General features: G+C 43.5%; 44 protein-coding genes and 1 pseudogene (1 of these 45 cut by a window edge). 21 read left to right on the top strand and 24 right to left on the bottom strand.

The window, feature by feature from the left end; all coding sequences use genetic code 11:
- Positions 1–83 precede the first annotated feature (83 nt).
- From JMY08_RS05195 to JMY08_RS05145, 11 genes are all read left to right on the top strand, one after another.
- On the top strand, positions 84–2,408 hold the full coding sequence (locus tag JMY08_RS05195; RefSeq protein ID WP_201591808.1) for a type I secretion system permease/ATPase: 2,325 nt from the start codon (positions 84–86) through the stop codon (positions 2,406–2,408).
- A 2-nt stretch (positions 2,409–2,410) separates the two neighbouring features.
- Positions 2,411–3,580 carry an HlyD family efflux transporter periplasmic adaptor subunit gene (locus tag JMY08_RS05190; RefSeq protein WP_201591805.1) on the top strand — a complete coding sequence of 390 codons (1,170 nt, stop codon included), beginning with the start codon at positions 2,411–2,413 and terminating at the stop codon, positions 3,578–3,580.
- A gap of 466 nt (positions 3,581–4,046) precedes the next feature.
- Positions 4,047–4,661: a YceI family protein gene (locus JMY08_RS05185; protein ID WP_201591802.1), complete on the top strand. Its 615-nt coding sequence runs from the start codon at positions 4,047–4,049 to the stop codon at positions 4,659–4,661.
- Between the two features lie 118 nt (positions 4,662–4,779).
- Entirely contained in the window at positions 4,780–6,177 is a 1,398-nt protein-coding gene (locus JMY08_RS05180; protein WP_201591799.1) for a cytochrome c, read from the top strand.
- 376 nt (positions 6,178–6,553) lie between these two features.
- Complete coding sequence (locus tag JMY08_RS05175) at positions 6,554–8,170, top strand: flavin monoamine oxidase family protein (protein WP_201591796.1); 1,617 nt, start codon at positions 6,554–6,556, stop codon at positions 8,168–8,170.
- Between the two features lie 77 nt (positions 8,171–8,247).
- Positions 8,248–8,910 (top strand): c-type cytochrome, encoded by a 663-nt coding sequence (locus tag JMY08_RS05170; RefSeq protein ID WP_201591793.1) that lies wholly within the window; start codon positions 8,248–8,250, stop codon positions 8,908–8,910.
- Positions 8,911–9,053: 143 nt separating this feature from the next.
- Complete coding sequence (locus JMY08_RS05165) at positions 9,054–10,730, top strand: phosphoethanolamine transferase (protein WP_201591790.1); 1,677 nt, start codon at positions 9,054–9,056, stop codon at positions 10,728–10,730.
- A 71-nt stretch (positions 10,731–10,801) separates the two neighbouring features.
- Positions 10,802–11,491 carry a response regulator transcription factor gene (locus JMY08_RS05160; RefSeq protein ID WP_201591787.1) on the top strand — a complete coding sequence of 230 codons (690 nt, stop codon included), beginning with the start codon at positions 10,802–10,804 and terminating at the stop codon, positions 11,489–11,491.
- A 130-nt stretch (positions 11,492–11,621) separates the two neighbouring features.
- Positions 11,622–12,968: a sensor histidine kinase gene (locus JMY08_RS05155; RefSeq protein ID WP_201591784.1), complete on the top strand. Its 1,347-nt coding sequence runs from the start codon at positions 11,622–11,624 to the stop codon at positions 12,966–12,968.
- Between the two features lie 131 nt (positions 12,969–13,099).
- Positions 13,100–13,573: a diacylglycerol kinase gene (locus JMY08_RS05150; RefSeq protein WP_227669943.1), complete on the top strand. Its 474-nt coding sequence runs from the start codon at positions 13,100–13,102 to the stop codon at positions 13,571–13,573.
- A gap of 22 nt (positions 13,574–13,595) precedes the next feature.
- The gene (locus tag JMY08_RS05145) at positions 13,596–14,321 is read left to right on the top strand and encodes a PAP2 family lipid A phosphatase (RefSeq protein ID WP_201591781.1); all 726 of its coding nucleotides are present in this window, start codon (positions 13,596–13,598) and stop codon (positions 14,319–14,321) included.
- Positions 14,322–14,342: 21 nt separating this feature from the next.
- Here JMY08_RS05145 and JMY08_RS05140 read toward each other — a convergent pair whose 3' ends face one another.
- A complete protein-coding gene (locus tag JMY08_RS05140; protein ID WP_201591778.1) occupies positions 14,343–16,022 on the bottom strand; it encodes a phosphatase PAP2/dual specificity phosphatase family protein in 1,680 nt (559 codons plus the stop codon).
- A gap of 172 nt (positions 16,023–16,194) precedes the next feature.
- Between JMY08_RS05140 and JMY08_RS05135 the strand changes: the two genes are divergently transcribed.
- Both JMY08_RS05135 and JMY08_RS05130 read left to right on the top strand, forming a co-directional pair.
- Positions 16,195–16,827 carry a DedA family protein gene (locus JMY08_RS05135; RefSeq protein ID WP_201591775.1) on the top strand — a complete coding sequence of 211 codons (633 nt, stop codon included), beginning with the start codon at positions 16,195–16,197 and terminating at the stop codon, positions 16,825–16,827.
- A gap of 344 nt (positions 16,828–17,171) precedes the next feature.
- A complete protein-coding gene (locus tag JMY08_RS05130; protein WP_227669942.1) occupies positions 17,172–18,455 on the top strand; it encodes an adenylate/guanylate cyclase domain-containing protein in 1,284 nt (427 codons plus the stop codon).
- A gap of 93 nt (positions 18,456–18,548) precedes the next feature.
- On the opposite strand, the gene fdx is transcribed toward JMY08_RS05130, so the two are convergent.
- From fdx to JMY08_RS05090, 8 genes are all read right to left on the bottom strand, one after another.
- Complete coding sequence (gene fdx, locus JMY08_RS05125; protein WP_010199366.1) at positions 18,549–18,887, bottom strand: ISC system 2Fe-2S type ferredoxin; 339 nt, start codon at positions 18,885–18,887, stop codon at positions 18,549–18,551.
- Positions 18,888–18,979: 92 nt separating this feature from the next.
- Positions 18,980–20,860 carry a Fe-S protein assembly chaperone HscA gene (gene hscA, locus JMY08_RS05120; protein ID WP_201591772.1) on the bottom strand — a complete coding sequence of 627 codons (1,881 nt, stop codon included), beginning with the start codon at positions 20,858–20,860 and terminating at the stop codon, positions 18,980–18,982.
- A 248-nt stretch (positions 20,861–21,108) separates the two neighbouring features.
- The gene (hscB, locus tag JMY08_RS05115; protein ID WP_201591769.1) at positions 21,109–21,690 is read right to left on the bottom strand and encodes a Fe-S protein assembly co-chaperone HscB; all 582 of its coding nucleotides are present in this window, start codon (positions 21,688–21,690) and stop codon (positions 21,109–21,111) included.
- A gap of 149 nt (positions 21,691–21,839) precedes the next feature.
- A complete protein-coding gene (iscA, locus tag JMY08_RS05110) occupies positions 21,840–22,160 on the bottom strand; it encodes an iron-sulfur cluster assembly protein IscA (RefSeq protein ID WP_025653020.1) in 321 nt (106 codons plus the stop codon).
- A gap of 395 nt (positions 22,161–22,555) precedes the next feature.
- On the bottom strand, positions 22,556–22,966 hold the full coding sequence (gene iscU, locus JMY08_RS05105) for a Fe-S cluster assembly scaffold IscU (RefSeq protein ID WP_010199375.1): 411 nt from the start codon (positions 22,964–22,966) through the stop codon (positions 22,556–22,558).
- A gap of 169 nt (positions 22,967–23,135) precedes the next feature.
- Entirely contained in the window at positions 23,136–24,362 is a 1,227-nt protein-coding gene (locus JMY08_RS05100; RefSeq protein ID WP_010199377.1) for an IscS subfamily cysteine desulfurase, read from the bottom strand.
- A complete protein-coding gene (locus tag JMY08_RS05095) occupies positions 24,359–24,868 on the bottom strand; it encodes an Rrf2 family transcriptional regulator (RefSeq protein ID WP_010199379.1) in 510 nt (169 codons plus the stop codon). Before JMY08_RS05095 ends, JMY08_RS05100 begins: the two co-directional genes overlap by 4 nt.
- 482 nt (positions 24,869–25,350) lie before the next feature.
- The gene (locus JMY08_RS05090; RefSeq protein ID WP_201591766.1) at positions 25,351–25,995 is read right to left on the bottom strand and encodes a hypothetical protein; all 645 of its coding nucleotides are present in this window, start codon (positions 25,993–25,995) and stop codon (positions 25,351–25,353) included.
- Positions 25,996–26,505: 510 nt separating this feature from the next.
- Here JMY08_RS05090 and JMY08_RS05085 point away from each other — a divergent pair.
- Together JMY08_RS05085 and JMY08_RS05080 are read left to right on the top strand one after the other, a co-directional pair.
- Positions 26,506–26,778 (top strand): HU family DNA-binding protein, encoded by a 273-nt coding sequence (locus tag JMY08_RS05085; protein ID WP_045445077.1) that lies wholly within the window; start codon positions 26,506–26,508, stop codon positions 26,776–26,778.
- 407 nt (positions 26,779–27,185) lie between these two features.
- Positions 27,186–29,060 carry a SurA N-terminal domain-containing protein gene (locus JMY08_RS05080; RefSeq protein WP_201591763.1) on the top strand — a complete coding sequence of 625 codons (1,875 nt, stop codon included), beginning with the start codon at positions 27,186–27,188 and terminating at the stop codon, positions 29,058–29,060.
- Positions 29,061–29,276: 216 nt separating this feature from the next.
- Here the strand turns inward: JMY08_RS05080 and purH are convergent, their stop codons facing one another.
- The 6 genes from purH to mrcB all read right to left on the bottom strand — a co-directional run bounded on the left by purH (position 29,277) and on the right by mrcB (position 37,394).
- Complete coding sequence (purH, locus tag JMY08_RS05075; RefSeq protein ID WP_201591758.1) at positions 29,277–30,857, bottom strand: bifunctional phosphoribosylaminoimidazolecarboxamide formyltransferase/IMP cyclohydrolase; 1,581 nt, start codon at positions 30,855–30,857, stop codon at positions 29,277–29,279.
- 152 nt (positions 30,858–31,009) lie between these two features.
- The gene (locus JMY08_RS05070; RefSeq protein WP_189585244.1) at positions 31,010–31,255 is read right to left on the bottom strand and encodes a helix-turn-helix domain-containing protein; all 246 of its coding nucleotides are present in this window, start codon (positions 31,253–31,255) and stop codon (positions 31,010–31,012) included.
- A gap of 306 nt (positions 31,256–31,561) precedes the next feature.
- Positions 31,562–32,710 carry a DUF3426 domain-containing protein gene (locus JMY08_RS05065; RefSeq protein ID WP_201591755.1) on the bottom strand — a complete coding sequence of 383 codons (1,149 nt, stop codon included), beginning with the start codon at positions 32,708–32,710 and terminating at the stop codon, positions 31,562–31,564.
- Positions 32,711–32,905: 195 nt separating this feature from the next.
- The gene (prmA, locus tag JMY08_RS05060; RefSeq protein WP_201591752.1) at positions 32,906–33,832 is read right to left on the bottom strand and encodes a 50S ribosomal protein L11 methyltransferase; all 927 of its coding nucleotides are present in this window, start codon (positions 33,830–33,832) and stop codon (positions 32,906–32,908) included.
- A 199-nt stretch (positions 33,833–34,031) separates the two neighbouring features.
- Entirely contained in the window at positions 34,032–34,883 is an 852-nt protein-coding gene (locus tag JMY08_RS05055; protein ID WP_201591749.1) for a tetratricopeptide repeat protein, read from the bottom strand.
- Positions 34,884–34,916: 33 nt separating this feature from the next.
- A complete protein-coding gene (gene mrcB, locus JMY08_RS05050; RefSeq protein ID WP_201591746.1) occupies positions 34,917–37,394 on the bottom strand; it encodes a penicillin-binding protein 1B in 2,478 nt (825 codons plus the stop codon).
- A 404-nt stretch (positions 37,395–37,798) separates the two neighbouring features.
- Between mrcB and JMY08_RS05045 the strand changes: the two genes are divergently transcribed.
- Positions 37,799–40,633 (top strand): heavy metal translocating P-type ATPase, encoded by a 2,835-nt coding sequence (locus JMY08_RS05045; RefSeq protein WP_201591743.1) that lies wholly within the window; start codon positions 37,799–37,801, stop codon positions 40,631–40,633.
- Between the two features lie 425 nt (positions 40,634–41,058).
- Here the strand turns inward: JMY08_RS05045 and JMY08_RS05040 are convergent, their stop codons facing one another.
- Complete coding sequence (locus tag JMY08_RS05040; RefSeq protein ID WP_010199412.1) at positions 41,059–41,781, bottom strand: Bax inhibitor-1/YccA family membrane protein; 723 nt, start codon at positions 41,779–41,781, stop codon at positions 41,059–41,061.
- Between the two features lie 298 nt (positions 41,782–42,079).
- Here JMY08_RS05040 and JMY08_RS05035 point away from each other — a divergent pair, with 298 nt between their 5' ends.
- The gene (locus JMY08_RS05035; RefSeq protein ID WP_010199415.1) at positions 42,080–43,084 is read left to right on the top strand and encodes an NAD(+) kinase; all 1,005 of its coding nucleotides are present in this window, start codon (positions 42,080–42,082) and stop codon (positions 43,082–43,084) included.
- Between the two features lie 38 nt (positions 43,085–43,122).
- Positions 43,123–43,434, top strand: coding sequence for a YeaC family protein (locus JMY08_RS05030; protein WP_010199419.1), 312 nt, complete (start codon positions 43,123–43,125; stop codon positions 43,432–43,434).
- A 110-nt stretch (positions 43,435–43,544) separates the two neighbouring features.
- Here JMY08_RS05030 and JMY08_RS05025 read toward each other — a convergent pair whose 3' ends face one another.
- The 5 genes and pseudogenes from JMY08_RS05025 to JMY08_RS05005 all read right to left on the bottom strand — a co-directional run bounded on the left by JMY08_RS05025 (position 43,545) and on the right by JMY08_RS05005 (position 50,781).
- The gene (locus JMY08_RS05025; protein WP_010199421.1) at positions 43,545–43,919 is read right to left on the bottom strand and encodes a HopJ type III effector protein; all 375 of its coding nucleotides are present in this window, start codon (positions 43,917–43,919) and stop codon (positions 43,545–43,547) included.
- A gap of 194 nt (positions 43,920–44,113) precedes the next feature.
- A pseudogene (csrA, locus tag JMY08_RS05020) lies at positions 44,114–44,281 on the bottom strand (carbon storage regulator CsrA); the annotation flags it as partial.
- Between the two features lie 325 nt (positions 44,282–44,606).
- Positions 44,607–45,893: an aspartate kinase gene (locus JMY08_RS05015; RefSeq protein WP_201591740.1), complete on the bottom strand. Its 1,287-nt coding sequence runs from the start codon at positions 45,891–45,893 to the stop codon at positions 44,607–44,609.
- Between the two features lie 310 nt (positions 45,894–46,203).
- Positions 46,204–48,876, bottom strand: a complete 2,673-nt coding sequence (gene alaS, locus JMY08_RS05010) for an alanine--tRNA ligase (protein ID WP_201591737.1) — start codon at positions 48,874–48,876, stop codon at positions 46,204–46,206.
- 168 nt (positions 48,877–49,044) lie between these two features.
- Positions 49,045–50,781 (bottom strand): DUF389 domain-containing protein, encoded by a 1,737-nt coding sequence (locus tag JMY08_RS05005; protein ID WP_201591734.1) that lies wholly within the window; start codon positions 50,779–50,781, stop codon positions 49,045–49,047.
- A gap of 276 nt (positions 50,782–51,057) precedes the next feature.
- Between JMY08_RS05005 and JMY08_RS05000 the strand changes: the two genes are divergently transcribed.
- On the top strand, positions 51,058–51,270 hold the full coding sequence (locus JMY08_RS05000; protein ID WP_201591731.1) for a hypothetical protein: 213 nt from the start codon (positions 51,058–51,060) through the stop codon (positions 51,268–51,270).
- Between the two features lie 202 nt (positions 51,271–51,472).
- Here the strand turns inward: JMY08_RS05000 and JMY08_RS04995 are convergent, their stop codons facing one another.
- Positions 51,473–52,726: a L,D-transpeptidase family protein gene (locus tag JMY08_RS04995; RefSeq protein ID WP_413786680.1), complete on the bottom strand. Its 1,254-nt coding sequence runs from the start codon at positions 52,724–52,726 to the stop codon at positions 51,473–51,475.
- 474 nt (positions 52,727–53,200) lie between these two features.
- Here JMY08_RS04995 and prmB point away from each other — a divergent pair, with 474 nt between their 5' ends.
- Positions 53,201–54,367, top strand: a complete 1,167-nt coding sequence (gene prmB, locus JMY08_RS04990; protein WP_010199439.1) for a 50S ribosomal protein L3 N(5)-glutamine methyltransferase — start codon at positions 53,201–53,203, stop codon at positions 54,365–54,367.
- 76 nt (positions 54,368–54,443) lie between these two features.
- Positions 54,444–55,547, top strand: coding sequence for a chorismate synthase (aroC, locus tag JMY08_RS04985; protein ID WP_201591719.1), 1,104 nt, complete (start codon positions 54,444–54,446; stop codon positions 55,545–55,547).
- Positions 55,548–55,754: 207 nt separating this feature from the next.
- On the opposite strand, the gene JMY08_RS04980 is transcribed toward aroC, so the two are convergent.
- Positions 55,755–55,955: a hypothetical protein gene (locus tag JMY08_RS04980; protein WP_201591707.1), complete on the bottom strand. Its 201-nt coding sequence runs from the start codon at positions 55,953–55,955 to the stop codon at positions 55,755–55,757.
- Positions 55,956–56,115: 160 nt separating this feature from the next.
- Positions 56,116–57,671: the 3' portion of a two-component system sensor histidine kinase CreC gene (gene creC / locus JMY08_RS04975; protein ID WP_201591704.1), read on the bottom strand. Its footprint extends 274 nt past the window's final position; only the last 1,556 of its 1,830 coding nucleotides appear in the window; its start codon lies beyond the right edge, outside the window; its stop codon occupies positions 56,116–56,118.

Below are 57,671 nucleotides of genomic sequence, written 5' to 3'. Positions count from 1 at the left end.
TATAAGAATAATAGGGGTTTCCCTGTTTGCTCCTACAGTATCTTGGATACGCAACCATCTCCAACATTCAATAAGTGATTAATATGAGTGCACAATTACAAAAGACAACGTCTCAGTCTGTTGGTCACCATGAGTTGCAATACTCGGAGCAGATTGATCTGACCGAAACGTTGACCGATGCGATTAAGCATTTACTCGGGCAGCAAGGCTATCCGGTAGATAATATACGGCTCCACGATGTCGTCAGGCGGCATAGTGAGCAATCGGACAGACAAGGTCAAAGTATTCATGAGCTAGGCGGTGTCATTGCAGTATTAGAAGGCATCGGCATAACGGACATACCTGAAATATTAGAGCAGCCCGATGCCGCTTTTTTGCCTTTATTGGCTTATCGAACAGATTTGGGTTGGGGCGTAATTGATAGTCAAACCCCGCAAAAGAGCTGGAACTTTAGACAAGCGAATAGCCATGTACAGACACGTGCCGAAGAGCTGTCATTGGTGTTGCGTATCCGCCTAAAAGAAGACCATATCAAGCAGCGTAAAGCCTCATTCTCTGACCTGCTAAAATCTGATTTGGGCAATTATAAAGGCATTTTGGTGGAAGCCGTTATTGCGACTTTTCTAATCAATATGCTGGCATTAGCCGTATCGTTATTTTCTATGCAAGTTTATGACCGCGTCATACCGACACGTAGTGAGTACACGCTCATTATTTTGGCGAGTGGTGTATTTTTGGTGATTTTATTCGAAGCATTTATGAAGTTTTCCCGATCAAGAATCATGGATAAAGTGGTCGTCGGTCTCGATCAGTATTTGTCTCGGGAAGTGTTTCAACGTTTATTAAAAGTCCGTATTGATCAGATGCCAGGTTCAGTGGGTTCTATGGCAGCGCAACTACGTGGTTATGAGCAAGTGCGTAGCTTTTTTACCGCAAGTACACTCTTTGGCTTGGTCGATTTGCCCATGACCATTATTTTCATCAGTTTGGTGGCTTTTATTGGGTCGCCTTTAGTGGCTGCCGTACCCGTGATCGCGGCAGTAATCGCAATTACGATGGGATTAGTTGCTCGTAAACGCATCGATGCTATTGCAGCAGAAGGCGCGACAGCTTCTTATTATAAAACAGGTCTGCTAGTAGAAGCTGTGGAAGGCGTCGAGACCATAAAAGCAGGGGCAGGCAGTTGGAAATTTCTCTCGCGTTGGCTTGATGTAATGGACATTACCATCAAAAACGACTTGGATATGAAGCATGCCAATGACAATTTGACGTATTTTACGCAAATGCTACAGCAAACAAGCTATGTTGGTATTGTGATAGTCGGGGCATTTGTCGTGATGCAGGGCGACATGACGATGGGTGGACTGATTGCCTGCTCGATACTGGGTGGTAGGGTGCTGGCACCGGTTATGGCTATACCAAACTTGCTGGTGCAATATGCTCATGCTAAGGCCGCCAAACTGAATATTGAAAGTTTATTTGCACTGGAGCAGGACAATCAAGGCGTTGCTTATCCATTGTCGCCCACGCATATCAAAGGCGCTTATCAATGTGATGGCTTGATATTTAATTACAAAGACAATGATCGACCAGCCATCAATATCTCACAGCTGGTGATTAAGCCAGGAGAACGAATAGCGATACTTGGGCCTATCGGTTCAGGAAAATCCACCTTGCTTAAGGTGCTGGCAGGACTGTACGCACCCACGGAAGGGCGGGTGTTATTAGACGGTCTTGATATACATCAAATCAGTCGTGAGACATTGAGTGAGCGCTTGGGCTATCTGCAACAAGACCATCGATTGTTTCAGGGGACATTACGAGAAAACTTATTAATTGGTATGGCAGCGCCCAATGATGATGTCTTGCAAGATACTCTAAATAGAACAGGGCTCATAAACTTGGTATCGAGCCATTCAAGCGGTCTTGACCTGCCGATTAGTGAAGGCGGTAAAGGACTGTCAGGTGGACAAAAACAACTGGTGGCGTTCACTCGTTTACTATTGACCAAACCCGATGTGTTTTTGTTAGACGAGCCTACTGCGTCTATGGATAATCGGCAAGAACAGCGCTGTTTACAAGTACTGCGTCAGGAGCTGACAGAGGGGCAGACATTTATTGTTTCTACTCATAAGACAGCATTGCTGGACTTGGTTGACCGTTTGATCATTATGGACAATCAACGCATTATCATTGATGGTCCAAAACAGGCGGTACTCGATGAGCTTCGCAAAAACGATCAAGCAAAAAACAAGACCACTGTACAGCAAAAAGATAAGATTATTAACAAAACCAGTCAACCATCAAAAGAAGGTGCTGATGAGACCAAGCCCGTAACGTCTAGGGTCAAAAATATCAGCATAAAAGCTAGCAGTGCTAAAAACTCACCAGACGATCAAGGGAAGTAGGTATGTCAGAGTATAAATATACACCCACCAATCCCAAAGTTAATCGTTCAAGACTCAGTATTTGGATTGCTTTGATTGGTATTATTACTTTGATCGTCTGGGCATCATTTGCCAAAATCGATCAAGTAACTCGTGCCAAAGCAACGGTGATTGCAAGTGCTCGAACACAGGAAATTCAAGCATCAGAAGGGGGTGTATTAACCCAATTAGCTGTCAGAGAAGGTGAGGAAGTAAAGGCGGGACAGTTGCTTGTCGTGTTAGAAGAAGAGCGAGCCAAAGCCGCGGTAGATAACTCTGCTTCCAAGACAGCGGCATTAAAAGCCAAGTTAGCCCGATTGAATGCCGAAATTTTTGAAAAACCCTTGATATTTCCTGAAGAAATACAGGGTTATCCTGAATATGTACAGAACCAAAGAGCGCTGTATAATCGCCGTCGTCAAGCCATCAATGAAGAGGTCTCTTCTCTTGAAAAAATGCTAGTTTTGGCGCGTCAAGAGCTAAGCATGAATGAGCCACTATTAAAGTACGGAGATGTCAGTCAAGCTGATGTCATCAAGCTCAGTCGTCAAGTGGCGGACATTGAAGCGCAAATCAATAACAAACGCAACAAGTACTTTGAGGAAGCACAAGCTGAGATGACAAAAGCTCAAGAGGATTTGGATACCGAGCTTGAGCAGCTAAGAGATCGCGTGCAAGTATTAGGTGAAAAGCGTTTGTTGTCACCTACAGAAGGTAAAATTAACAATATAAATGTGACGACTATTGGCGGTGTTGTTAAGCCGGGTGAGGTCATTATGCAGATTCTACCGACCAGTAGTGATCTCATTATAGATGCGAAAGTCAGCCCTGCAGATATTGCTTATATAAAGGAAGGACAAGACGCGACCGTCAAGCTTGATGCCTATGATTATTCAATATTTGGGTCGATGACTGGCACCGTCAATTACATCAGCCCAGATACTTTGATGGAGCAAACACCCAAAGGCGAAGAGCCTTACTATCGCGTGTTAATCGTTATCACTGGTGCTGAATTTAAGGGTCGGGAAGACAAGATAGTCATCAAACCAGGCATGACGGCTTCTGTTGACATAAAAGCGATGGAGCGCACAGTATTGTCTTACCTCACCAAGCCTATTACCAAAACGCTGTCAGAAGGGTTGGGGGAACGTTAAGCTAAGAGATGCTTCATACTTACTGATAAATGTTGCGCGTATCAAAACGAACCGCACTGGTATCGTCAGAGATTCAACACGTTGAGAGAGTACGACAGTAAAAGCGCGCAACTACCTGCCTTAAATTGCTAATGCATAACTTACTAACATAATCATTCTTCCTAAACCAAAAGATCGTCTTAACGTTTTCTTAACGGCGCACTATTTATGATAATAGATATATAGCGAAAATTTAGCCTAAGCAGATATTGCCGCCCTCGCTAAAATAATGCTCCTAAGTCTTTGATAAATAGGGTATAAGTTATTAGAGTGTGTTATCCACTAGCAGAGTTATCTATTTATTAGTCTTAAAATGGCTAATCTTAAAATGGCTAAATTTTTATTAAGCACAAGCATGGATTGCGCTCATCAATAAAAAAGTCAGTAGTATCAATAAGGCTTACAATGCTTACGAAGGAATGTGGCTATGGGCGCTTCAGACAGCGGTCAAAAAAGATCGTATATTTTTGCCTTTTTAACACTGCCACTACTAATAATAAGTAATATAACGAGCAGTTATGCCGCTAGCTATGTCATCAATCCCGCCAGTACAAATGTAAGCTTCGCTATCGAACGCTTCAAAACCTCGACCACTACTGGCGGCTTTTATGATGTCAAAGGTAATTTGCAATATGATCCAAGCTCACAGACAGGTGATATCTCATTAGTTATTCCTATTAGCTCTTTGAATACGGGCAATAAGGCATTCAACCATACTTTGACAGGTCCTAATTTTTTTGATGTTAAGCGCTTTCCGTTGGCGCGTTTTGACTCTACCAAATGGTACTTTAATCAGAATAAATCGCTCCCTAAGATTCTAAAAGTGGATGGTGATTTGACCTTGCATGGCGAAACCCATCCTATAAGCTTGACAGCGACTAAGTTTGACTGTTATTTGCATCCCGCACTTAAAAAAGATGTTTGCAATGGTAATTTTACGGCTACCGTTGACCGAACCAAATGGAATATCGATAAATATGCATGGTTTGGAGTCACTAAAAACCTCAACTTGGAGATTCAAATTGAGGCCATTAAACAGTAGCTATTACCGATGAATAGTTTTATTTTAGTAGAGTCTGTTTTTAGTAGGATTTATTAGTGAAGAGCAGACAGCTTCTGAAAAGTGATCAAGGATGATTGACTGGTATGATAAGGATATTATGAAGCCACTTTCTATGATGATATCAACACTCGCTCTCAGCGTGCTGAGCATAGCCTCTAACGTTGCCATTGCTGACGGCACAGACATCGTTAATAGCAATCTGACACCATCCAGCTTACCTCCCAGCATAAGCCTGCCTAATGTTAGCCCAATCAATAACAATTTAGCCAATCGCGGGGCTTATATTGCACGTACAGCCGACTGTATGGCCTGTCATCGTGAGGACTATAGTGGTGGTGTTCCTATCGAAACGCCTATCGGTAATATCTATTCGACCAATATCACGCCTTCTACGCAGTATGGTATTGGTAATTATACGGAAGCTGACTTTACCAAAGCATTACGTAAAGGTCGCGCGCCAAATCATCAACTTTATCCGGCGATGCCGTATCCGTCCTATCATGGAATGACGGATGATGATATTAGCGCTTTATTTGCTTATTTCCAAACAGTTCCTGTCGTCGATAAGCCGCCTGAAAAAACAACGCAACTGCCTTTTCCTCTAAATATTCGTAGCTTAATGCTCGCGTGGAATGTCATCAATGTGCCGTCTACTAAAAGCCGTACTGGTCTGACACCAACGCAGCAGCGCGGTGAATATCTGGTGAATAATCTAGAGCACTGTGGCACTTGTCATACGCCGCGCAACCTCACCCAAGGTCTCGATAAAGATCGTTACCTCTCTGGTGCGCCTCTTGGTAAATGGTTTGCGCATAACATTACTCCTGATAACGACACTGGTATTGGACGTTGGAGTGAGCGTGACATTGTCACTTATTTGCGTACTGGAAAAATTGATAAACGAGCATATGCAGGCGGACCTATGGCAGAAGCAGTAGGACATAGTACGCGTTATCTCACCGATGAAGATTTGAGCGCGATGGCTAACTATCTAAAAGTCATTCCTGCGATCAAGACTGATGATTATCTGCTGCCAGTTAATGTTGCACGTCTACCAAATCCCATCAGCTCCTCTATTACTTATAATTTACTAGAGCAAAAGGACTATCTAGCACAGGTTAAAATGAATACTTCTAAGACTAGTAGCAGCGATTCGTCTAAATCCTCAGCTGAATCCTCGTCTAAAGCCCTGTATCTTGCTCATTGCGGGAGTTGCCATGGTGTTGATGGGTATGCCCAACCGGATGCCCGCTATGCTGCTATTGTCGGTCTTAGCAGTATTCGCCGCGCTAAACCTGATGCATTGATCGGCGTTATCGCTTTTGGGGCAAAAGGTGTGTTCAATACTGCGCCGAAAATGCCAGGTTTTGAGAAAGACTTAAGCCCTGCACAAATCGCTAGTATCACTAATTATGTGCGAGTCAACTTCGGTGGTCTGCCGAGTAGCGAAGTCAGTGCGGTGGATGTTAAACATGTCATCAAAGAAAAAAGTTAAATCTCACCTCCTTAAATTTAAAGAATTGAATCTGAAAATTTGCTTGTTTGATTAGGGTCTGTTGAACATTCAAATATTAGGACTGCTGATTGCTAAAATCGCATCAAACCTTTTATCAAATCAGGCGTACACCGACGATAATGTCGAGACCTTAGCTAGGTTTACAACAACGTTTGGGGTGATTTTAGCATCAGCCCCAAGTATACAAGCAGGGGCAGGACTATTTTTTGCCAATACATGGCGAAATTGTCTAACCTAGAATGACTAGGCGTCAAAAATTTCACTGCGTATTGTCTAAAAAATAGCCACTGCCAGTACCACATTTGAATGTTCAACAGACCCTACTATAAAAACGAAGTGTGCCAAGGATAATTAAATGAACGATTTATTGCATTCCCCTACACGGCGACAATTGCTTTCAATGATCGGTAAGACTGCTGGCGCGACTGCCATGTATCAGGCGATGACCACATTGGGGTTTGCATCCGAGTCGAGTTTTAAGCAAGAAATAGATCTCAAAGGTGCTCCTGCTGGCGCGAGCATCGTTATTTTGGGAGCAGGGTTGAGCGGGCTTACAGCAGCTTATGAGTTACGTAAAGCGGGCTATAAAGTCACTGTGCTCGAATACCAAAATCGTGGTGGTGGGCGCAGCTGGACGTTAAATAGTGGCGATAAATATACTGAGCTTGGTGGTGAGGAGGTGACTTGCGACTTTGAAAAAGGCAATTACTTTAATGGTGGACCGTGGCGATTGCCCGTACATCACTATGCGGTATTCCATTATTGCAAAAAATTTAATGTCGCATTGCAGCCCTTTATCCAAACCAATGATCGTGCTTATCTACATCGTACTAACCATTTCAATGGTGCACCGCAGCGCTTAGGCGAAGTACAAAGCGATATCCGTGGCTACGTGTCAGAGTTACTATCTAAAGCAGTCAATAAAGGTAGCTTAGATGATACGGTCACTAAAGAAGATAAAGAAAAGTTACTAGAAGGTTTGAAAGGTTGGGGCGTTCTTGATAATAGCTATCGCTACGTCAAAAGCCATGAAACCAGCAAACATCGCGGCTATAGTGTCTATCCGGGTGGCGGTCTGATGCCTGACGCCAAGCCATCTACTCCTATCCCAATGAAAAAATTATTAGACTCAGGGATGTGGTCGGATCTCTATGCTAATTACACCGTTTACGTGCATCAACCAGCAATGTTTCAACCTGTCGGAGGTATGGGCAAAATAGGCGATGCCTTCACTCGCGAATGCCGCGATATGATCAAGTTTAATGCCAAAGTCACTAAAATCAATCAAGATGAGACAGGGGTAACCGTTGATTATATTGATAGCACCAATTCTGAAAGCAATAACCCAGAGGGTAGCGTCAAAAGCGTTCGTGCTGATTGGTGTATCTGCACTATTCCGCTGTCAGTATTGACCCAAATCGACATCAATGTCTCAGAACCAATGAAGCAAGCGATGGCAGCCGTCCCTTATGACAGCTCTTATAAAGTCGGTTTGGAGTTTAAACGGCGGTTTTGGGAGGAGGATGAATGGATCTATGGCGGTATCACTTATACGGATCTGCCTATTACCCAAATCTCTTATCCATCACAGGACTTATTCACCCAAGGCTCTGGCGTGCTACTAGGTGCTTATGGCTTTGGAGAAACCTCTTATAAGTTCAATTCCTTAACGCCAAAAGAGCGCATCAAGGCGGCATTAGAATACGGCAAGCGTATCCATCCGCAATATCCCAAAGAGTTTCGTTCAGGTACGTCAGTCGCTTGGCATCGTATCCCGTGGTCGCTTGGTTGTTATGGTATTTGGAGTGAATCGAGCCGTGAGCAATACTACGATACACTTTGCAGCATTGATCATCGGATTGTGCTGGCGGGCGAGCATTGCTCACACATTCCGGCTTGGCAAGAAGGGGCCATATTATCGGGGATGGACGCGGCCAAACGCTTACACCAAAAGGCCAAAAAACTTGGCTAGTAGGCCTGTTTTGGCCAGCATAGTAACGATCGTATAGTAACAACTATATAGTAACGATTATAAAGGCGATCATAAACATGATAAAACCATGCTCTTTTAACGGTCTTAAACCGTTTATTTTATATAAGACAGTCATATTATTAACATTGGTAGGCACATTTACGGTGTCAGGCTGTAGTCAATATAGTAACGATAATGCGGTCACTATTGCCAGTCAACAATCCAGCCCCATGATATTTGACGATCAAGCCAGCCGCAATAACGGGGCGTGGGGCGCGGTTTATATGTTCAAAGAAGCGCTGACCAGATCCCCCACAAATATCGTTGATGTTAATTCGATACCAAAAATGAGCGAAGATGCCGGCTTACAAAAATGGCTCACCAAATTTGAAGGCAGCTCACAAGGCAAAAGCGGTTTTTTTTCTACTGATGGTAAAAAGCTTTATGAGGATTCTTGTGCGGGTTGCCATATGCAAAAAGGCGAGGGCGCACGAGGAGCAGGCTACTATCCACCGTTAGCTAACAACACTAAGATGGAGTCAAAGTATTATATTATTAGCATCGTTATGAATGGTCTACGTGGTATGCCTTCTTTTCATAGCATGATGACCGATCAGCAAATAGCTGCCGTTACCCAGTATGTGCATAGCGATTTGAACAACTATACGGACACGGTTACCACTGCTAATGTCACGCAGCTGCGCCATGACTTTCCACCCGGCGCTGATCCCAGTGAATAGCGCATGACTCATTTTCTAACATCCTAAATTTCTCATTGTCATTTAAAGTATTTTTTTAATTCAAGCAGCTTAACGCCTTCTTAACAAGGTACTTGTTACTTTAATGAATTGGGTCTTCACTCATTCTGTTGAGAAGTATTTGTATGTCAATATCTCAAGCGCTTAGTGCTAGCTTTACCAAAGTTCATGATAGAAAATATGCTATTAGCAAACGCTATCATTTTGAGCTGAATGTTAATGTACTTATCGTCATCACTGCACTATATTTAGTCACTACCGCTAATATTAGTTTTTTTGCTCAAGTCCTAAATATCTACCCACTTGATACAAATGTGGGGTTCATTCTTTCACTGGTGGGCTTATTGTTTGGCTTGCTATGGCTGATACTTCAGCTGCTTTGTTATCGCTCCACGGCAAAAGCAGTGTTGATTACCATGGTGCTAGTGGCAGCGGTTTGTGGTTATTTTACCGATGCTTACGGCACGATTTTTGATCGTAATATGCTTATCAATAGCTTACAAACCGATCAAGCTGAGGCTATGGATCTAATGGCACCAAGTTTTGCGATTAGAGTGGTATTATTAGGCATCATTCCAGCATTTATTATTAGCAAAATTCGTTTAAAGCGCCTCTCTTGGCAACGCGCAATACTTCAAAAGACCGCAACCTTAGTTGCCTCTATTGCTCTGATTGCGCTTTGCCTGATACCTTTTGGCGATCAGTACGCCAGCTTTTTTCGTCAGCATAAAGAGGTCCGTTATTACAGTAACCCAATCACGCCCATTTATTCTGTCGTAAAACTAGGAACGGATTATATAGCTGAACGGCAACGCCCTGATACGCTGATACTTCATGCAGCAGATGCCAAGCGTAGCGCAGCTGTGAATAGCACTGCAAAACCTAAGCTGATGGTCTTTGTGGTCGGAGAAACCGTACGTGCTGACCACATTGGCTTGAATGGCTATACACGCAACACTACGCCACTGCTCGCCAAGCAAACGGATATCTATAGCTTTAAGAATGTAACGGCCTGTGGCACCTCTACCGCTTATTCAGTGCCTTGTATGTTCAGCTATGCAAACCAAAGTGACTACGATGTAGATACCGCTGCTTATAATGAAAATGTGTTAGATACGCTAAACAAACAAGGCGTCAAGGTTATTTGGCGAGACAATAACTCTAGCTCTAAAGGCGTGGCAGATCGAGTGGTGTTTGAGGATTACAAAACGCCGGATAAGAACCCCAATTGTGATAGCGAATGCCGAGATATTGGCATGTTGGATGGCTTTGATAAAATGATTAAGTCGGACTCTAGCCAACAAGATACCTTAGTTATACTGCATCAAATGGGCAATCATGGCCCCGCTTATTACAAACGTTATCCTAAAACCTTTGAAAAATTTCAGCCAGTTTGTATGACCAATGAGCTGTCCAAATGTGATGCACAGTCGGTCATTAACGGTTACGACAATGCGATTGGCTATACTGATTATTTCTTAAATAATGTTATTGAAACATTGAAGCCTTATCAACAAGACTATGAGGTGGTGATGGTATATATTAGCGATCATGGAGAAAGTCTGGGTGAGAACAATATCTACTTACATGGACTGCCGTACAGCATTGCGCCGAATGCGCAAAAGCAAGTGCCGTTGATTGTTTGGTCACCTGCGAGTAACCGTATCAGTAGCGAGAGTCTGACGAGTATGAGCACTCAGCCAGTATCACATGATTTTATCACGCCAACTTTACTAAGCTTTTTTGATATCACCACCGACGAGGTAGCCTCAGCGCCTACTTTTTTTAAGGTCGCCAATTAAACGCTTATTTATGATAGATAAGCGTTTTTAGGCAGTCATATTTAGGCAATCATCTTTAGGTAGTCAGAGCCATGTACAAGATACTTATTATTGAAGACAATCCCGATATCGTCGCCAATATCTATGCGTTTTTTGAGCCAAAAGGTTTTGAGCTCGACAACGCTCACAATGGTTATAGTGGTTTGACTTTGGCATCAACCAATCGTTATGACGTTATATTATTGGATGTGATGCTCCCTGGTATGGATGGCACTCAATTGTGTAAGAAGCTCAGAGAAGAGTTGCATGATAAGACGCCAGTATTGATGCTGACGGCTCGCGATACGATCTTGGATAAAGTTGCAGGATTCGATAGTGGTGCTGATGATTATCTGGTCAAACCCTTCTCATTGGTAGAGCTCGAAGCCCGTATCAAAGCCCTCATACGCCGCCATCAAGATGAGCACTTTCGGCATAGTATAGAGGTCGGTAAACTGTCTCTAAATACAGATGAGCACACTATTCAGCGCGAGGGCATCTTTTTAAAACTGACCCCAACTGGGTTTAAGATACTCGCCACACTAATGAGCGCTGCTCCTCGAGTGGTCAGCAAAACGGAGCTTGAGGAAAAAGTTTGGGGACGAGATATCCCAAGTAGTGATGCTTTGCGCACTCATCTTCATAGCGTAAGGGCACAGGTCGATAAACCATTTGCTCAACCGATGATAATGACCATACCAGGCGTTGGCTATCAGATCGTCGACCCTGATAATTTGTCATAATTTGTTTCGCAGATCATTTTTTTAGTACTTCGTGAGCCATTTAACGGTCAATAACGATAAACTGGTTGAGGGTATTTATACCCCTGATAACCTATATTTATCTTCTGCTACTATCAAGTAAGCCCATGCCATGTTTAATATAGATTCTATAGCCAATAAGTTTCGTGTGTCCTACCTCTTATTTGCCTTGTTACTGTGCGCCACTTTTGTCAGTATTTTTTTGTATGCCGAAATGCGAATAGAGCAGGATCTGGTTAAAGCTCGTCTGTTACAGCAGCTAGAGCTCAGTCAGAAAGAGTACGGTGAGCAGACGGTTTATACGGCAGAACCAGGGATTAAAATTTATCGTTATGATAGTGCACCGGAGAATTTAAAAGCCATAGCGACTGAAACGGTGCAAGAGATTTCTGTCACTGTTGATACGGGCGCAGACGAAACGAACACTGAACTGCATTTCTTTCACTATCACCGCGACCAACAAAATTACATTTTGACCTACCTAGAAAACACCGATATGGTGATGGAAAATTACCCTGTTTTGGCAATCTTTGAGCATTTAGAGGACATATTTGCGGCTGCCTTGAAAGCTGCTGTCATTTTAAGTTTATTGATTGCTATTGTCTTTTCTCAATTGTCTTCCAAGCAAATCATCAAGCCTTTACTGGCTCTAAAGCGGGCGGTGGAAACAGACCATCGTAACTTGACAGAGTTGACCCATTTGCCGTCGGAAGTCGGAGTGTTGGCTCGAGCGATTGATGAAAAAAACCATAAACTGGAGCAGTATCTAAAACGCGAGCAGCTGTTTACAGGCGATGTCAGTCACGAGCTACGCACACCATTGACAATCATTATGGGCGCGTCTGAAGTGTTGGCCTCACAGTTAGAGCATGACAGCCGCTTGAGTGAATTTACCAACCGTATCAGCAATACTGCCAAAGAGACCTCTGAAATTATCACGGCTTTATTATTGCTTTCGCGTGCGCCTGAAAAATTGGATGCGCCGCTAACATCCATTAATAGCATTGCAGTCAATGAAATTGAACGTTTGAAGTATTTGCTGCGTTATAAAACAGTGACCTGCACAGTGGTGGCAGAACAAGAATACACTGCCTATGTGCGACCTGAGTTACTTAAGATGGCGTTGGGTAATTTGATCAAAAATGCGTTTCAGTATACGGATGATGGAGAAGTCATTGTCACTATCGATGCTAAAAAAATAACGGTGACAGATACTGGTCTGGGTATTCCTGAAGTTATGATGCCTCTGCTTTATGAAAGATTTGAGCGTCTAAATCACAATGACACCGGTAATCAAATGGATAAAGATCTATCCCCTAACTTTCATTCTGTTTATAAGGTAGAAGGTACGGGGTTAGGGCTTAGTATCGTGCAGCGTATCATGACCCATATGAGCTGGCAGTTAACCCATCACCCCAATGAAAGTGGTGGTAGTACGTTTAGTATTTATTATCAATAGCACTCATCAATGCGAAGCATTAAAAAATGCTCATAATTTTTTAATGCTTTCTTAACGTTGTCTTAACCTTTGCTATCTTATACTCAACACTTGCAGCATATCCTACTATTCATGAGTATAAAGAATTCAATATGAGCAAAGTCACACCCTCTCACTTTGACTATAAAAAGCCCGATTTTGAGCCTATTGGCCAACCGGTTCCTATCCCATTACTTGCAATTGATAGTTATGCCAGTGACGCGAAAGGTAAAAAAGGTCTTGCCCGTATCGTCAAAGCCACCAGTTATTCTATAGATGGCTTTAAGGCAGCTTACCAATTTGAGGCGGCCTTTAGACAGGTTTTGTGGCTCAACTTTGCCTTACTCATGGCACTCATCTTCACGCCTTTTGATCTCAGTATAAAAATGCTGCTGATAGTCGCCTCTTTCTTGTCATTAATCGTTGAGCTATTTAACACGGGTATCGAAGCCAGTGTTGACCATGCTTCGACAGAGCAGCATCCACTGGCCAAAATAGCCAAAGATGTCGGTTCTGCTGCACAATTTTTGGCATTACTGCTTTTGACCCTGCTATGGCTGATAGCGCTATCTAGCACTTTCTTGTGAATCCTATCTTTTGGGTGTATCAATGACTGTAAAAACCAATTCCGCTGATTGGGCTTGGCTCAAACTCTTGTGCCTCACCCTCATTGCGACACTGACATTTGAGCATAGCCAATTGGACCTTCGTATCAGTGAGCTTTTCTATGCAAATGGTCGGTGGCTGATAGATAAAGGTGCGCAGCCTTACGCGTTTATATTTTATGATTTACCTAAATTATTGCTGATTTTGCTCGGCGTTTACTTAATAACCGTGCTAATCATCAAGTATAGACAGCCCTTGATTAAAACCTCTCTGCCCAGTAAATCAAAATTTGATAGATTCCTTACTCCCTTATCGGTGCGTGAGATAAGTTATCTTTTGAGCGTATTGATTATGGTGCCGTCTACCATTGCTATGCTCAAAGGCATGACCCATGTCAGTTGCCCCAATCACTTGATGGTTTTTAACGGTGACTTACCATACCTTAATCTTTGGCAAGACATAGTGGCTATGACACCTGCCAAGTGTTTTCCAGCAGCGCATGCCAGCGCAGGATTTTCTTTATATGGCTTGGCGTTTTTACCGACGCTACGACAATATCGCTATAGAACCTTTGAGATAGTCACTGTCTTAGGGTGGACGATGGGAGGGTACAAAATGCTCTTTGGCGACCATTTTTTTAGTCATACCTTGGTATCGATGTTGCTGTCACTGACAATTGCTTGCGCACTCGCAACAGTATGCTTCAAAAAAAGAGAGCTCATATATTGATGATATTTTCTTAATGCTTGTTCAAGTATTTTTAGCCAAGTCCCTAACCTTATCAATGAGCGACTTAGGTAGATAATTATCATTGACATGCGCTTTTGGATACTGCTCGTTGATCCAAGCAACGTAATTATCGATAGTCAGCTGTCCTCGATATATTAGATATAAAGCGTGCAGGGCGACACTACGGGATAGTCCCATTACGCATTGGAAGTTGATAAGGATTGTTTTGCTAGGCCGCTTTTTTTTCGTGATATTAGTCGCTATATCAATGGCTGCTAATGCGTCTATCTGTTTAAATAAATGGATAAAGTCCTGAGTATCAACCTCTCCTAACGACTGTAAGTCTAATAGTGGAAAATAAAGATATCTCATCTGAAAAGCAGCAACTGACGGATTAAAATCGCACGATAATGAGCTGTCATGATTAACGTCTAAATTACTGACATCTAAATGACCAGCGTCTAATCTTTGTGCTTGCGCGTAAGTATGGTGGGTATGCAATGCTTGTTTTAAACTCAAACTATGACTGTTGGTTTCCACAGCCGAGTCAATCACAATAATCATCGCAAAGTTAGAAAAATATGAATAATGCTCATCGCTCATTTTAGATAAGCCAAATAATTTTGGGGTAGCAACTGCATATACCGAGTCTGCTATTTTATGTGTTGGACATCTATCAGTATGGTTCAATGAGCCACAATCTGATTTTGTACGTTGAGTGAGCTGATACCGTTGCCCGACATACCACATCAGTCGGTAGCCTAATAGTAAGGGTGCAAACGTCAACCAAGTAGATAGGAGCAAGCGCCCTTGCTTGTCCTTTGCAAACCAACGTTTGTCGCGAGGTTGATTGGGATATTGATAAGCCCAAGCTAAGACAAAAAAACTTAACATCCAATACGTGGCGACTAAATAATATAACCCTGCAAAAGTGATAGAGGTCATGCTTCTATTGAGCATAAACCCTGCTATCGATAGGATTAAAAATCCTGATATCGCGACTGTCAGATACTTTAAAACCAAATTGTTTCGCAGCTTATTGGTTATTACCAGTATCAACGTTGCCAGTAACAACCCACCAGCAATATCTAGCAGATGATGCTGATAAGTCAGAACGGTGGATATGATGATGAGACTACAGATAGAGCAGAGCGTCAGGTGATAGAGGGCAGATTTTGAAAGTTGCCATAATGACGTCCCTAGTAATACAGCATATGTCACATGCAAGGAAGGGAACTGATTAAAAGGTTTGTCTGTTATATGCAAAAATTGATAGCCATAGTGTGTCCAGCCCAAAACTGTAGGGCGCTCAAAAGTGAATTTGGCGGGAAACACATAAAAGATAAAACAAGCAAAAAGGGTGGCTAGGATTAACTTGCGCGTTAATAAGGAGAGCTGTGCTGGTGTTTTTACCATAAAAAAACTGGCGCAAAATAGCATGATTGACCAGCTATAAGGCACAATCATCAGCGCAACAAAGGGAATGGCTGTGTCAATCGGTATGGCTAGTATATGAACTTTATTAGGCCATATAGGGTTAATGATACTTAGCTTAGAAAGCTGAGTATCATAAAACTGAGTAGCATAAAAAAGTGTTTGCGCATAGATATTAGTCAATGAGTACAGAAGAGCAAAGACCCCTAACGCGCACGCTAAGGAGATCCATCTAGAAGTCATTGAAATAGGCGAATTACTGGTCATAGGATTTGTCTAATCGTTGCCATAGTGCAAGTGCTATAAATAGCATAAAACAGGATGTTTTGACATAAGTTAGGTTAAGACTAATAGCAATGTTTGGATAGTTACACGTTTAGGTTTACTCAAAATTAGAAAAATAAATCGTCTATAGTTTTAATAAGGGGAGGCAGTCATTATGAATCAAATCAGCGAATGGGTACTCAGTATTATGGCAAAGTTTGGCTACTTTGGTATTGTGTTTGCCATGTTTGCCGAAAACGTCTTCCCGCCGATACCTTCTGAAGTCATTATGCCAGCAGCCGGTTTTGCCGTGTCAAAAGGCGACTTAAATTTAATGCTGGTTATTGTTGCCGGTACACTAGGTGCCTCACTTGGCGCGTTGCCCTTATATTATTTAGGCCGTGTATTTGATAAAGAACGTTTGGTCGCGTTTACCCAAAAATATGGCAAATACGTTTTCGTTAAACCCGATGACGTTATCTCTGCAAATGATTGGTTCGATAAACACGGCAAAACAGCCGTGTTCTTTGGGCGTATGGTGCCTGGCGTTCGCTCGCTCATCTCTATACCTGCTGGCATGAACAAGATGCCGCTATTGCCTTTTTTAGTATTGACAGCGTTAGGTGCCAGTATTTGGACTACCGTATTAACGTTAGCGGGATATTATCTCGGACAGAACTATGAGGTCATCGAAGGCGTATTGGCCCCTTATTCTAAAGGGTTTGGCATATTGGCTATGATAATTATCATCGGTTGGCTGATCAAGCATCGTCGGCAAAATAAGTACCGTAATTCCGATTTAAAATAGATTCAAGGTAAAATAAGTGATAGGTGGTATACTTTTGGTTATATATGACATAGTTTTTAACATACTTAAAAAGTATAATATCAATTATAATATAGTGATAACTAATTAATATCCGACTTGATAATAGAGGTAGTTGATGCACCTGTGCTATCTTCGTAGCCTTTTAGTCGTTCCAACCATCTGTTTTGCTTAAGCGAACACTTTATATGCCTTTTTTAGACACGCTGAGACCAAATCGCCCTTCAAAAAATGAAGGGGTATATCGATTTGACTATCCAGAAGTCTTCGTCTTAATTCTCACGGTCATACTCCTCGCGTTACATTTTGATTTTAGATCTACCTCAATGGCACTTCTTGTTATTGTTTGTCTGCCAAGCTTAATGATACTAATCTACAATTATCGTCGCCCAAAAAGTTTTTGGACGTCTAATATTGTCATTATTTTATTGTCTGCGGTCATCGGATCAGTACAGTTCTGCATCATTATTTCGCTGAGTTTAGCTGCGCTCATAGGTCTTAGAATTATCATTAGTGGCTCTGAAAATAATTTAAAGCTGATCGCCAGCTCAATCATAACGGTCATTGTTTTTTATTATGTTAGTGTCACTTTGGCCATAGCTGAGATAGATTGTTATGAAGGCTGGACAACACCAATAGTGTTATTGGCAAGTATGGCGGTTATTTTGTGTCAGTTTCAGTATATGTATCAAGAATATCTCGGTTATGAAACGCGTGCTAATCAAGCAGTCGGGCGTCTAAGCAGGATGGTCTCCGTTATTAATAAGTTAACACGCTTCATACCACCGCAAATTTGGGAACCTATTGTCAAATCTGATAGCCCAGTCATCGTTTCTAATAAGCGTGCTAAGCTGACGATTATGTTCTCAGACATCGTTGGTTTTACCGAATTGTCCGATAGTTTAAGCGCTGATAATTTGGCTGACATTTTAAATACCTATATGCACTGTATGACTTTAATAGCCAATAAACATGGCGCCGTGCTTGATAAGTTCATTGGCGATGGCATGGTGTGTTTTTTTGGTGAACCAAAGAGCCGCGGTGCTCGCCAAGACGCGCTAGACTGTATCGCAATGGCGATAGATATGCGTCGTGAGATGCGCACTTTAAGACAAAAATGGCGGCTCATGGGTTTTGAAGGACTGTATATACGCATTGGAATTACGACAGGTTACTGCCATGTTGGTAATTTTGGCAGCAACAATCGTCTCAGCTATACCTTGATCGGTAAAGAGGCCAATTTAGCAGCAAGACTTGAAGCGAGTGCTGGTAAAGATGAAATATTAGTCAGTGAGAGTACCTACGACTACGTCTGCCATAATTATGAGTGTCAGCACGCTGGTGCATTTCAGCTAAAAGGCTTTGATGATCAAGTAAATGCTTGGCAAGTGCTGGATCCTGATGCTGATAAGGGTCATCTCTCTAAATGGGTTGATCACACGCTGCCAGGTTTCAACTTGCATTTGAACTTTAAAGATATGAAAGATAATGATTATCAAGATATCAGGGCACGCTTGAATTTTGCGCTTGAGCGGGTTGAACAAGAGGAAGAAAAGTTGGCAACTGATATAGCAGCAGAATGCAAACGTGACAACAATGGTCATAAATAATTGTCTAAAAGCAATATCTATAATATTGAGCACAAAAAAGCCAGCTATCATGACGATAGCTGACTTTTTTAACATAACAGTAAGATAGGTTGTTTAATGGTTTTCTTTGGCATGGTTGAGCGTATATTTAGGAACCTCGATGGTTAAATCCTCATCATCGAGCATAACCTGACAAGATAGGCGTGAGTCAGGCTCTAAGCCCCAAGCACGATCTAATAAATCGGCCTCAATGTCGTCCATCTCATCTAAACTATTAAAGCCTTTGCGAACGACCACATGACACGTAGTGCAAGCTTTTGACATCTCACATGCATGTTCAATTTTAATGCCTTTTTCTATTAGCGCCTTACATAGGTTGCTACCAGCTTCTAGCTCGACTTCGGCGCCTTCAGGGCAAATTTCATGATGCGGTAATACGGTAATTTTTGGCATAAATCGTCTTTCCAGTGCTAATCAATTAAAAAAATAAAAATATAAGAGATGAGCTTAGTATGATCGCTAAGCCGCATTCTTAAACGTATCTGCTACCAATCTTGGGCATTCGTACCTGCCATGCTGGCTTTGACGCTTTGATTCATAATACTGGCAGCAAAGGCATCGCTATGAGGCTTGAGCTGAGCCTGCTTAGTTTCGATAAAGCTCAAGTCATTAGTGTCGAGTGCGGCTGCTAGAGCTTTGATGTGCTCTGCTAAAATGCTTTGTTCTTCAGAGGATAGTAATGCTGAAAACTCATTGAGTGCAGATTGTAGAGCGAGTACTTCACGCTCTGCTTCTACTTTTGTTTCGATTAAAGAGCGTGCGTTCTTATCTTCCTCTGCATACTTAAATCCAGCCACCAGTAATTGCTCTTTTTGCTCGTCAGACAAACCATAAGAAGGCACAATCTCAATCTTACTTTCTGTTTTGGTGGTGGTTTCTTGCGCACTAACGGTTAGCTGACCATTGGCATCAATACTAAAGGTTACTTCAATACGGGCAAATCCAGCCTTCATTGACGGGATACCATATAGCTCAAAACGTCCCAATGAGCGGCAGTTGTCCACCGTCTCGCGCTCACCTTGTACCACATGAATCACCATGCCTGTTTGACCATCTTGATACGTGGTAAATACTTGGCGTTTTTTGACGGGGATAGGCGTATTACGTGGAATCAGTACTTCAACTAAGCCGCCCATGGTCTCAAGACCGAGCGATAATGGCGTTACGTCTAACAGTAATAAGTTATTGTCACTATCGCCGTTGACTAACTGATGCGCTGTCTGTGCTGCGCCCAAAGCAACCACCTCATCTGGATTCAGACGACACAGCGGCTGCTTGGCAAAAAATTCAGTGACAACTTGCTGCACAGCAGGCATACGAGTAGAGCCACCGACTAAGATAACCTCATCTAGGTCTGAGGTAGATAGTTTGGCATCACGTAGCACTTGTTCGCAGACGCTTATCGTGCGGCGGCTAACAGGTTCTGTAATAGCCAGCAAATCTTCACGGCGCAACACACCTTGATAAGCCTGCTCATTCACAGTGATATCGATATCAACTTGTTGATCGTCAGTCAATGCCTGCTTATAAGCTTTGGCTTGTTGCGCTAGTATTGACTTGTCATGACGACTCACATCTTTAGGATCGATGTTTAATTGTTTGATAAGCCAATTGGTTATCAGACGATCGATATCATCACCACCTAACGCACTGTTACCGCCAGTTGCCAATACTTCAAAGACGCCATCATTTAGCTTCAAGATAGAAACGTCAAAAGTACCACCACCCAAATCATAAATTAAGTAATAGCTTTCTTTATCACCATTTTGCGTAGCTTGGTCGAGACCATAGGCGACTGCCGCAGCGGTAGGCTCATTTAATAGACGCAGCACATTGATACCGGCTGCTTGGGCGGCATCTTTGGTCGCTTGACGCTGAGCTTCATCGAAGTAAGCGGGAACGGTAATCACCGCACCTTCAATACTGTCTGCAGGCAATGCAGTGGCTGCACGTTGTTCAAGCGTTGCCAATATCCGCGCTGATACCTCAACAGGCGATACTTCGCCTTGAGCAGTCACGAATGCTGGCATATCGTCTTTGCTGCCACTTAATTCATAAGGATGAGAGAATTTGATATCAGCTTGGCTACGACCCATAAAGCGCTTAGCCGAGACGATCGTATTTTTTGGATCATCCGCCAAGTGGGCTAGGGCATCGTAGCCGACAAGCGGGTTGCCTGTGCTTGGATAGTAGACCACAGAAGGTAATAGAGTATCGTTAGCTGCGCCTGCTTCTAACACTTGCGCCTTGCCTGAGCGCACCACAGCGACCAATGAGCGCGTGGTACCAAGATCAATCCCTAGGCCAAAACGATGCTGATGGGGTTGGGCACTTTGATTAGGTTCGGCAATTTGCAATAAAGACATAAGATAACTCAAAGATAAAATGAATAAGTGAAATGGGGCAAATACAACATAGGCGCTATGACAGTCAACGGCTGCGATTCTTCTCTAACATAGAAGAGAATAGCGTTTAATAGCGCTTAAAATAAGGGATTATACGATATCGTTGGGACTATTTTAACTATCGTTTTAAATATAGCTTTAAATAAAAGTAATAAATTAGAAAAGCGTGTATACATTATTAATAACACAAGCGTTTAAATATTTATTATCTAAACGTATAAATCATCATCATCTGAATGTTCAGACGTCGCAACCTCATCAAGCCCTGTCGTCACGTCAGCATTTAACTTGACCAAGAATTTCAGTTTTTGCGTCGCATCAATCGCCGTTTGCCAGTCCTTGCTTTGGTACGCGTCACTAAAACGCTTAGACTGTTTCGTTAAACGTTCGGTAATCTGCGGATGTATCTGTTGTAAGGCTGGGCGATCTTTGTCTTCAATTGCTTCATCTAATTCGATACGCATCTGCATCGCATCTTCTAAAAAGTCCAAATCTGCGATTGAGTGTTCTAGGTTCTGTGCTTGTCCTGCCATATCTAACAGATAGCTCGCACGGCTATCAGGCGCACTCAACGCTTGATAAGCTTGGTTAATCAATGCTGACGCTTGCTCAGACTGCTGTTGCGCTTGTGCGGCGTCTGTCAAGTTCTTGGCGACATTGTCAGGGTGATAACGTTTTTGTAGCAGACGTAGATGTTGATCGAGACTACTTTGATTGACTTCAAATTGTACAGGCTGCTCAAATAGGGCAAAAAAGTTATCAAACTGTGCTTCTTGAGTAATATCTGTCATATCATACGCCTTGCTTTTTCTATTTATTTTTAAAGTGTTGTCAATATCAGAATAGGTTTGCTATTTGGTCGACCACACTGACTTAATTGTGGCAGCATTCTTTTATCATCGCTTAAAAGCAAAGTCAGCAACCTTAAGCCATTGAATCACTAAACGGTAAATGACTCACCACAACCACATTCGCCTTTTTGGTTGGGGTTAGTGAACTTAAAGCCTTCGTTCAATCCTTCTTTTTCATAGTCCATCAATAAACCATCTAAATAGACCAAGCTTTTAGGATCAATAAAAATACTGACATCACGGCTTTCATAACGCGTGTCATTTTCGTCAGGGGTATCTACGAACTCTAAAACATAAGCCAAACCTGAGCAACCCGCTGTGCGGATACCCACTCGAATGCCTTCACCTTTACCGCGATTGTCCAAAAAATCCCGAACATGCTGAGCGGCGCGTTCTGTCATTTCAATCATGCCAACTCCCATTGACTATTAATTATAAGTATCAATAAAAAATCTGTATAGACTGGCAACTGGAATCACAAGTTTGCCAAAATAATATGATGGGGCGTGTCATCAATTAGCACATTGATACATTTAGTGGTCTTAAAATGGCTAAATTTTGCCAAACATCGTCAGAAATCTTGTCAATATGTTCATATTAACGGCAATTTCTTCCTTGTTTATCTACAATTTTTCTCATTTTAAGACTCACAATCTAATTAATGACACGCCCTAGCGGCTATTAGAAAATAAAAGGTGACAATTACATAAGTGTCATTGTCACCTTTTTAGCATCAGTAGCTGCTTAACGTGTTGCTACTTAGCACTGCTAATTCTATGCAGCGCATAGGCCAGTAGGTTTAGCCTTAGATAACAGCTTCTTCGGTTACTGCTGCTGCGCCGTGCTTATCTTTATAGTCGCTAATAGCAGCTTTGATAGCATCTTCTGCAAGTACAGAGCAATGCACTTTTACTGGTGGTAATGCCAATTCTTCAGCAATGTGACTGTTCTTAATTTCACCAGCTTGATCCAAGCTCTTACCTTTTAGCCACTCAGTAACGAGCGAGCTTGAGGCAATTGCTGAACCACAGCCGTAAGTTTTGAAGCGTGCATCTTCGATGATACCGTTATCATCGACTTGGATTTGTAGACGCATCACATCGCCACAAGCTGGGGCACCAACCATACCAGTACCAACGTTTTTGGCATTTTTGTCAAGATTGCCGACGTTGCGTGGGTTTTCGTAATGATCAATAACTTGGTCACTATAGGCCATGGGGTTTTCTCCTAGTTAGATGATGAGCAGTGGCTTCTGAAAGTTGAAACACTACCCACTCATCGATAATTGGGGTCAAACATTTAGTTAATAAAAATGGTATTTATAACTGTCTGATCAATCGTTTAATAAATCTGTTTGATGTTTATATCGCTATATATACTTAAATTTAGTGCTCAGCCCATTCGACTGAATCTAAATCAACACCTTCTTGGTACATGTCCCAAAGTGGTGATAGGGCACGTAGTTTATCAACGGCTTCGTGCATTTGCTTGATAATCGTATCGACGTTTTCTTCAGTGGTGTAGCGACCGAAGCTAAAGCGAATAGAGCTGTGTGCCAATTCGTCTGGACGACCGATAGCACGTAGTACATATGACGGCTCAAGTGTCGCTGACGTACAGGCTGAGCCTGATGATACAGCCAAGTCTTTAAGGGACATCATTAGTGATTCACCTTCGACGAAGTTAAAGCTGATGTTCACAATGTTAGGAACGCTATGCTCTAAATCACCGTTTAGGTAGATCTCTTCGATATCTTGTAGACCATCCCACAGTTTTTGGCGCAGTTTGGCTGCATGGGCATTGTCTTCTTTGTAGCTATCATTGGCTAAGGCAAATGCTGCGCCAAGACCAACAATTTGATGCGTCGGTAGTGTACCTGAACGCATTCCGCGCTCGTGACCACCGCCATGTTGCTCAGCTTTTAGGCGAACACGTGGCTTACGACTAACAAACAAGGCACCGATGCCTTTAGGACCATATGCTTTATGACCTGAAAAGCTCATTAAGTCGATTTTCATCTCTTGAGTGTCGATAAGAACTTTACCAACAGATTGTGCACCATCAACATGAAATATAACACCAGCTTCACGAGTGATTTCGCCAATAGCAGCTACATCAGTAATCGTACCAAGCTCGTTGTTTACCATCATCAGTGATACTAAGATAGTATCATCGCGTAGCGCTTCTTTGACTTGTTCTGGAAAAATAAGACCAGTACTTGGCTGCGGCTCAAGATATGTAATCTCGAAGCCTTCTTGCTCAAGCTCGCGGCAAGTATCTAATACAGCTTTGTGTTCGATTTTACTGGTAATGATATGTTTACCGCGAGACTGATAGAAGTGTGCAGCACCTTTAATTGCTAGGTTATCAGACTCAGTCGCACCAGAAGTAAAGACGATTTCGCGTGGATCAGCGTTGATGACTTCTGCCACTTGCTGACGCGCTGTTTCCACTGCTTCTTCTGCTTGCCAGCCGTAGCCATGCGAGCGCGAGGCAGGATTACCAAAGATGCCATCTACCGTCAGATATTCGCTCATCTTAGCTGCAACTGACTTAGCAACTGGGGTGGTGGCGGCATAATCTAAGTATATAAGGTTGTTATGTTGGCTCATGCTGGGTTTGCCTCGCTGGTCGATAGGGTAATAGTATTGATGTCTTTTATTGAAATATCTTTGGTAACGGTCTGCTGACGGTCTGAGACTGACTGCACGTTTTCCATGTCTAATAATTGCGCTAATGTTATATTTTTCAAGTACTGTTCGATATGATTGGACAATGCACACCATAAATCATGGGTTAAGCACATTGTACCACCTTGGCAATCACCGCGTCCTTCGCACTGCATCGCATTCACAGATTCATCGACAGCGGAGATAATGCTCATCACATCAATTTCGTGCAATGGCTTGGCCAAGTGATAGCCACCTGCTGCACCGCGGATGCTCGTGACTAAGCCACGTTTACGAAGCTTAGAAAATAACTGTTCGAGATAAGAGATAGATATGGATTGCCGCTTAGCAATATCGGATAGCGATACCGCTGTCTCTTGTTGGCTAGTCTGTAACGCCAGATCTAATAATGCAGTAACGGCATATCTGCCTCGAGTAGTCAAACGCATATGTTATCTCCCAACTTCTCAGTTATAAGTGTATTTAACAACGATCTTAGTCAAGTAGTTTTGGTAAAAGCGAATTTTTGCCTCTGTTAATTATCTATCAACTAAGTGTGTCTTATCGCTATTAAACAACAGATGGTGAACCCGATGTGTGCAACGATAGAGTAATTATACTTAATCCCGAGTAATTTAGTCAAGATTAAAGTGTGGTTGAATGGTTAATCCAATTGATTACTATGATTGATAAAAACAATGGTGGTTGAGATGCGGTGTAGAAGGGCTTCAGAGCGCATATCGTAAAATATATGCATCCATTTTAGATTTGTTTCGAATTCACAATGAGTAAATTAAAGCGATAAAAAAGCGTTTGATAGCTTTAATAAGCTACCAAACGCTTAATGGTCACTAAAGCAGTCATCTAACAGGTGCATTATTATTTATGAATAAGTATGTTTATCAATAAACATCACCATCATTAACAAAAACTAGTTCATCAATAGTGCTATGACTGAGCCAATCATAATGACAAGCGCCATAATAGTCACAGTCATTAATGTCTTCTGTTTGCTCTGCAACTCTTTTACCGTGGTTTCAAGCTCACGGTTTTTAGTCGTCAATGTACTGATTTGTGTCTGTTGTTCTTTGATACGGAGCTTGTAGTTGTCCTTCTTTTCGGCCATTTCCGCGTCAGTAGGCTTAGACTTACCTTTGCCGCCTTTTATCTTTTTGATAAGACCCTGAATCAAGTTGCCGAGACCGAGCTGCATGATAAATTGCTTAACCAATTGCACTTGTACTGATTCACCACGCATTTGTAATTTTTCGGTGGTTTCGCTATCGTGAGTGGTGATCGCATTGATGACTTGGATACTGTAAGCATTGATAACCACATCCGGCTCACTACGGCCAATAGGTAGTTGAGCATCTAATAGCACGCCTTTGGTACTAAAGGTAGCAAAAATTTCTACATGTGGTAAGTATAGGCGAAGTGCGACGACGGTGCCTTGCTTGGCAAGCGGATAAGCGGCTTTACGTAGCTCGGGATCTAAACGTAACAGTAGTGTCAGAGCCGACTCAATGAACACCAGAATAATATTAAGAAAAGAGTGAGACAACGTAGAACGCTTCATGTAAATAATCCGTTTTTTATTTAGCAAATTAAAATTAAAGTTATCGAATCAACTCAAGTTGATTTTTACTAAAAATTTGCAGTGATATTTTGCTTATAGTAACGCCTTTATAATAAAAAGTAACGCTAGTTTCTGTCAGTAGCAAAATTATTACAGTACAATTTAGCAGTCGATAAAGACACCACTATTTATGACTGGCAATGCACAGACATCAACTGACCACGGTTTTCAAAGCCTAAAGAGACATGAAGAGGGTGTTTTGAGCTAAAGTAGTTGACTTGTATAGACGTTGCAGATGTTTTGCGTAACATTGGGTGTCAAATACGTAGTACATGGCACAAAAATATGTAAAATCGCTTGCGCTCCTTATGCTGCCTTGATATAAAGACGATAACAAAGCGAAACCTGTTAATACGCCAGTCAGGTAGTTTTTATTGCGTAAGTGCTATGAGAGCGTTACAATGCTTGGCGTGAGCGTTTATTACCCCCCTTAAACTTGAAGGAAATTTTATGAATAAGTCAGAATTGATTGATAGCATCGCAGACAAAAGTGGTCTAAATAAGACTCAAGCTGGTGATGCCTTGAATGCCGTTATGGAAAGTGTTGGCGAAGCTTTAGAAGCTGGCGATAGCATCTCACTAGTTGGCTTTGGTACTTTTAGCGTAAAAGATCGTAAAGCCCGTACTGGCCGTAACCCTAAGACTGGTGAAGAACTTAGCATCCCAGCAAGCAAAGTACCAAGCTTCAAAGCCGGTAAAAACTTAAAAGAGCGCTTAAACTAAGCCGTTATCTTTAAGTTACTCTATTATAGACAAGCGCTGCATAATGACTCGCAAGACGAATAAGAACAGCGTTTGTTGGCAGTAAAATAATAGATGGCCGCGTCTAGTTCAGCGCACATTCTAAGCGCTAAGCGAAGCAGCAAAAAAGCACCTAAATATTAGGTGCTTTTTTTGTAGCCATAGTTTGTATCGTACCACGTGAATATTTTGAGTCTACCGTAAAAATCACGTATCATAGGGCGCGCGATAGATGTGTTGTTTGAGTAAGGCTTTTTCACTCAGCCCTATATTCCTCTATAAAATGCACATGTTCTTTTTCTTACCATTGCCGGCTTAGATAGCATTGATATTAATAATAGTATTACAATGGTTTTTCATCAATATAGGTTAATAAAGCAGAGATAACTATGGATAAATTGCGCGATTTCTTAAAAAGCTGGCCAGGTCGCATTTTATTGATTTTATGCCTATCGCCGCTCGCTCTCTTGGGTGTCGAAAGCTACTTTGGTGGTGGCGTTGATCCCAACCAAATTGCACAGGTAGGTGAGGCAAGTGTCGGATTATCAGAGTATCAGACTGCTGTCAATAACCGGCGTACTGAGACATTAGAGCAAATTGATGATGCCAGCTTATTGAATGAAGATGTGCTGCATGAGCAGGTGCTAAAGGGTTTGATCGATCGAACTTTGTTAGAGCAACAGGCTGGTAAGCTTGGTATGACGGTGTCTGATGACACGATAAATCGTCTGCTGCGTCAAGAAGAAGTTTTTCAGGATGCTGATGGTAACTTTTCAAATGACCAATTTTCAAACTTTTTGCGTCAACGCGGCATGACCAAAGACCAGCTATTTACAGAATTTCGTAACCAGTTAAGTCTTGATCAGCTCAATGCCAGTATCGTTGGTACGGCAGTGTATCCGATGCAAGCGGTCAGTCAGTTAATCGATCTGCAGCTAGAGTCGCGCAATATTTGGTTGCACCGCTTTAATTGGCAGGATTACCAAGAACAAGTGAAGCTGAGCAAAAACGACATACAAGCTTACTATGATGCCAATAAAGACACGCTAAAAAGCGCGGCAATGGTAGACTTGGCTTATCTGCAATTGAGTCCTCAGACCGTTCCAGTGACTGATGTCACAACAAAAGATTTGCAGCAGCAATATGAAGCCTATAAGCAGCAGCTGGCTGTAGTCGATGAGCGCAAAATCAGTCAAATTTTATTAACAGGTAAAGATGCAAAAGCTCGCGCAGACAAAGTAAAAGCCCGTTTGGACAAAGGCGAGGCTTTTGGTAAGCTTGCTAAAACACAATCAGATGACCCATCAGGAGAGACGGGTGGCGATATCGGCCGCTTTAATCCTTCTGTGTTTGGTAATGACGCAGCAGTAGTTGAGAAAGCTCTGGAAGGGCTGAGTGTCGGCGATGTGAGCGCACCAGTTAAGACCAGCTTTGGTTATCAGATATTTACGGTCACCGAAGACAATGGCAAGAAGATCCCAAGCTTAGAGAGTATGCGTGATGAGCTAACCGCTAAAGCAAAAGAATATAAGCGTCAGGAGATGTATGCCGATAAAGTGACTGCGATTAACGACTTGGCAGCAGATGGTTTTAGTATCGAAGATATCGCTCAACAAGAGAATGTGACGCTAAAACGTCTCAAGGATTATCGTAAAGAAAATAATCAGTCAGCATTGTCGCAACCAGCAGTTATTAAGCAAGCCTTTGATGAGTTTACGATTCAAGACCAAGCGGTTACCGCCGGTATTGAAGTTGGTAATGGCACGGTATGGGTACAGCCAAGCAATTATCGTCCTACTAAAACACTTGCTTTAGCAGCGGCTACGCCACGAATCACACAGACATTACGTCAGCAAAAAGCCACGGCATTGGCATTAAAAGATGCTAAGAAACTGGCGACTGGCATTAAAACAACGGCAGATATTGCTAAACAACCAGTCAGTTTTCAAGCCTTAGGTGAAATAAACCGTCAAACCACACGATTGACAGAAAAAGAGCGAGGTTTGGCGTTTAGTCAGCAAGCGGCCAATAATGGTGTCGTTGCGATTGCGAGCGAAACAGAAATGGGTGCGACGTTATTGGTCGGTGATCGTATCAAGACCGAGCAACAGTCACCACTGTCTGATATGCAACGCGCGCAAACTGCCTCCATTATCCGTGATAACTTGGGTCAAGATCAGCTACAAGATTACTTAGAGTATCTACGTCTAGTGTATAAAGTCGAGATCAATGAGACTAATATGGCCAATGCGCAAGGGCGTTAGAGATAAAGGTGTTGAAATAAGAGTATTAAGGGAAATACGACCTAATTGCTAAATCGTTTTTTCTGAATACTTTTATTAAATTTGACGTATAAAAAAGCCACTATTTATAGTGGCTTTTTTAATGGATATTGCTTTTATCCTAAGAATGTAGCATTAACAGCGATATACAATTCAATACGGCTGTTAATGCCGGTTTTCAAAGTGATAAGACACAGTTTAATGGCGGAAATGACGCATACCTGTAAATACCATTGCGATACCATGCTCATTCGCCGCAGCAATGGTTTCGTCATCACGCATAGAGCCGCCCGGCTGGATAATCGCTGAGATACCTACTTCAGCAGCATTATCAATGCCATCACGGAACGGGAAGAAGGCATCTGAGGCCATAACAGCCCCTTCTGTGGCCAAGCCAGCATGTTCAGCTTTTATAGCGGCAATACGTGCTGAGTTGACGCGGCTCATTTGACCAGCGCCAACACCAATAGTGCGCTGACCTTTAGCATAAACGATGGCATTAGATTTGACGTATTTTGCGACGTTCCAGCTGAATAGTAAATCAGCAATCTGCGCTTCCGTTGGTTGCACGTCCGTGACGATTCTTAGGTCGTTGGCAGTAATCAAACCCAGATCTTGCTCTTGTACGAGCAGCCCACCGTTAACACGCTTATAGTCGAGCTGGCTTTCGCGCTGCTCAGGCGTTGGTAGCTCGCCACATACCAATACACGCACGTTTTTCTTAGCAGCAGTCGCCTCAAGCACACCATCTTCGATACTAGGTGCAATAATCACTTCTACAAACTGATTGTCGATAATCGCTTTTGCAGCAGCAACGGTCAATGGGCGGTTAAAGGCAATGATGCCACCAAAAGAAGATTCAGGATCCGTGCTAAATGCAGTGTTATAAGCCGCTACTTGGTCGGTATCGACCGCGACACCGCAAGGATTGGCGTGCTTAACGATGACACAGGCAGAGGCGCTGAACGCTTTTACGCACTCAAGCGCCGCATCAGTATCAGCAATGTTGTTATAAGACAGTGCTTTACCTTGTAATTGCTTCGCCGTGGCAATAGAAGCTTGCTGACTTTTTAGTGGATGGTTTTCCGTATAAAAAGCCGCGTTTTGATGTGGGTTTTCGCCATAGCGCAGGTCTTGGGCTTTTTCTAGCTGTACGTTAAAGGTACGTGAAAAGTTCTCTGGCTCTTGAGTCTCATTGACTCGGCTACCTAAGAAGTTGGCAATCATACCATCGTATTGTGCAGTGTGCTCAAAGGCTTTAACGGCCAAATCATAGCGTAAAGCAGTGGTCAGTTCTGTACCATCGCCCAAAGCAGTAAGCACGCGATCGTAATCCACTGGGTCAGTAATAATACCAACGTGAGCATGGTTTTTGGCCGCAGAGCGTACCATTGTAGGACCACCGATATCGATATTTTCGATCGCATCGTTCATCGTTACATCAGCACGAGCGATGGTTTCTGCGAATGGGTAAAGGTTTACCACGACTAGATCAATACGCTCAATTTGATGATCGCTCATAACAGCATCATCAGTGCCACGGCGCCCTAGAATACCACCATGAATTTTAGGATGCAGCGTCTTAACACGGCCATCCATCATTTCAGGAAAACCGGTGTAATCTGATACTTCGGTCACCGCAACGTTATGCTCTGTCAGTAGTCGATAAGTGCCACCAGTCGATAGCAAAGCAAAACCTGCTTTAATGAGGCCTTGAGCAAATTCAACGATGTTAGACTTATCGGAGACCGACAGTAGGGCAAGTGGGGCTGTACTCATAAGAACTTTCCATAAAAAAAGCCTGACGTAAACGTCTGGCAAGGTGATAATGGCATTCGCTGTAGACGTTATCACTATGGATAAGGTCATGAACGATACATTGCCATACATAATGAGGGTTAATGACGATCGATAAGCTCATATAGGTGAGGCTACATCAAGTTATAAGTTTTGAGTTTTTTGCGTAACGTACCACGATTGAGACCTAAAATTTGCGCGCATTTGGTCTGATTGCCTCGCGTTTGTTCAAGAACGACGGACAGTAGCGGCTCTTCGATTTGTTTTAAGATGAGCTCATACAAGTCGGTAGGTATCTCATCACCCAACATCACAAAATACTGACGTACCACGCGTTCTACATTCACACGTAAAGGTTCATGAGTCTGGATATGGCTCATACGGTTATCTGAAGGCTCTAAATTGTGAATTGAATGCTGATAGTTGTCGTCATTATAATCGGCAAGATGCTCAGAGCTTTGGGCAAACCGATTGGCATTATGCTGTGCATGAGGTGCCATAAGATAATGTCCTTGGGATTAAAAAGAGTCAAACTATAGGGGTTAGAGGAATATTATAACAAATTAATATCGGCTAGCACTGACAGATTAGACGTTATCTTAGTGGTGATACCATGAAACTAATGTCATCACTAAGATCATTTAATCTAAAATTGTCTTATGAAGCCCTATTTATTAAAGTTTTGCTTAATAAACGGGACTGACACTGACTTCACGAATTTGAGCATTGGCAATGGGTATCGTAAACAGTAACTGTCTGCGACTGTCAGCGGCTATTTGGCTTTGGGTGCTCAATAGATAATCATCTGGCGCTGCAATGAACTCTCCGAGGAGGGCATTTGCACCGTAAACGCTGACCTTAACACTAGGGTAGAGCTGTGCTTGTACGCTTTGGTTGTTTAGCGTCGCACTTACTTCACTAAAAGTACCCGTTGTTTTAATTTGGCTAGGTTTGTGACTGAGTTCAGTGATTGTCAAGGCAGCCAAGTCGGCACTAGGTAGGCTGCAAGCAGCGATCGTACAGAGGGTTTGTAGTCGTTCCGCATGAGCAGGATTTTTTACCAAGGTTTCCAAATTAAAAATAACGTACTGGGCGAAAAGCAGTAGTACTAAGACCAAGCAGCCTAATGTCCACAATAACGAGGCAATCGAACGTCGCGCTGGTGTCGGAGTGAATCTTGATTGTGCCTCCATTTTTTTGATCCGCTCTTCATGCGTGCGGTCTTCGTCTTTGAAGGGCACACCCATGCTGAGCAATAGCTGTGATAAGTCCGTATCCTCTTGGACGGTATTATCATTTTTGTTTTGCTCTTTGAGCAAATCTTCAAGCCATGCGTTATCAGTCGTATCATCAATATTTGCATGAATATTATTAGCTTCGGCTGAACTAAGCGCAACCTGAGCTGCTGATTCGTCACTTTTATCAGGATTATTGTGCTGCTTACTGGTTATCGAGGTGGTATGACTGTTGTTATCTGCTTTGCTTAGCCAAGCATCCATACTGGCTAACGAGTCATACTCCAAATTGTTTTCATCTGACTCTTCAATATCCATATCGTCATAAATTAAGCCGTCATGAATTAAAGTATTAGAGAATACTGTTGAAGATGGCTTGTTACTGGATGGTTTGGCATTGCTTGTATTATTGGGATTGGTTGTCGTGCTATCTGTAGGATTTGGCGGCGTATCGGTGGTGACGATAAGATGTCTATTGACCAAAAAACTCTGCTGACACTGATCGCAGCAGACGGCTGCATTCACTTTATTTAACTGCGTTTGTTTTAACTTGAAGCAAGCTTGGCAATGAGGGCACTGAGTTTTTATTGGCGTGGTCATAGGGTCGAATCCAAAAAAGTATGGTTATCAATACCGCGTAGCCACTCACCAATAGTTGCCTGCAACGCTCAGGCTTCCACAGTAAACACTCAGTTAAATGTTTGATACATATATGAGTGATAGATAAGGACAGAGTGGCGTCAAATACATAACATTTGACTGCCTCTCTATCGTAACAGATGTAATTAGATGTTGCTAGCCTGTAAATGTACCAGACAAACGCTGCCAATGTTGGTCTTCTTGCGCTGTAAAAGCGTGCTTCGGATCGAGCGCAAAGTAAGGCTGATAAGCAGCAGTCACTTCTTCAGTTTGTGACTCGATTAAGCCAGCTAACACGATACGACTTTTTGGTGCCATTAAGGTGACAAAATAAGGTGCTAACCCAATCAGTGGCTTGGCTAAAATATTGGCGACCATCACTTCTACAGGTTTAACGTCGTTTTGTTTCCAATAATCAGTAAACTCCTCTGGCAAAAATGCTTGCAAGCGATCATCGACATGATTGCGTACGGCATTTTGGTTGGTCGCCAGCACAGCTTGTGGGTCGATATCGACAGCATAAACTTGACGTGCCCCCAACAACAACGCCCCAATGCCCAAAATACCTGAGCCGCAACCATAATCAATCACGATTTTATCGGTCAGATCTTGCTCTGTTAACCAGTCGAGACAGAGGCGAGTGGTGGCATGATAACCAGTACCAAAAGCCAAGCCAGGGTCCATAATGATATTGGTCGCCTCAGGATTAGGCGGCGTTATCCAGTTAGGCACAATCCATAGATTGTTGGCACATGGTATAGGATGGTAATTGCTCATCCATTCGCGTTCCCAGTCTTTATCATCTACCGCACTTAACCAAATGCGACTGGCGTGTACCTGTGCGCCAATTTCGTGACTTAACTGTTCAACCGCATGACGACTACCAATGTCTGTTGTGGCATCGAACAATCCTGTCAGAATGACCTCATCCCACAAGGGTGATTCGCCAGGTAATGGTTCAAATAGAGGTTGATCCCCTGCGTCGTCTAAGGCGATTGATAATGCACCTGCTTCTAGTAACAATGCCTCGGCGAGATCGACGTTTGCTTTTTCACATTGTAAGTGCAGTTGTTGCCATGCCATAACGATAACCTTAATCTAGAGTAAAAATGAATGGGTGTTTTGGATAAATCCCAGCTTGGAGTAAATAGCGAATGAGCAGCCTACTTAAAGCTAGCAGTTTGCATGCCTTGCCTTGCTTTGCTCTTTTAACTTTTATAAGTATTTAACAGTCACGAACTTTTGATGCTTGTGAATGCAGTTCTGTTCGTTTAGATGCTAACTAACGCAATGCTCGTTTTGCTTCGCTGACTACGCGTGAATTGCCTTGAGCTTGTCCTGACTGCAAAATAACTTGCCAGAGTGCCCGTCTACGATTGGCATTTTGCGAGACGGCAAGACCACGGCGCGCCATCGCTTCTGCCTTGCGCGGCTGGTTTTTTTTAAGGGCAACTTGTGCCAAATAAAAGTATACTGCCGAGGATTTTGGTGCAAGTCGCTGGGCACGGGTAAAGCTACTCTCAGCACTGGTCAATTTTCCTGATTTTAACTGACCGATTCCCGTTTGCATGAGATTACGAAATGCTGGCAAATCACTGTTATTAGTGGCCACTTGCTGACTTCGTTGCTGCGAATTTTGGCGCGCGCGCTCCAACAGTTCATTATGTGACGGCACTGAGGGTTCGGATATCATATAGTCATCAGGAGAAGGCGTAATAATTGCGGCGTCGGGCGTTGTAAATACGGGACTAGGCGGTGTGTTAGGCTCTGTAAATACTGGGGTCTGCTGCGTCAATGGGTTTGTCGCTGCAGATGGTTCGGACGGCGTATAAGGGTCAACAGGATAGTTGTTCTTATTTTCGTTATCATTGTCGTAGCCCCTGCTATCAATGATTGGTGCTTGAGTCGCAGGCGTTATCTTGGTAACCGATGAGGGTGCTTTTGGATCTTGCGTTGCTGGCACCGTTTGAACAGGCGTTGTGTTCGTCGCATTAGGCACCGTCTGACAGGCGCTCAAGCTCATCATGCTGACGAGCGCACTGACAGCAAGGACAGAGTTCACTAGCGTGGTTTTTTTAGCCGCGCGCATAAAGTATTGCTTGACGGATACGCTCTGCTGTATAGATGACACCATGTTAGAACCCTCTTTTAAGTTTTAAAAACAATTTTAGAACCATTCAACCGCACGGTCGTACCAAGTGTCAGCACCGTTCTGCGTATCACTATCATTTTGGTTGTCGGTATCAACGGCTTCGCCATTTGGAATGTCTAAGCCTTCGCGGCGGCGTTGCTGATTGATAGCGCCTTGCGCACTCTGTTCTCGAGCGCTATCTTGTTGATACAACCCAATGGCGCAACTGCTGGCTTCTTCGGGTAAATGCGCAGACATCACTGGTAAATAGCGCGCATCAGCACAGCGCTCATTTGACAGCTTGCCAGAATTGTTTTCAAGCCATAACCATTCAATACCTTCAGGCTCAGGTAGCGATACCGGTGTCAACTTTAAGCGACTCATATAGTCGACCCATACTGGTAATGCACCCGTGCCGCCGCTCAGACCAATTGGTTTGTTATCATCACGACCGACCCAAACCACGCTGACATAGTTACCACTGTAACCAGCAAACCAAGCATCGCGGTAATCGTTTGTGGTGCCTGTTTTACCCGCGAGATTTAGGTTACTACCAAGTGATTGTGCTCGTTTAGCCGTTCCGCTGGCGACCACTTGCTGTAGCGCGTAATTGGTCAAAAAGTTAGTCTCAGGCGGAATGCTACGCTGCGTATTAAGTCCTGTACGCTGTAAAATACGACCGCGATCATCAATGACACTACGAATGCTGTGAATAGGTGTCCGAAAGCCACCCGTAGCAAATACTTGATAGATACCAAGCATATCCATGGGGCTAAGATTGACAGAACCTAGCAAAGCAGAAGGATAGGGCGATATTTTCTCTTTAATACCCATACGCTGTAGCTGCTTGGCAAAAGTATTGATCCCAAATTCCATGCCTAAGCGTACCGCTGCTTGGTTATAAGACTGAGACAGAGCGGTGGTGAAGGGGACATAACCATGATCGCGATTGTCATAGTTTTTTGGATTCCATTTCGTACCGTCATTTAGATTGACCGTAATCGGTGAATCATCGACGGAACTCGCCAAATTATAGCGACCACTTTCGAGCGCTGTCATATAAATGATTGGCTTTAACAAAGAACCGACTTGACGTTTGGCATCGACAGCACGGTTAAAGCCGGTAAACTCACTGCCGCTACCGACGACGGAGACCAGCTCGCCAGTCTCTGGATTTGCACTGACCAAGGCCCCTTGTAAGTCTTTGGTTTTGCTGCTGCTACGACGTAGCTCGCCCAGTTTTTTATCGACTGCTTTATCAGCAGCTAGTTGGGCAATAGGATCGAGCGTACTGATAATCGTCAGACCTTCGTTTTTCAGGTCATCAGAATAGTAGACGGTATTCAATTCACGTTTGACGATATCGAGAAAATCAGGAAACTGGCTTTTGCCTTCAACGGGCTTATCAACGATACCCAGCGATCTCTCTATGGCTTTATCATAGTCTGCTTGACTGAGCGTACCCATCTCTAGCATGTTGCTAAGAACAATGTTACGACGTGCTTTTGAATCGTTTGGATGGCGACGTGGATTATAGACACTTGGGCCTTTTGCCATACCGACGAGTAAGGCTTGCTGATCTAAACGCAGCTCGTTCAGCGGTTGATTAAAATAAAACTGTGCTGCCAAACCAAAACCATTGATAGAGCGGTTGCCGTTTTGTCCTAAGTAAATTTCGTTCAGGTACGTTTGCAGAATTTCATCTTTGCTATAATGGAGCTCAAGTAGCACAGCCATCAAGGCTTCATTGGCTTTGCGTTTTAGGGTGCGATCTGAATTCAGATAGAAGTTTTTAATCAGCTGCTGGGTGATGGTCGAACCACCTTGTCTCGAGCCACCAGAGAAGTTATTGATGACTGCACGAGCGATACCGCGTATCGATACCCCTTTATGCTCATAAAACCCGCGATCTTCTGTGGCTATTAACGCATCAATCAATGGCTGCGGCACCTCATCTAAAGAGACGACCATACGATCTTCATTGCTGTCTGGGTAAATGCCACCGATACTAACCGGCTCAAGGCGAATAATGCCGCTCTTAGCTGGTAAAGTGCTTTGAATCGACTCAATTTTATTACCGGCAATCGTCATTTTGATGACTTGTTCAGTGTCTATATCGCTAGAGCTATAGGTAAAACCGCGGGTATGGATATAATAGGTATTGCCGGACTTACGATAAGTACCAGTGCGATCATATGCCTTATTGCTTTGATAATTGAGCAGCTCAAGCCATGTCTTAATCGTGCTGTTATCGACATTGGCACCTTGGTAAAGCTCAAGCGGCTGCGAGTATACCTTGGCAGGAATATCCCAACGCTTACCTTCGAACTTGTGGGTAATGGTGCGATCAAGCTTGATCAAATACAGCGCCAGTAGCACCATGCCAGCAATAATGACAATTAATAAAATACTACTAAACACCAAGCCGCGCTGCTGAGAGGGTAGCGTGCTGACAGAAGGCGTAGATGGCGAAGAGAGCTTGGCGTTTGGTAGCTTAGAATTATATTTTTGCACGGATGATGCACCATTTAGGGATAAAAAACTGCCTCATAATGACGCAAATTGACAAATTTTTCAATCTATCATCATCAACGCAGGCATTCATTGGGATTACACTGTGAGTGGTTATACTACTCACAGCACTGGCTTATAGTATAATCGATCTGTTGACGGCTATGTTTATACGAAAACACAGCGCGCTTTTAATTTGCTCTGTGGATGCCATATAAGATAACAATTTACGATTATTCTAACGATGTTTTTTATGTGAATCAGCGGTTGATTCTCCCTCTGTGCTAGCAGTGCCGAACCTATTTAAAATAGCTGTTTTAAGTAAAAGTAAGTACGTTTGATGATAGCAAGTTTACTCAAAGCGAATTGGGTTCGAGCAAACCTGTCTAAAGGAAGTAAGCGCGATTATGTCTAGTGCCCCCTCACCAATGCCAACCTCCAGCCATCATTATGAAGACAACTCTATCACAGAAGGGTTGGTGCTGCCCCTTGCTGGTCATTGTTTTCACTGCGGTGATCCAGTGCCGCAGCCGCCATTTTATGCCGATATATTGGGTAAATCCCGTGAGATGTGCTGCATGGGTTGTCAGTTGGCGTCCCAAAGCATCGTTGAGGCAGGGCTTGAGCAATATTATCTTGATCGCTCGGAAATCAACCGTACGGCAAGTTTGCCCACCCAGCTGACGCGGCTCGAAGCCTATGATCACGACGAGATAAAGTCACAGTTCGTCTATGCTCAAGATGGTCTGTCGGTGGCGGAATTGTCCGTTAATAATTTACGCTGTGCTGCCTGTACGTGGCTCATCGAATCGCGTCTTTATGAGATTGATGGCATCAGTAAGTGTCAGGTCAATTTAACCAATCAGCGTATGCGCGTCATTTGGGACGAGAGTAAGCTGCCTATCAGCCGTATTCTAGCCGTTATCAATGAAATTGGCTACGAAGCCAAGCCTTACCGTCAAGACACCCATGAAGCAATGCTGGCTAAGCACAATAACAAGATGCTGCTACGTCTAGGAATTGCTGCTCTTGGCGCGATGCAAGCGATGATGTATGCGGTCGCACTATATTTTGGTGAATATAGCGGGATGTTGATATTACAGCGCGACTTTTTGCGTTGGGTGTCGTTATTCGTTAGTATTCCCGTGTTCTTTTATGCGGGCATACCATTCTTTACGTCTGCATGGTCGGCAGTTCGCGCGCGCCAAGTCAATATGGATGTACCGGTCAGTATCGCCTTGATTGTTACATTTTTCGCCAGTTTGTACGCCACCATTACTGGACATGGTCAGACCTATTATGATTCGGTCAGCATGTTTATTTTCTTCTTATTGGCAGGGCGTTATATCGAGCATAATGCCCGTCTGAAAGCGGCGACGATGGCCAATGACCTAGTAGTGGTGGAGCCAGTTTTAGTACAAAAAATTGCTGAAAACAAAGGAGACGCTGCGCTCATTTTGCAGCAGTTACAGCAAAATGCTTTTGATAAAGTAGATACGAGTGCTATTAATCAGGCAGTTCATGAGACAGGTGTTAAAATTCCAATCAGCGCTGTGGCAAGTGCTCCGATAAAGTACACGCCCAATTTTATGCAGAGTATGGACGCCAATGTCCATCAAATAACCAATCGTATAGCTCAAGACTGGCAACAAACTAGCTGTCAACGAGACCTATCAAAGCCAGATTTATTAAAGCCAGCGTATGGCGCAGAACAAAAACAGATGGTGACCGCTCAAAGCTTGCAAGTGGGTGACATCATCATGGTTGAGGCTGGCTCTGAGATTATAAGCGATGGTATTTTGCTTAGCCCAACTGCGACCGTCTCCCAAAGTCTGCTGACGGGTGAGGGTGATTTAATCATCAAGTCCCAAGGTGACTATATCGTCGGCGGCGCGCAAAACGACAGTCAGCCGTTTGAGATGCTGGTCACGGCACTGCCAGAAGACAGTCAGATTGGGCTGATTGATCGGCTGATGAACCGTGCTATGAGTGAAAAGCCCAAACTGGCGCAGCAAGCGGACAAGCTGGCTCGTTGGTTTGTGGCGCGGATTTTAGTGTTGTCAGCATTGGTATTTATCGGCTGGTACATCGTTGATCCAAGTCAAGCTATTTGGGCAACGGTCGCGGTATTGGTTGCTACTTGTCCTTGCGCGCTGTCACTAGCCACACCGATTGCGCTGACTGTCTCTACCAATCGATTGGCCAGCTATGGCTTTTTGACTACGCGTGGTCATACGCTGCAAACTTTAGCAGAGATTACTCATGTGGCCTTTGATAAGACGGGGACATTGACTTATGGCAAGCCAAACTTACTGAACATTGAGCTAATAAAACCGGTCAGCCAAAATCAAAACGCTGACTCAAGCGCGTTGCCTTTGCAAAAAGACCGTTTTTTAGGCATAGCCGCGGCCTTAGAAGTAGGCAGTCGCCATCCGATTGCTCATGCGCTACTGACTGCCGCTTATCAATTACATTTGCCACCCACTCAAGCCTTGCAGCATTATCCAGCAGGCGGGGTAGAAGCCATGATTGATGGCGTTCTATATCGTATTGGTCATATGGATTTTGCTTTGGATAAAAGCGCCATTGGTGAAAATGTAGACAATAATTTAACGATTGATTTATTGAGCCATCGTGCCAGCTCAGCGGTTGTGTTGTCTTGTCAAACAAGCTCCTCAAGTGGATGGCAAGCGCTGGCGTGTTTTTACTTTAGCGATAAAGTGCGTGATAACGCCCGCTCAATGCTGGATACGCTCAAAGACTTAGGGATTGAGTCTGTGATGCTGACGGGCGACCCCAGTCCACAGGCGCTGGTCATGGCGGAGAGTTTGGGCATGCAGTCGGCATATAATGGTCTGTCACCAACGGATAAGGTCAATCATATCCAGCAGCTGCAAGCACAAGGGTCAGTCGTGCTGATGGTTGGTGATGGTATCAATGATGCGCCCGTGTTGGCAGCAGCAGATGTGTCGACTTCGATTGCTGGCGCAGCAGATTTGGCGCAGGTGTCAAGCGATAGCATCATCCTTAATGGACAGATTGAAGCCATTACAGCTGCCAAGCGTATCGCGGATAAAACGGAACGTATCATTAAACAAAACTTCCGCTGGGCACTGGCTTATAACAGTATCGTATTATTGCCTGCCGCGTTCGGTTATGTCCCGCCTTGGCTTGCCGCCATCGGAATGTCATTGAGCTCGTTATTCGTGGTATTAAATGCGCTGCGTCTAAAACGCGCTTAGTATTAATCCTAAAAAGATGATGGGTTGCCTCACACTTGCTTAGCATTCTATAAATAGTATTTACTTTAGGGTCTGTTGAACATTCAAATATTAGGACTGCTGATCACTAAAATCAGCTCAAACTAGGCGTAAACAGACGATAATGTCGAGACCTTAGCTAGGTTTGCAACAACGTTTGGGCTGATTTTAGTATCAGCCCCAAGTATACAAGCAGGGGCAGGGCTATTTTTTGCCAATACATGGCGAAATTGTCTAACCTAGAACGACTAGGCGTCAAAAATTTCACTGCGTATTGTCTAAAAAATAGCCACTGCCAGTTCCACATTTGAATGTTCAACAGACCCTAGTTCCACCCATAAAAAAACCGCCTTTAGCAAAAGACGGTTTTTTATTTTATGTGTCATTATTATTAGATAGGTTTTACATTAGTCTTGTAGGTAGCTGAGCAGACGCATAAATTCGATATACATCCATACTAGCGTCGCAAGAATACCGATACTAAATAACCATTCGTAGTCTTCAGAAATACCAGCTGCTACGCCGCGATCAATGTTATCAAAATCAAGTAATAGCGTAAAAGAAGCGATAACAATCACGAACAAACTGAAGCCAATAGCGATAACGCCACCTTCAAATAAGAAAGGTAAGCTCGAACCGAACGCTAAAGAAAGTACCCACTGCGCAACATAAACGAGCATGATGGCAATAAGCGCTGAGGTGACGATAGAGCGGAATTTCTGCGTTACCTTAACGAGACCAGAGCGATATAGCCCTAGCATAACGGCTGCTGTCACAAAGGTTGCACACATTGCAGTCACTGGCACGCTTGGATACATTCTCATAAAGAATAGCGAGATGCCGCCTAAGAAGATACCTTCTAAGAGTGCATAAGGGACGGCAAAGGTTTTGGCCTTTTGCGGTTTAAAAGTGATAAAAATCGCGAGACCAAAAGCGGCAAACATACTACCGAAGGCTGCCATGGTAATAAAGCTTTGTGATAGACCTGCCATTAGCGCATAAAAGAAAAAGCCGATACCAGTGATAGCAGATAAACCAAGCAACAAGCTGGTCTTTTGGATGACACCTTTGACGGTCATCGGCTGACCGCCGATCGCAAGCTCTGCGCGACTGACAATAGGATTGGCCATACATATGTCCTTAATTAAAAATGATATAAATTACTGCTACTTTAGCAAAAGCTCGGTTATTGTCAACTGTGTTTGCGTGACGGCTGTCGAGGCCTGATGCAGCCATAGTATGACTTATTTGTGTTTGATAGGCATTGATGCTCAGTAGCGCTGTAAACACGCTATAAAGGGGCGTGTAATGGTAGATATATGGGGTCGATTACGACAGTTAACAACGATAATTGATAAAAGATGCTAGTTTAAGCGCTCATTTATCGCTATCATTACTCTGTACTTTACCGTTATTCCGAGTCGTTTTATGGAAAACTCCGCGCAGTCCGAAAGATTGCCACACTTACATGAATCAGAGCTGTTCCACGCCATCAAAAACCCTGCGTTTCGGCGTATTGGGCTAATGGGGCGCGCAGGCAAGCGCAGCGTCACCCAAAGTCTGGTGCAGATTGCCCAAACGATCAATGAGATGAATCTCACCTTGATAATGGACATGCAAACCGCCCATCTACCAACCTTGGATCTCACTGAGATTGAAAAAGTCAAAATCGTTAAGCGTAGCTTGATTGGTGAGATTTGTGATTTGGTCATCGTCGTCGGTGGTGATGGTTCCATATTGCATGCTGCTGAAGCACTGGCACGTTATCGCGTACCTGTGTTGGGTGTCAACCGTGGTCGTCTTGGCTTTTTGGCCGATGTCAAACCTGACGAAGCTGCTTTTAAATTGCGTCAAGTATTGATGGGCGATTATCAGTTGGATCATCGGTTTCTACTGACGATGGAGATACGAGAAGGGCGCAACATCATCCATGAAGATATGGCGCTCAATGACATCGTATTGCATGCGGGTAAGTCAGTACATATGATTGATTTTCAACTGAAAATTGATGGTCATGATGTCTATAGGCAACACAGCGATGGCTTGATTGTTGCGACGCCTACTGGCTCGACAGCCTATGCACTCTCTGGTGGTGGGCCTATTATCCATCCGAGTATGGATGCGATATGTTTAGTGCCCATGCATCCGCATACCTTATCCAGCCGTCCAATTGTGGTCAGTGGTAATAGCGAAGTTTGTATTCGTATCCATGAGGACAATCGCACGCAACCGATGGTCAGTGCAGATGGCAAACCAAGCATACCGCTCGATCAAGAGCAGCGGCTTTATATTCGTAAGCACCCTGATAAGCTGACTCTACTGCACCCACCAGGGTTTGATTTTTATGAAGCCTGCCGTACCAAATTACACTGGAATGTCCATGCCGAAGAATTCAGTCTTGATATCGATGATGATATTATGGATGATGAATAAAAGCAGTTGTCGTATAAAAAATAGTAGCGGAGAGTAAGATGGACAAGCAAACAATATTAGCAACACTAACGCCTGACATGGTCGATAAATTTCGTATGGCTATTGAGCTTGGCAAATGGCCGGATGGTCGAAAATTAACGGCTGAGCAGCGCGACACCTGTATGCAAGCAGTGATGGTCTGGGAACATGAGCATCTACCTGCTGCCGAGCGTACCGGTTATATTCATAAACCCGTAAAAGACAATGGCTCCATCGTTGGCGCTGAATGTGATGTGGAGCATGAGCATCATTATCCCAATATGCCCAATCCTAAAGGTGCTATCCAGCCGGTTAAATTTCTTGATAAATAAGCTTTGTGATAATGATAAATAAGCAAGAGTATCGCTAATCACAGCAGTAGTCGCTCAATAAAAAAGCCACGCTATATAATAGCGTGGCTTTTTTGCATGCTCAAAAATAATTAAAGTGCAGTGGTATCAACACTAGGGCGAACGGTCAATGGATTTTTTTGCATCAAAAACCCTTGCCAACCCCAATGTAAAAAGTTGCGGATATTGGCGTGGTCAGTACCGTTAGGCGTCGCTTGAACCTTGGCATAGTGTTCGCCGAATAGCTTTAACGTGTCCAACTGATTCAGACCATGGTGCTTAGCAAAACCAAAAATCTTCGCACTACCTTCATTTTCACCCGCTGCATTATGCACCATACCATTAACGAAAGGAGCGGGCGCATAGCGATAAAAATCATCAATAAAACTGATGACATCATTGAATCCAATGGCTTTTTTATTCAAACCATTAAGTAGAGCCGATACATCTGATTGGCGGATACTCATAAATAAATGACCTCAGAGCAGATTAAAAAATACAGTATTTGTGTACACTGCTTATAAAAATATAATGCTTATATATATTCAATAATAATTATTGATTAAGCGTTAACTGTTATAGCTTAGCGATTGAAATAGTCTTCGTCATCAAATGAAGGCGCAAAACTGCCTTGCTCAAGATGCTGCATTTGCGACTGTACAGAACGCTCATGCTGAATACGTTGATAAATTTCTTCGCGGTGTACGGCAATGTCTTTTGGTGCATTAACACCGATACGCACCTGATTGCCTTTAACGCCCAAGACAGTCACACTGACCTCGTCGCCAATCATTAACGTTTCGCCCACGCGGCGTGTCAAAATTAACATGCGTCACACTCCTTATGTCGCATCAACAGATTATTACTCATCAGATTACATCTCAATTGCAGGACATTACCATCGCACTAGACATCTCTTGTATTTAACTTACAAGCTACTATGTCTAAAGTTAGGCGAATAGCGGTAATGATAGGTAGATTCATTTAGCCCAAATGAAAGCCCCATTATAGGGGGCATAACAGATACTGTCACGGGTTTTCACAAAACTATTAGCTATATACGAACCAGAGCAATAATAAAAAATAAAAATAGGGTCTAATAAGACCCTATTTAATTGATAACTATTAACTCTGGCACATGCTCGTTATAGCATTTATAGCCCAGCGATTTTGCTTTCACCGTCTTCACGATCAAGGCCAAACGCGGTGTGTAATGACTTAACGGCTTTTTCCAAATGTTGGTCTTGAATCAGCACAGATACTTTGATTTCGCTGGTCGATATCATTTGAATATTGATGTTGTTTTCGGCTAAGGTTTGGAACATTAGGCTGGCAACACCTGCGTGTGAGCGCATGCCAACACCAACCAATGAGACTTTAACAACTTCGCTGTTACCTGATATCTCTTTGGCACCAATCTCATTTTTGACTTCTTCATTAAGCACTTTTAGCGTCTTATCTAAGTCAGTGCGATTAACCGTGAAGGTAAAGTCGGTGGTACCATTATCCGAAAGATTTTGGACGATCATATCGATTTCGATATTGGCACGGCCAATTGGGCTTAAGATAGCAGAAGCGATGCCAGGGTGGTCAGGCACGCCGCGTACTAAGATTTTTGCTTCGTCTCTATTGAACGCGATACCTGAGATAATTGCCTGTTCCATATTGTCTCCTTCGTCTATCGTAATTAGGGTGCCCACGTTGTCTTGAAACTCTTGGTCAAAGCTGCCGTCGGTGTTTTCATCAAAGCTAGAGAGTACACGCAGTGGCACGCCGTACTTACCAGCGAATTCTACCGAACGAATCTGTAGAATTTTAGAACCAAGACTGGCCATCTCAAGCATTTCTTCAAAGGTGATTTTTTCAAGCTTTTTGGCTTTTGAGGTAACGCGTGGATCAGTGGTATAGACGCCATCGACGTCGGTATAAATCTGACACTCATCAGCACCTAAAGCCGCTGCAATCGCAACGCCTGTCGTATCGGAGCCGCCGCGCCCGAGTGTGGTTGCATTGCCTTCGTCGTCGATACCTTGAAAGCCTGCCACAATAACGATATTGCCAGCATCTAACTGCTCGCGTATGTTTTTATCATCGATGCTTTCGATACGGGCTTTATTGTGAGCATTGTCTGTTTTAATTGCGACTTGACGACCAGTAAATGAACGGGCGCCAATGCCAAGCTCTTTAATCGCCATGGCCAGCAGTGAAATAGAAACCTGCTCACCCGTTGAGACCATTTGATCGTATTCACGAGGGTCAGGCTGAGAGCTAATTTGGCGGGCCAGATCAATCAAACGGTTGGTTTCGCCGCTCATGGCAGAGACCACGACAACCACTTGATGACCATTGTCATGCCAGCGTTTGACTCGTTTCGCGACGTTTTTGATGCGGTCGATACTGCCCATCGAGGTGCCGCCATACTTCTGTACTATTAACGCCATAAAAATCTACCTATTATTCAATAATGACCTTTTATTATCATCGATAAGAGTCAACATGATACTCGTCAATGTTTATATAGATAAAGCCAGATTATAAGAGTTACGCCCTATGTCTTTCATTCATATAGTGGTATTTGCTTCAACCTCAGTGAATGAGTAATATCTTCAAACGTCGACCTTTATACCATATCTACAGCGTAACTTTAAGTCTCAGTACTACTTAGATATATGGCGATTGGTTATAATGGTTATAACCAATCACGTATTCTATGCGTTATAGATCAGCGTGAAGCTCCGTGTTTTTGCCAACTTAGCTAAGCTGGGCTTCAATCCAAGCAGGTAGCGCATTGATAACCGCTGCACTGTTACCAGATTTCGGTGCGCCGCCTTGTGCGTAGTCAGGCTTACCGCCGCCTTTACCGCCCAGCTCACCCGCCAAATGACGAATGATGTCACCGGCTTTCACTTTAGCAGTGACAGACTTTGCCACACTTGCAGCCAATGCCAATTGCTCATCTTTATCACCAATCAACACAATCACGCTATCAGGCAGTTTTGACTTGATATCGTCCATCAGCGTACGAATCGATTTGCCATCAACACCGCTTAAGGTACTGATAAGAACTGGCGTACCTGCAATCGTTTGCACGTCATCGAGTAGGTTGGCTGCTTGGGCACTGGCGATTTTTTGCTGCAAACGCTCTAGTTGTTTTTCTAGATCACGTTGCTTATCTGCCATGGTACGGACACGCTGAGCGACTTCAGGGCGTTTTACTTTAAGCTGACTGGCAAGCTCACTTAATTGCTGTTCGCTTTGCTGAATGTTTTTGACCGCGTTCATGCCAGTGACGGCTTCAATACGGCGGATACCAGCTGCAATACCTGATTCGCTGGTGATTTTAAGCACACCGATATCACCAGTACGCTGTACATGTAAGCCACCACATAGCTCGATAGAGAAGGGCTTGCGCTGACCATCGACAATAGTGTCTGTACCCATGGTCAGTACACGAACGTCACTGCCGTACTTTTCGCCAAATAATGCCATTGCACCGTTTTTCATGGCGTCATCAATCGACATATTCTCAATACGAGCAGGAGTGTTGGCTTGGATTTGTTCATTAACGAGACGTTCGATACGGCTAATTTCAGCAATACTGACGGGCTTGTCATAAGAGAAGTCAAAACGTAAAACCTCGCTTGAAACCAATGAGCCTTTTTGCGTCACTTCATCGCCCAATACTTCTCTTAGCGCTGCATGCAATAGATGTGTGGCGGAGTGGTTTTTGGCACTGGCCGCACGGATGCTAGAGAGTACTTGTGCTTCAGCGGTTTGCTTAGTGCTAATGTCGCCCATGGTCACAACACCATAGTGAATAATCGCCTGCCCCGATTTTTTGGTATCTTGTACTGCAAAGACCCCTGATGCGGTACGAATCTCACCAAGCTCACCAACTTGACCACCACCTTCAGCATAAAATGGTGTGCGATCAAGTACTACAACGCCTTCCATACCTTCCGTCAAAATATCTGTTGGGTTGCCGTCTTGATAAAGCGCGTCAACAGTCACGCCGTCTTCTTCAAGCTGCTCATAGCCGATAAATGTCGTTGGCGTCTCTACTTGGATAACGCTGCTGTAATCGACATCGAATTTGCCAGCATCACGCGCACGCTCACGTTGTGCTTGCATATGCTCATCAAATTCCGCTTCATCGATAGCAATACCACGCTCACGAGTAATATCAGCGGTCAAATCAAGCGGGAAGCCATACGTATCATAAAGCTTAAAGGCTGCTTCACCAGAGAGCGTATCGCCATCTTGTAACCCTTCAAGTTCGCTGGCAAGCAAACGCAGACCTTGCGCCAAGGTTTTAGCAAACTGTGCTTCTTCTTTTTGAATGGCATTTTCGATGACGCTTTGTTTGTCTTTTAGCTCAGGGTAGGCTGTGCCCATTTCAGCCACGAGCGGCGCGACCATCTTGTAGAAAAATTCACTATCAGCGCCCAGCTTATTGCCATGACGTACCGCGCGGCGAATCACACGGCGCAGCACATAGCCACGCCCTTCGTTACTTGGCATGACGCCATCAGCGATCAAAAATGACACGGCACGGATATGATCAGCAATGACTTTTAAGGATGATTGCTGTTCATTATCAATCTCTAAAATCTCAGCAGCAGCATCCATCAAATGAGTGAATAAATCGATCTCATAGTTGCCATGCACGCCTTGCATGATGGCACTAATGCGTTCAAGTCCCATGCCAGTATCGACGCTTGGGGCTGGCAGTGGTAATAGCGTGCCGTCTTTTTGACGATTGAACTGCATGAATACGCAGTTCCAAATCTCAATATAGCGATCGCCATCTTCTTCAGGCGTGCCAGGCAGGCCACCTTCGATATCGGCACCGTGATCATAAAAGACTTCGGTACAAGGGCCACAAGGACCCGTGTCGCCCATCGTCCAAAAGTTATCAGAGGCGTAAGGTGCGCCTTTATTATCGCCAATACGGATAATGCGCTCACTTGGAATACCAATGTTTTTATTCCAAATATCAAAGGCTTCGTCGTCAGTCTCATAGATAGTGACATAGAGACGATTTTTATCAATTGCTAACCACTTATCTGAGGTCAAAAACTCCCAGATATACTCGATACCTGCTTGCTTAAAGTAATCACCAAACGAGAAATTACCAAGCATTTCAAAGAAAGTATGGTGACGGGCGGTATAGCCGACATTATCCAAATCATTATGTTTGCCGCCAGCACGTACGCACTTTTGCGAGGTCACCGCACGTGTATAGTCACGTGGTTCCATGCCCAAAAAGGTTTCTTTAAACTGATTCATACCGGCATTGGTAAACAGCAATGTCGGGTCATTATGTGGAATCAAACTAGACGAAGAAACAGGGGTATGCTGCTTGCTTGTAAAAAAATCGATAAAAGCTTGACGAATATCGGCTGAGCGAAATGGCTGGCTCACAGCGGCTCCTTACTGACGGATGGGATTAAAGATGGCTTTAACATAAAAAAGGATTAAATAATTTTGCAAGCGATTTTAGCACAAACGCCTAAGCTCTTGGTACAAGAGTTACAACTGCTGCGTTATTCTGCGCCTCTAGATGGTCGATGAACTTGTAGAGTATGCAGACTAATTGGTCAAAATTGCGGCATCAGTTTCATCCAATTTGTCTTGCGTCGTTGGATTAGACTCGATTACTTGCACAGGCAGATAACGTAATTGGAGCTTGATTGGCAAGTACTCTGGGAAATTCTCTGCCATATCATTAGTGATGAGTGTCTCAATCTGGCGTACGTCATATGAGCTCGGTAATGTCTCTCCACGTACGATCGCCCGCACCACTTGGTTTTCTTCTGAGGTATCAAACTGTGTATTAGTCAATACATTGCCTTGATCGATAAAATAGTTATTGATGGCTTCTTTGACACTACTCTCAAATACTTGCTGCTTGGCATTGGTCTGTAGATTGATGGTCAAGTAAGCACCTAAGCCGCCAAGTAACAATAAGGTTACGGCGTTACGCTGTAAAAAAGTCAGATATGTATTGGATTTATAATCGTCATCGACCAAACGACGGAAGCCTAATACCCACAAGACAAGCGCATTGGTAAACTGGATAGCAAGGATGTTGGTCGCTGCCAATAACAGCGCACCAAGCCCAAGCTGCATCTCGCCATTAGCGAGCAAGATACCGCTAGCCGCCAGTGGTGGTACTAAAGCTGTAGCAACTGCAACGCCGACAACAGCAACCGAGAGATGCGGGGATACCATAGCATAAGCACCAGCAGTACCACCTGCTAAAGCAATCATCAGATCCATGGAGGTAGGCTGGGTACGTGATAGGATTTCTGCCGTTAGCGGTTGATCTTTATGTAGCCAACCAACGATAAAGCCAACTAATACTACCAGCGAGACACCAATAATGACGGTAAAAAGCGACTTACGTAGCAATGGCATACGATGATCGATAATCGCTAGCGCTATACCCGTGATAGGGCCTAGCATCATGGCGACCAACATCGCTCCGATGACTACGGCTGCTGAATTGGTCACTAGCCCATAACTGGCAATGATGGCAGATAAGATGTTCATGATGAAATACATCTTGCTAGGCAGCGCGTTCGCCTCAATCCTAACCCGTACTTCTGGGTAATCTACCTTTTGATTGCTAAATTGCTCGGCGACAAACTGCTTGTAAGACTCAAGTTTGGCTTCTTTTTCCTCTTGAACCTCATCTTCGTCACTTTCATCTTGAGCCTTTTGAGCGTCGCTATTTTCTACAACGGTGTCTTTACTTTGGTTATCATCTTCTGAGTCATTATTTTGATTGTCATCATCGTGACTAGATGTATTTTTTATTTTTTGTTGATTGGCTGTTTTTTTATCTGATGAATGTGCTGCGATATTTTGGTCATCGGCAGGGTCGTCTTCTGCTTCTACCGTTACCTCCGCGTCACTATCGTCTTGAGCACTTCTTTCTGTTGTTTCTGCCGTATCCGACTGGAAAAAATCGGACTTTTCTTTTGCTTCTATAGACTCTGATTCTGCAACCTCTGATGCTTCAGTATTTGACTGTGACCCAGGTTCTGTCGACTCCAATGTTGCTACAACCACATCGTCACTGATGGTTTCCATGGTTATCTCAGCGTCAGGCGGTTGCGCACATTCAGTGTCTACCTCGGATTCTGTTTCGTCATCTGTATCAGTCGATTGCTTGCGTTGAGTGTTTTCACTTTCATCATTGTCTACAGCAGCATTAACTACTGGGTCAATTATCGCGTCTTGATTGTGAGAGGCGTCAGTAGTGGCTGATGAATCGTTTTGATCCACTGAGTTAGGCGCAGTATTTTTTTCAGATGAGGACATAGCAGATAGCGTTCTTAGTAGATAAAGAAAGTCATTATTGTAATGATAAATAGGTAAAGATATAGGGGATTCTTGAAAACTATAAAAAATAGTTGAGAGAAGATGGGAGTAGGAACTGATGTTTCTTATGATTAAGTCTAAAACCTTAATAATAGCATGGTTTTTATTCAAAAGTCATTCGATATAGATGCTACAAGGGTTCACGTTAAATACTTACTTTTTTTGTGGAATTAAGGTTAAATGTATTATATCCACAATAAAGATAAGGAATAACTTATGAACTTGCCATTATTTTCTGTCATCTATTCAATGGCAGCCACCGTGACTATTGGTGTCTTTATGATTGGCGCCTTGGTCACAGGGTTTAATCAAATCCCTCACATCCAGATGGCAGTAGCAGCGGGTATTTTGTGCTCTATTCCTGCAGGGTTATTTTTCACCAAAAAAGTCGGCAGCATTACTGGTAACGAGGAAGGTTACAAAGTATAAGGCGCAGCACGATGGGCGATTCTAAAATTCCTTGACTATATTTTATATTGATGTTTTTTCTGCTGCTTTATGAACAATGTGTCAGTGTTTGGTGAAATTCAGCCATAAAAAAAGACCCTACCAAGAGGGTCTTTTTTGTTTAGTATGTTTGATTGCTTGTCCAATCGACGAGTACGAGTGGTACATTCATCGTTAAGCCAATTTAGTTGAGGACAACGGTTGCGCCGTTTTCGATATTGGCATAAACCTCTAACACATCCCAGTTGGTTAAACGTACACAACCTGCTGACCCTTGGCGACTGATACCTTCAGGTACTGGTGAGCCATGTAAGCCATAAGAAGGTTTAGACATTCCCATCCAGACCACACCTACTGGATTGTTCGGTCCTGGCGGTAACATATGGATTTTCTTTTGAGCACCTTCGCCAACGGTTGCTTTATACCAAGGCATTTTGACTTTATTGATGATCTTGAATGTACCTTTTGGTGACGGTGTGGCATCACTACCAACGGTCGTTGGGTAAGTGGCAACCAGTTTATCGTCATTGTAAGCGTACAGCGTTTTGTCTGCTTTATTGGCAACCACGCGATTGATACGTTGATTGAGCTTTTCACGAGTATTCAATACAGTGATTGTCTCACCAGCGGTATACGTTTTATTTTTATTGAGCTTGTCTAAATAACGTACGTCCATGTGGAAGCGCTCGCCCAGCATCTCTTTGATATCTTGGTAATACAAGCCTTTCATTTTTGACTTTGCTTCTGAACCAGAAGGAGTGGCCGCGAAGTTGGTTTTTATATCATCCTCAGTCAGCGTATAAGTCACTAGCACCGGCTTATTAGGAGCGATGTTTTTAACCAAGGCATTCCAAGTTTTTTGATCCATTTTTCCAGTTGCTGGCAAGCCTTTCATGGTTTGGAAATTGATCAGGGCTTTTTTGCTGTTCATACCCCAGCCGCCATCGATAGGACCAGGAGAAGCATGGTTCCAATCGAGCAATGCCTGCATCTTAATGGTCATCGCTGAGTTAACCTTCATGCTTGGTGACCAAACAGCATCGTTAACTTGTGTGGCGTAGTTGGACAAGTTTAGCGTGGTATATCTTTTGCCATCTTTGTCTTCGATGTTTTTGATGGTGGGGTCATCACTGAAGTCTTGACGTTTTTCGCTGTCAGGCAATTCAAAAGCTAAAGGGTCAGATGAGTCAATAGACGAGACATCGCTAGGGGCGGCAACGGCCTGACCTTCGCTCATATCATCAGTTCTGTCAGATTGCTCATCCTTACGGGTCAGCTCTTCTGCGCTTATGTTATCAGCAGTGGCTGCTGGCGCTGACGGCTTAGTCTTTTGCTTTGAATCAATCAATTGAGTCATGCGGTCAGCTGGTTTTGCGGTAGTGACAGGAGCGCGACTCTCTTGCACATTAAGGCTGACTTTCTTGGCGATACTAGGCATTGAGTCAGCGGTACGTACTGGCAATGTGCGAGTACTGTCAGCGGTGGCAGCAAATGCAGTAGCACTGGCGCTAACGACAACGATAGATATGGCAGTAATAAGCGGTTTTATTTTCATCATATTGAGTTACTTGTGGTTGCTACTAATGAAGCTATTATGCGCATAATTAATAAGCTTCGCAAACTTTTGACACATATTTTTATGTCCGTAGGGTGCTAAACGTCAACTGCTGACGTATTCACTACAGTTGGGCAATAATTTAGCCATGGTATGTATGAAGTTTTGCTGGATTTTAACGTAAGTCACTTGTTATATATGCTATTTTTTTACACTAAAAAGCACAGTGATTGGCGCTATCTAGCGTTTGCGTCTATAATGGTTGGCTAGATTCTTATTTAATAAGTCAGCTCATTATAAAGAGCAATTTAACTTACCCGCATGTCGTCAGTGGACATGTAACCAGCAAGGTGCGATATGTCAGAAGACCAAACAATGAGCGCAGAAGAGTTTCAAAATCAGTACCTCAACGACGATGGTCTAGAGGGTGGTATGGTATTTGATTCAGAGACTGGGCTTCTCGGTGAAGACGATCAATTTGCCAATTTGCCTGCAGAGCTCGAAGAAGCACGCGAGCAGCTGGTCAGTATTCGTGATTTTATACGTTTTTCAGTTACTCAGCTTCGCAATTATGATGTGGTCGTGGCTCAAGGAACGACTGATGAGTTTGCTGAAGCATCGGCGATAGTATTGCATTCTTTGTCGTTAGATTGGTCGGCGAATGAGCAGATCCTAGACTGCCGGTTGACCACATCAGAGAAGCAAGTGGTACTGAGCTTGCTAGAAGAGCGTATCGCTGAGCGTAAGCCTTTGAGCTATTTGATTAATTTATCGTACTTTTGTGACCTGCCTTTTTATGTCGATGAGCGAGTTTTGATTCCGCGTTCACCTGTGGCAGAGCTGATTCGTCAGCAGTTCCATCCGTACTTTGATACCAATGAGCTGGCCAAGCCATTGGGTATGAATGTCAACGATCAGGCAACCGCTTTTTACGATCATGGTTTAGATATCAAGCAACTATCACAGCCTGAGCGTGTTTTAGACTTATGCACGGGTTCTGGTTGTATTGCGATTGCGCTTGCAACACGTTTCGTCGATGCATTGGTCGATGCCGTGGATATTGATAAAGGTGCGCTTGAAGTGGCGATGGTCAATGTAGATCACCATGATCTTGGTCATCAAGTGAATGTGATTGAGTCGGATCTGTTTGCCAAGATTCCTGCTGAAAATCAATACGAGCTTATCGTTACCAATCCTCCGTATGTCGATGCTGCCATCATGGCAGATTTACCACCTGAGTTTTTATACGAGCCTGAGCACGCATTAGCGGCAGGTCAAGATGGACTGGATCTGGTACATCGCATTCTTTTTGAAGCACCAGATTACCTAAGCCCAGAAGGTCTACTTGTCTGTGAAGTGGGCGATAGCGAATGGGCACTAAAGCAAGCCTATCCCGAGATTCAGTTTGACTGGTTGAAGTTTGCTCATGGCGGTCATGGTGTGTTTGCGATTACCTATGATGAGCTAATGGCACATCGTCAGCTGTTTGCTCCTTTTGTGCAGATGTTAGACAGTCATCAATAGGTCTAGACTGGCAGTCAATAATTATAAATAATGGGTCAAATTAGCATAAGTTGCGTTTACTTGTTTAAGGATAAATATGGCAGGCAATAGTATTGGGCAAGTTTTTACGGTTACCACGTGCGGTGAGTCGCATGGTGCTGGTCTCATGGCAATCGTCGATGGCGTACCACCGGGTTTAGCATTATCCGCAGAGGATTTGCAGATTGATCTAGATCGCCGTAAACCGGGTACGTCTAAGTACTCGACCCAGCGCCGCGAGTCTGACGAAGTTGAGATTATCTCTGGTGTGTTTGAGGGTAAGACAACCGGCACGTCTATTGGCCTGCTGATTCGTAATACCAATCAAAAATCCAAAGACTATAGCGAAATAAAAGATACCTTCCGTCCCGGTCACGCTGATTATACTTATAGTATGAAGTATGGTTTTCGTGATTATCGTGGTGGCGGGCGCTCCTCAGCGCGTGAGACTGCGATGCGTGTGGCGGCAGGTGCTATCGCTAAGAAATATCTACAAGAACGCTTGGGTGTGCAAGTCCGTGGTCATGTCACCCAAATTGGCAATGAGTACAGCAGTATCCTAGAACCTAGCAAAATCGATTGGGACTTTGTAAATAGTAACCCGTTCTTTTGTGCGGATGCCGATGCTGTCAGTCGCTTTGAAACTTTGATAGATAACCTACGCCGTGAAGGTACTAGCTGTGGTGCACGTTTAGAGATTATCGCTAGTGGTGTACCCGTTGGACTGGGTGAGCCGGTATTTGATCGTCTCGATGCAGATATCGCTCATGCGATGATGAGTATCAATGCCGTCAAAGGTGTTGAGGTTGGTGATGGTATGGCAGTTGCAGGGCAGTTTGGTCATAGCTCTCGTGATGAGCTGACGCCAGACGGCTTTACTGCCAATCATGCGGGTGGCATCTTAGGTGGTATCTCATCAGGACAAGATATCCGTGTCAGTATTGCACTTAAGCCAACTTCTAGTATTACGACGGCTGGCAAGAGTATCAATACGCAAGGCGAGTCGGTTGATATGCTCACCAAAGGTCGTCATGACCCTTGCGTTGGGGTACGTGCCACGCCCATTGCAGAAGCCATGCTAGCCATTGTTTTATTGGATCACTATCTGCGTCATCGCGGTCAAAACGCGGATGTGATGCAGCCAGTAGAGTCGATTACTTAGGGTGATTTTTCGAATTATACCCTAGAGATTTAAGCCCTTGATTGTTTCTGATAATTTTATTAGAAATAACCAAGGGTTTTTTTGTGGAAGATTAAAAATGAGTGATTCAACAGGTAGGGCGCGATCAACAGACCCTAATAAAGTGGATTCACTTTGAAACAGATGCAGTGCGATTGGGATGAATTTTTCGTAGCCTTAATAATAGTGCTAAGCAGCTACTTGATAATCATCAATCGCCACACACTGCTGATGGCGAAATACTAATAGCAGTTGTTGACTGGGAATGGCCAACCAATGGCCGAATTCGATACTATCGATGCCTTGGTTCGATAAAGTCTGTGCGCAATGCTGACGATTGTAGCCTAAGTAATTTTTTATCATTTGGTTTTGGTTAGTAGGTTTTTTCATAGCATTTCTATCCTTAGTTTTGATAACGAATTTGAATGACGCTATCGTAAAACAAGCAGATAGAAAACCTGTGTAGGAACGATGGAAATTGAATGAATTGTCGTTATTAATCATTTTTTTCTGAGTATAGAAAGTGAGCGCGTCTATTTTAGCCAAACATTTATTCTTTAGCCAAAGGCAAAGTAATACTGACCATCACGCCTGAATACTGCGTAATAGTAGACTTGCTTTCATTGATATTGCTACTACTGTCATCACTATTTGCTTGAATATTCTTAATAGCAACCTGACCGCCATGATGTTCAATTACTTGCTTCACAAGGGTTAAACCAAGGCCCGTCCCTTTTTTTGGCGTATTACCAGACATGCTAGGCTGTGTTTGCTCAGTATCGGCAGTTGAACTTTTCTCTGTTGAAAATGTTGATAGAGGCTCTGATGTAGTATCAGTAGATTGACTGTGGTGCGATAAACTGAAATAACGGTCAAACGCTTTACCAACGGCGTAATCAGGTAATAATTTACCATTATTAAATATATCGATAGTTACGGTTCGCGCAGAATTGTTTTGCGCGGTGCTGTGCAGATAAATAGCGACTGTGCTATCGGCAAAATGAATGGCGTTATCCAATACGTTTTGCAGCACCTGTACCAACCAAAACTGATCAGCGAAAACGCTGGTATTTGCCAAGATATCTGGCGATAAAGTCACTGTTTCAGTAACCCGTTTATCATCAAGATAAATGTCGATAGGCGCTAGGTGCTGCTGTTGCAATTTAGCGGTGTTGTCTTTTGCAAGGGTTTGCAGTAACGGTAGTAGAGGTGTCAGCTGCCGATTTAGCTTAAAGCTCGGTTGTTCAACCTTGGCAAGTAATAGCAAACGGTCAATTAATTGCTGCATTTTGATACTTTGTTCACCAATGGATTGGATGAGCATCTGTTGGTCTTCCTCATCAAGCCCGTCGTCTTCTAGCAACTCACTGCTGGCACGGATAGCGGTTAATGGGCTTTTGAGCTCATGGGTGAGGGTATGGACATAGTCGGTGACATAGGCACGATTTTCCAACCGATGCTTCATAGATTCAATGGTATTTGTTAGGCTGTTAAGCTCATGACCTAAGTAAAAATAGGGCTTTTTGGTATCCTCTGCCAGCGCACTGGTATATTGGGTAACCAAGGTGATGCTTTGCTTAAGCCACCATGCGACCAGTCCTGCTAATATAAGGGCAGCAATACTCATGAGCAGTGCTGTGATAAGCATGCGATTGCGCGTATTGTCCAAATAAGGCAACACGCTCGCGACAGGCTTGCCGACGCTGACGATACCAATCAGGTTGCCAGCATTATTTTTTATCGGCTGCGCCACATACATGACCGTACCATCGCGCTGACTATGATCTCGTGTCGTACTTCTGGCGCCATATTGACCTTTTAACGTTAAATAAACATCGTTCCAGCGACTATAATCTCGTCCTTCATCATTGTCGGGTTCAGGCAGAGAGTCGTATATGACGATGCCTTTATCATCTGTTACGTATATCCGAAAGCTGCTATAATTTTTGTTTTTATACTCAGGCTCTTGAGTTTCGCCAATTACTGGCATGCCAATAAATGCCGCATCAAGTCTTCTTTGATAGGCATCATCGTATAGCTGCCCTGAAGACAGTGGCATCTGTAAACTTGCCGCCAGCAATTTGCTGGTATCTAATAATGTGTCTT

This window comes from Psychrobacter sp. Pi2-51 (genome assembly GCF_904846665.1).
Classification (GTDB): domain Bacteria; phylum Pseudomonadota; class Gammaproteobacteria; order Pseudomonadales; family Moraxellaceae; genus Psychrobacter; species Psychrobacter glaciei.
This window is presented reverse-complemented; position numbering and strand designations above follow the sequence as displayed.

Coding starts and splice junctions, on each gene's coding strand:
- hscA (WP_201591772.1), bottom strand. CDS start 20,860: ATGTCTTTATTGCAAATTGCCGAACCTAATCAAAGTGCCCAACCCCAT.
- JMY08_RS05100 (WP_010199377.1), bottom strand. CDS start 24,362: ATGAGCCAACATAACAACCTTATATACTTAGATTATGCCGCCACCACC.
- aroC (WP_201591719.1), top strand. CDS start 54,444: ATGGCAGGCAATAGTATTGGGCAAGTTTTTACGGTTACCACGTGCGGT.
- JMY08_RS05185 (WP_201591802.1), top strand. CDS start 4,047: ATGGGCGCTTCAGACAGCGGTCAAAAAAGATCGTATATTTTTGCCTTT.
- JMY08_RS05135 (WP_201591775.1), top strand. CDS start 16,195: ATGAATCAAATCAGCGAATGGGTACTCAGTATTATGGCAAAGTTTGGC.
- JMY08_RS05175 (WP_201591796.1), top strand. CDS start 6,554: ATGAACGATTTATTGCATTCCCCTACACGGCGACAATTGCTTTCAATG.
- prmA (WP_201591752.1), bottom strand. CDS start 33,832: ATGGCATGGCAACAACTGCACTTACAATGTGAAAAAGCAAACGTCGAT.
- JMY08_RS05160 (WP_201591787.1), top strand. CDS start 10,802: ATGTACAAGATACTTATTATTGAAGACAATCCCGATATCGTCGCCAAT.
- prmB (WP_010199439.1), top strand. CDS start 53,201: ATGTCAGAAGACCAAACAATGAGCGCAGAAGAGTTTCAAAATCAGTAC.
- JMY08_RS05040 (WP_010199412.1), bottom strand. CDS start 41,781: ATGGCCAATCCTATTGTCAGTCGCGCAGAGCTTGCGATCGGCGGTCAG.
- JMY08_RS05165 (WP_201591790.1), top strand. CDS start 9,054: ATGTCAATATCTCAAGCGCTTAGTGCTAGCTTTACCAAAGTTCATGAT.
- JMY08_RS05090 (WP_201591766.1), bottom strand. CDS start 25,995: ATGAAGCGTTCTACGTTGTCTCACTCTTTTCTTAATATTATTCTGGTG.
- JMY08_RS05195 (WP_201591808.1), top strand. CDS start 84: ATGAGTGCACAATTACAAAAGACAACGTCTCAGTCTGTTGGTCACCAT.
- hscB (WP_201591769.1), bottom strand. CDS start 21,690: ATGACAGATATTACTCAAGAAGCACAGTTTGATAACTTTTTTGCCCTA.
- JMY08_RS05045 (WP_201591743.1), top strand. CDS start 37,799: ATGTCTAGTGCCCCCTCACCAATGCCAACCTCCAGCCATCATTATGAA.
- JMY08_RS05140 (WP_201591778.1), bottom strand. CDS start 16,022: ATGACCAGTAATTCGCCTATTTCAATGACTTCTAGATGGATCTCCTTA.
- fdx (WP_010199366.1), bottom strand. CDS start 18,887: ATGCCAAAAATTACCGTATTACCGCATCATGAAATTTGCCCTGAAGGC.
- JMY08_RS05030 (WP_010199419.1), top strand. CDS start 43,123: ATGGACAAGCAAACAATATTAGCAACACTAACGCCTGACATGGTCGAT.
- JMY08_RS05055 (WP_201591749.1), bottom strand. CDS start 34,883: ATGGTGTCATCTATACAGCAGAGCGTATCCGTCAAGCAATACTTTATG.
- JMY08_RS05000 (WP_201591731.1), top strand. CDS start 51,058: ATGAACTTGCCATTATTTTCTGTCATCTATTCAATGGCAGCCACCGTG.
- JMY08_RS05080 (WP_201591763.1), top strand. CDS start 27,186: ATGGATAAATTGCGCGATTTCTTAAAAAGCTGGCCAGGTCGCATTTTA.
- JMY08_RS04980 (WP_201591707.1), bottom strand. CDS start 55,955: ATGAAAAAACCTACTAACCAAAACCAAATGATAAAAAATTACTTAGGC.
- iscU (WP_010199375.1), bottom strand. CDS start 22,966: ATGGCCTATAGTGACCAAGTTATTGATCATTACGAAAACCCACGCAAC.
- iscA (WP_025653020.1), bottom strand. CDS start 22,160: ATGATTGAAATGACAGAACGCGCCGCTCAGCATGTTCGGGATTTTTTG.
- JMY08_RS04995 (WP_413786680.1), bottom strand. CDS start 52,726: ATGCCTAGTATCGCCAAGAAAGTCAGCCTTAATGTGCAAGAGAGTCGC.
- JMY08_RS05155 (WP_201591784.1), top strand. CDS start 11,622: ATGTTTAATATAGATTCTATAGCCAATAAGTTTCGTGTGTCCTACCTC.
- JMY08_RS05085 (WP_045445077.1), top strand. CDS start 26,506: ATGAATAAGTCAGAATTGATTGATAGCATCGCAGACAAAAGTGGTCTA.
- JMY08_RS05150 (WP_227669943.1), top strand. CDS start 13,100: ATGAGCAAAGTCACACCCTCTCACTTTGACTATAAAAAGCCCGATTTT.
- JMY08_RS05145 (WP_201591781.1), top strand. CDS start 13,596: ATGACTGTAAAAACCAATTCCGCTGATTGGGCTTGGCTCAAACTCTTG.
- JMY08_RS05005 (WP_201591734.1), bottom strand. CDS start 50,781: ATGTCCTCATCTGAAAAAAATACTGCGCCTAACTCAGTGGATCAAAAC.
- JMY08_RS05170 (WP_201591793.1), top strand. CDS start 8,248: ATGATAAAACCATGCTCTTTTAACGGTCTTAAACCGTTTATTTTATAT.
- JMY08_RS05015 (WP_201591740.1), bottom strand. CDS start 45,893: ATGGCGTTAATAGTACAGAAGTATGGCGGCACCTCGATGGGCAGTATC.
- JMY08_RS05025 (WP_010199421.1), bottom strand. CDS start 43,919: ATGAGTATCCGCCAATCAGATGTATCGGCTCTACTTAATGGTTTGAAT.
- JMY08_RS05095 (WP_010199379.1), bottom strand. CDS start 24,868: ATGCGTTTGACTACTCGAGGCAGATATGCCGTTACTGCATTATTAGAT.
- JMY08_RS05035 (WP_010199415.1), top strand. CDS start 42,080: ATGGAAAACTCCGCGCAGTCCGAAAGATTGCCACACTTACATGAATCA.
- JMY08_RS05190 (WP_201591805.1), top strand. CDS start 2,411: ATGTCAGAGTATAAATATACACCCACCAATCCCAAAGTTAATCGTTCA.
- JMY08_RS05130 (WP_227669942.1), top strand. CDS start 17,172: ATGGCACTTCTTGTTATTGTTTGTCTGCCAAGCTTAATGATACTAATC.
- JMY08_RS05070 (WP_189585244.1), bottom strand. CDS start 31,255: ATGAGCCATATCCAGACTCATGAACCTTTACGTGTGAATGTAGAACGC.
- purH (WP_201591758.1), bottom strand. CDS start 30,857: ATGAGTACAGCCCCACTTGCCCTACTGTCGGTCTCCGATAAGTCTAAC.
- JMY08_RS05065 (WP_201591755.1), bottom strand. CDS start 32,710: ATGACCACGCCAATAAAAACTCAGTGCCCTCATTGCCAAGCTTGCTTC.
- JMY08_RS05180 (WP_201591799.1), top strand. CDS start 4,780: ATGAAGCCACTTTCTATGATGATATCAACACTCGCTCTCAGCGTGCTG.